At 35.9% G+C, this 57,671-nt stretch carries 62 protein-coding genes (1 of these 62 running past the window's edge); 5 read left to right on the forward strand and 57 right to left on the reverse strand.

Going from position 1 to position 57,671, the window contains the following annotated elements:
• Positions 1-449: 449 nt before the first annotated feature.
• The 19 genes from RV15_RS18705 to mobA form a co-directional block, all read right to left on the reverse strand.
• Positions 450-605 carry a hypothetical protein gene (locus RV15_RS18705; protein WP_167364079.1) on the reverse strand — a complete coding sequence of 52 codons (156 nt, stop codon included), beginning with the start codon at positions 603-605 and terminating at the stop codon, positions 450-452.
• 17 nt (positions 606-622) lie between these two features.
• A complete protein-coding gene (locus tag RV15_RS03540; RefSeq protein WP_071876684.1) occupies positions 623-1,750 on the reverse strand; it encodes an ABC transporter permease in 1,128 nt (375 codons plus the stop codon).
• Positions 1,747-2,892 carry an ABC transporter permease gene (locus RV15_RS03545; RefSeq protein ID WP_071876685.1) on the reverse strand — a complete coding sequence of 382 codons (1,146 nt, stop codon included), beginning with the start codon at positions 2,890-2,892 and terminating at the stop codon, positions 1,747-1,749. The genes RV15_RS03540 and RV15_RS03545 overlap by 4 nt, the downstream gene beginning before the upstream one ends.
• The gene (locus RV15_RS03550; protein WP_071876686.1) at positions 2,889-3,785 is read right to left on the reverse strand and encodes an ABC transporter ATP-binding protein; all 897 of its coding nucleotides are present in this window, start codon (positions 3,783-3,785) and stop codon (positions 2,889-2,891) included. Before RV15_RS03550 ends, RV15_RS03545 begins: the two co-directional genes overlap by 4 nt.
• A 225-nt stretch (positions 3,786-4,010) precedes the next feature.
• Positions 4,011-5,012, reverse strand: coding sequence for a sulfate/molybdate ABC transporter ATP-binding protein (locus tag RV15_RS03555; RefSeq protein WP_071876687.1), 1,002 nt, complete (start codon positions 5,010-5,012; stop codon positions 4,011-4,013).
• Positions 5,009-5,680: a molybdate ABC transporter permease subunit gene (gene modB, locus RV15_RS03560; protein WP_071876688.1), complete on the reverse strand. Its 672-nt coding sequence runs from the start codon at positions 5,678-5,680 to the stop codon at positions 5,009-5,011. Before modB ends, RV15_RS03555 begins: the two co-directional genes overlap by 4 nt.
• 9 nt (positions 5,681-5,689) lie before the next feature.
• A complete protein-coding gene (gene modA / locus RV15_RS03565) occupies positions 5,690-6,508 on the reverse strand; it encodes a molybdate ABC transporter substrate-binding protein (protein WP_071876689.1) in 819 nt (272 codons plus the stop codon).
• Positions 6,509-6,530: 22 nt separating this feature from the next.
• Positions 6,531-7,505: a molybdopterin-binding protein gene (locus RV15_RS03570; RefSeq protein ID WP_071876690.1), complete on the reverse strand. Its 975-nt coding sequence runs from the start codon at positions 7,503-7,505 to the stop codon at positions 6,531-6,533.
• Between the two features lie 15 nt (positions 7,506-7,520).
• On the reverse strand, positions 7,521-7,994 hold the full coding sequence (locus RV15_RS03575; RefSeq protein ID WP_071876862.1) for a MogA/MoaB family molybdenum cofactor biosynthesis protein: 474 nt from the start codon (positions 7,992-7,994) through the stop codon (positions 7,521-7,523).
• Positions 7,987-8,421 (reverse strand): MOSC domain-containing protein, encoded by a 435-nt coding sequence (locus tag RV15_RS03580; RefSeq protein ID WP_174549266.1) that lies wholly within the window; start codon positions 8,419-8,421, stop codon positions 7,987-7,989. Before RV15_RS03580 ends, RV15_RS03575 begins: the two co-directional genes overlap by 8 nt.
• Positions 8,422-8,427: 6 nt before the next feature.
• Positions 8,428-9,393, reverse strand: coding sequence for a GTP 3',8-cyclase MoaA (gene moaA, locus RV15_RS03585; protein ID WP_071876692.1), 966 nt, complete (start codon positions 9,391-9,393; stop codon positions 8,428-8,430).
• 24 nt (positions 9,394-9,417) lie between these two features.
• Complete coding sequence (gene moaC, locus RV15_RS03590; RefSeq protein WP_071876693.1) at positions 9,418-9,918, reverse strand: cyclic pyranopterin monophosphate synthase MoaC; 501 nt, start codon at positions 9,916-9,918, stop codon at positions 9,418-9,420.
• A 219-nt stretch (positions 9,919-10,137) separates the two neighbouring features.
• Positions 10,138-11,340 (reverse strand): molybdopterin molybdotransferase MoeA, encoded by a 1,203-nt coding sequence (locus RV15_RS03595; protein WP_071876694.1) that lies wholly within the window; start codon positions 11,338-11,340, stop codon positions 10,138-10,140.
• A 14-nt stretch (positions 11,341-11,354) separates the two neighbouring features.
• A complete protein-coding gene (fdhF, locus tag RV15_RS03600) occupies positions 11,355-14,075 on the reverse strand; it encodes a formate dehydrogenase subunit alpha (protein ID WP_071876695.1) in 2,721 nt (906 codons plus the stop codon).
• Position 14,076: 1 nt separating this feature from the next.
• Positions 14,077-15,375, reverse strand: a complete 1,299-nt coding sequence (locus tag RV15_RS03605) for a complex I 51 kDa subunit family protein (RefSeq protein ID WP_071876696.1) — start codon at positions 15,373-15,375, stop codon at positions 14,077-14,079.
• Positions 15,376-15,386: 11 nt separating this feature from the next.
• Positions 15,387-15,875 (reverse strand): NADH-quinone oxidoreductase subunit NuoE family protein, encoded by a 489-nt coding sequence (locus RV15_RS03610; RefSeq protein ID WP_071876697.1) that lies wholly within the window; start codon positions 15,873-15,875, stop codon positions 15,387-15,389.
• Between the two features lie 12 nt (positions 15,876-15,887).
• On the reverse strand, positions 15,888-16,454 hold the full coding sequence (locus tag RV15_RS03615; protein ID WP_245791224.1) for a hypothetical protein: 567 nt from the start codon (positions 16,452-16,454) through the stop codon (positions 15,888-15,890).
• Positions 16,441-17,250: a formate/nitrite transporter family protein gene (locus tag RV15_RS03620; protein ID WP_071876699.1), complete on the reverse strand. Its 810-nt coding sequence runs from the start codon at positions 17,248-17,250 to the stop codon at positions 16,441-16,443. The genes RV15_RS03615 and RV15_RS03620 overlap by 14 nt, the downstream gene beginning before the upstream one ends.
• A gap of 15 nt (positions 17,251-17,265) precedes the next feature.
• Complete coding sequence (gene mobA, locus RV15_RS03625) at positions 17,266-17,859, reverse strand: molybdenum cofactor guanylyltransferase (protein WP_245791226.1); 594 nt, start codon at positions 17,857-17,859, stop codon at positions 17,266-17,268.
• A 368-nt stretch (positions 17,860-18,227) separates the two neighbouring features.
• On the opposite strand from mobA, the gene RV15_RS03630 reads away from it, so the two are divergent.
• On the forward strand, positions 18,228-18,926 hold the full coding sequence (locus tag RV15_RS03630) for a TIGR00266 family protein (protein ID WP_071876700.1): 699 nt from the start codon (positions 18,228-18,230) through the stop codon (positions 18,924-18,926).
• A 166-nt stretch (positions 18,927-19,092) separates the two neighbouring features.
• Here RV15_RS03630 and RV15_RS03635 read toward each other — a convergent pair whose 3' ends face one another.
• The 3 genes from RV15_RS03635 to RV15_RS03645 all read right to left on the reverse strand — a co-directional run bounded on the left by RV15_RS03635 (position 19,093) and on the right by RV15_RS03645 (position 22,769).
• The gene (locus RV15_RS03635; protein ID WP_071876701.1) at positions 19,093-20,040 is read right to left on the reverse strand and encodes a DUF975 family protein; all 948 of its coding nucleotides are present in this window, start codon (positions 20,038-20,040) and stop codon (positions 19,093-19,095) included.
• 227 nt (positions 20,041-20,267) lie between these two features.
• On the reverse strand, positions 20,268-21,194 hold the full coding sequence (locus RV15_RS03640) for a hypothetical protein (RefSeq protein ID WP_071876702.1): 927 nt from the start codon (positions 21,192-21,194) through the stop codon (positions 20,268-20,270).
• A gap of 315 nt (positions 21,195-21,509) precedes the next feature.
• Positions 21,510-22,769, reverse strand: coding sequence for a zinc ribbon domain-containing protein (locus RV15_RS03645; protein WP_071876703.1), 1,260 nt, complete (start codon positions 22,767-22,769; stop codon positions 21,510-21,512).
• A 281-nt stretch (positions 22,770-23,050) separates the two neighbouring features.
• On the opposite strand from RV15_RS03645, the gene RV15_RS03650 reads away from it, so the two are divergent.
• Positions 23,051-25,057, forward strand: coding sequence for an alpha/beta hydrolase (locus RV15_RS03650; RefSeq protein ID WP_071876704.1), 2,007 nt, complete (start codon positions 23,051-23,053; stop codon positions 25,055-25,057).
• Positions 25,058-25,138: 81 nt separating this feature from the next.
• On the opposite strand, the gene RV15_RS03655 is transcribed toward RV15_RS03650, so the two are convergent.
• The 13 genes from RV15_RS03655 to RV15_RS03715 form a co-directional block, all read right to left on the reverse strand.
• The gene (locus RV15_RS03655) at positions 25,139-25,453 is read right to left on the reverse strand and encodes a hypothetical protein (RefSeq protein WP_071876705.1); all 315 of its coding nucleotides are present in this window, start codon (positions 25,451-25,453) and stop codon (positions 25,139-25,141) included.
• Positions 25,454-25,705: 252 nt separating this feature from the next.
• On the reverse strand, positions 25,706-26,248 hold the full coding sequence (locus RV15_RS03660; protein ID WP_071876706.1) for a hypothetical protein: 543 nt from the start codon (positions 26,246-26,248) through the stop codon (positions 25,706-25,708).
• A 48-nt stretch (positions 26,249-26,296) separates the two neighbouring features.
• Positions 26,297-26,758 (reverse strand): DUF3592 domain-containing protein, encoded by a 462-nt coding sequence (locus RV15_RS03665; RefSeq protein ID WP_071876707.1) that lies wholly within the window; start codon positions 26,756-26,758, stop codon positions 26,297-26,299.
• A 32-nt stretch (positions 26,759-26,790) separates the two neighbouring features.
• A complete protein-coding gene (locus RV15_RS03670; RefSeq protein WP_071876708.1) occupies positions 26,791-27,162 on the reverse strand; it encodes a PTS sugar transporter subunit IIB in 372 nt (123 codons plus the stop codon).
• 30 nt (positions 27,163-27,192) lie between these two features.
• Positions 27,193-27,375, reverse strand: a complete 183-nt coding sequence (locus tag RV15_RS03675; RefSeq protein WP_245791228.1) for a hypothetical protein — start codon at positions 27,373-27,375, stop codon at positions 27,193-27,195.
• 163 nt (positions 27,376-27,538) lie between these two features.
• Entirely contained in the window at positions 27,539-28,219 is a 681-nt protein-coding gene (locus RV15_RS03680; protein ID WP_071876710.1) for an amino acid ABC transporter permease, read from the reverse strand.
• Positions 28,220-29,065 (reverse strand): transporter substrate-binding domain-containing protein, encoded by an 846-nt coding sequence (locus RV15_RS03685; protein ID WP_071876711.1) that lies wholly within the window; start codon positions 29,063-29,065, stop codon positions 28,220-28,222.
• A 9-nt stretch (positions 29,066-29,074) separates the two neighbouring features.
• Positions 29,075-30,535, reverse strand: coding sequence for an amidase (locus tag RV15_RS03690; protein ID WP_071876712.1), 1,461 nt, complete (start codon positions 30,533-30,535; stop codon positions 29,075-29,077).
• A 99-nt stretch (positions 30,536-30,634) separates the two neighbouring features.
• Positions 30,635-31,150, reverse strand: a complete 516-nt coding sequence (locus tag RV15_RS03695) for a GNAT family N-acetyltransferase (RefSeq protein ID WP_083429087.1) — start codon at positions 31,148-31,150, stop codon at positions 30,635-30,637.
• A 113-nt stretch (positions 31,151-31,263) separates the two neighbouring features.
• On the reverse strand, positions 31,264-31,746 hold the full coding sequence (locus tag RV15_RS03700; RefSeq protein ID WP_071876714.1) for a hypothetical protein: 483 nt from the start codon (positions 31,744-31,746) through the stop codon (positions 31,264-31,266).
• Positions 31,747-31,959: 213 nt separating this feature from the next.
• Complete coding sequence (locus tag RV15_RS03705; RefSeq protein WP_071876715.1) at positions 31,960-32,382, reverse strand: SRPBCC family protein; 423 nt, start codon at positions 32,380-32,382, stop codon at positions 31,960-31,962.
• Between the two features lie 170 nt (positions 32,383-32,552).
• On the reverse strand, positions 32,553-32,906 hold the full coding sequence (locus tag RV15_RS03710; protein WP_071876716.1) for an MmcQ/YjbR family DNA-binding protein: 354 nt from the start codon (positions 32,904-32,906) through the stop codon (positions 32,553-32,555).
• 282 nt (positions 32,907-33,188) lie between these two features.
• Positions 33,189-33,320 carry a putative holin-like toxin gene (locus RV15_RS03715; protein WP_083241837.1) on the reverse strand — a complete coding sequence of 44 codons (132 nt, stop codon included), beginning with the start codon at positions 33,318-33,320 and terminating at the stop codon, positions 33,189-33,191.
• 1,512 nt (positions 33,321-34,832) lie between these two features.
• On the opposite strand from RV15_RS03715, the gene RV15_RS03720 reads away from it, so the two are divergent.
• Positions 34,833-35,126, forward strand: coding sequence for a hypothetical protein (locus RV15_RS03720; RefSeq protein ID WP_071876717.1), 294 nt, complete (start codon positions 34,833-34,835; stop codon positions 35,124-35,126).
• Between the two features lie 54 nt (positions 35,127-35,180).
• Here RV15_RS03720 and RV15_RS03725 read toward each other — a convergent pair whose 3' ends face one another.
• From RV15_RS03725 to RV15_RS03775, 10 genes are all read right to left on the reverse strand, one after another.
• Positions 35,181-36,395, reverse strand: a complete 1,215-nt coding sequence (locus RV15_RS03725) for an SIR2 family protein (RefSeq protein ID WP_083429089.1) — start codon at positions 36,393-36,395, stop codon at positions 35,181-35,183.
• Entirely contained in the window at positions 36,364-37,662 is a 1,299-nt protein-coding gene (locus RV15_RS03730; RefSeq protein ID WP_071876718.1) for a hypothetical protein, read from the reverse strand. Before RV15_RS03730 ends, RV15_RS03725 begins: the two co-directional genes overlap by 32 nt.
• A gap of 53 nt (positions 37,663-37,715) precedes the next feature.
• On the reverse strand, positions 37,716-38,045 hold the full coding sequence (locus tag RV15_RS03735; protein ID WP_071876719.1) for a nucleotide pyrophosphohydrolase: 330 nt from the start codon (positions 38,043-38,045) through the stop codon (positions 37,716-37,718).
• Entirely contained in the window at positions 38,033-39,766 is a 1,734-nt protein-coding gene (locus RV15_RS03740; protein ID WP_071876720.1) for a DNA/RNA helicase domain-containing protein, read from the reverse strand. Before RV15_RS03740 ends, RV15_RS03735 begins: the two co-directional genes overlap by 13 nt.
• Before the next feature lie 215 nt (positions 39,767-39,981).
• On the reverse strand, positions 39,982-40,956 hold the full coding sequence (locus tag RV15_RS03745; RefSeq protein ID WP_071876721.1) for a HEPN domain-containing protein: 975 nt from the start codon (positions 40,954-40,956) through the stop codon (positions 39,982-39,984).
• Between the two features lie 100 nt (positions 40,957-41,056).
• Positions 41,057-41,503 (reverse strand): hypothetical protein, encoded by a 447-nt coding sequence (locus tag RV15_RS03750; protein ID WP_071876722.1) that lies wholly within the window; start codon positions 41,501-41,503, stop codon positions 41,057-41,059.
• Between the two features lie 23 nt (positions 41,504-41,526).
• Positions 41,527-42,909 carry a T7SS effector LXG polymorphic toxin gene (locus tag RV15_RS18505; protein ID WP_083429090.1) on the reverse strand — a complete coding sequence of 461 codons (1,383 nt, stop codon included), beginning with the start codon at positions 42,907-42,909 and terminating at the stop codon, positions 41,527-41,529.
• Entirely contained in the window at positions 42,896-43,264 is a 369-nt protein-coding gene (locus RV15_RS03765) for a hypothetical protein (RefSeq protein ID WP_217265797.1), read from the reverse strand. The genes RV15_RS18505 and RV15_RS03765 overlap by 14 nt, the downstream gene beginning before the upstream one ends.
• Positions 43,265-43,267: 3 nt before the next feature.
• Positions 43,268-43,522, reverse strand: coding sequence for a DUF3130 family protein (locus RV15_RS03770; protein WP_071876724.1), 255 nt, complete (start codon positions 43,520-43,522; stop codon positions 43,268-43,270).
• A 543-nt stretch (positions 43,523-44,065) separates the two neighbouring features.
• Positions 44,066-44,299, reverse strand: a complete 234-nt coding sequence (locus RV15_RS03775) for a helix-turn-helix transcriptional regulator (RefSeq protein ID WP_071876725.1) — start codon at positions 44,297-44,299, stop codon at positions 44,066-44,068.
• Positions 44,300-44,555: 256 nt separating this feature from the next.
• Between RV15_RS03775 and galE the strand changes: the two genes are divergently transcribed.
• Complete coding sequence (gene galE, locus RV15_RS03780) at positions 44,556-45,548, forward strand: UDP-glucose 4-epimerase GalE (RefSeq protein ID WP_071876726.1); 993 nt, start codon at positions 44,556-44,558, stop codon at positions 45,546-45,548.
• 96 nt (positions 45,549-45,644) lie between these two features.
• On the opposite strand, the gene RV15_RS03785 is transcribed toward galE, so the two are convergent.
• The 9 genes from RV15_RS03785 to RV15_RS03825 form a co-directional block, all read right to left on the reverse strand.
• Complete coding sequence (locus RV15_RS03785) at positions 45,645-46,538, reverse strand: NAD(P)-dependent alcohol dehydrogenase (protein WP_071876727.1); 894 nt, start codon at positions 46,536-46,538, stop codon at positions 45,645-45,647.
• On the reverse strand, positions 46,539-46,787 hold the full coding sequence (locus tag RV15_RS03790) for a helix-turn-helix transcriptional regulator (protein WP_071876728.1): 249 nt from the start codon (positions 46,785-46,787) through the stop codon (positions 46,539-46,541).
• Position 46,788: 1 nt separating this feature from the next.
• Positions 46,789-47,235 carry a hypothetical protein gene (locus tag RV15_RS03795; RefSeq protein ID WP_071876729.1) on the reverse strand — a complete coding sequence of 149 codons (447 nt, stop codon included), beginning with the start codon at positions 47,233-47,235 and terminating at the stop codon, positions 46,789-46,791.
• A gap of 389 nt (positions 47,236-47,624) precedes the next feature.
• Positions 47,625-47,981 (reverse strand): DUF2200 domain-containing protein, encoded by a 357-nt coding sequence (locus RV15_RS03800; protein ID WP_071876730.1) that lies wholly within the window; start codon positions 47,979-47,981, stop codon positions 47,625-47,627.
• 88 nt (positions 47,982-48,069) lie between these two features.
• The gene (locus tag RV15_RS03805) at positions 48,070-48,324 is read right to left on the reverse strand and encodes a hypothetical protein (RefSeq protein WP_071876731.1); all 255 of its coding nucleotides are present in this window, start codon (positions 48,322-48,324) and stop codon (positions 48,070-48,072) included.
• Between the two features lie 30 nt (positions 48,325-48,354).
• Positions 48,355-48,645, reverse strand: a complete 291-nt coding sequence (locus tag RV15_RS03810; protein WP_071876732.1) for a DUF3784 domain-containing protein — start codon at positions 48,643-48,645, stop codon at positions 48,355-48,357.
• A gap of 124 nt (positions 48,646-48,769) precedes the next feature.
• Positions 48,770-49,939, reverse strand: a complete 1,170-nt coding sequence (locus tag RV15_RS03815; protein WP_071876733.1) for an amidohydrolase — start codon at positions 49,937-49,939, stop codon at positions 48,770-48,772.
• Positions 49,940-49,976: 37 nt separating this feature from the next.
• The gene (locus RV15_RS03820; RefSeq protein WP_071876734.1) at positions 49,977-51,176 is read right to left on the reverse strand and encodes an MFS transporter; all 1,200 of its coding nucleotides are present in this window, start codon (positions 51,174-51,176) and stop codon (positions 49,977-49,979) included.
• Positions 51,177-51,760: 584 nt separating this feature from the next.
• Positions 51,761-52,693: a helix-turn-helix transcriptional regulator gene (locus tag RV15_RS03825; protein WP_071876735.1), complete on the reverse strand. Its 933-nt coding sequence runs from the start codon at positions 52,691-52,693 to the stop codon at positions 51,761-51,763.
• Positions 52,694-52,769: 76 nt separating this feature from the next.
• On the opposite strand from RV15_RS03825, the gene RV15_RS03830 reads away from it, so the two are divergent.
• The gene (locus RV15_RS03830; RefSeq protein ID WP_083429091.1) at positions 52,770-54,998 is read left to right on the forward strand and encodes an ATP-binding cassette domain-containing protein; all 2,229 of its coding nucleotides are present in this window, start codon (positions 52,770-52,772) and stop codon (positions 54,996-54,998) included.
• A gap of 151 nt (positions 54,999-55,149) precedes the next feature.
• Here the strand turns inward: RV15_RS03830 and RV15_RS03835 are convergent, their stop codons facing one another.
• The 3 genes from RV15_RS03835 to RV15_RS03845 form a co-directional block, all read right to left on the reverse strand.
• Positions 55,150-56,256 carry an alpha/beta fold hydrolase gene (locus RV15_RS03835; RefSeq protein ID WP_083429092.1) on the reverse strand — a complete coding sequence of 369 codons (1,107 nt, stop codon included), beginning with the start codon at positions 56,254-56,256 and terminating at the stop codon, positions 55,150-55,152.
• A 100-nt stretch (positions 56,257-56,356) separates the two neighbouring features.
• On the reverse strand, positions 56,357-57,157 hold the full coding sequence (locus RV15_RS03840) for a MerR family transcriptional regulator (RefSeq protein WP_071876737.1): 801 nt from the start codon (positions 57,155-57,157) through the stop codon (positions 56,357-56,359).
• Positions 57,158-57,336: 179 nt separating this feature from the next.
• Positions 57,337-57,671 carry the 3' portion of a YrdB family protein gene (locus tag RV15_RS03845; RefSeq protein ID WP_071876738.1) on the reverse strand. It continues 7 nt past the right edge of the window, so only the last 335 of its 342 coding nucleotides appear in the window; its start codon lies off the right edge, out of view; its stop codon occupies positions 57,337-57,339.

The following is a 57,671-nucleotide window of genomic DNA, read 5'->3' on the forward strand; positions in this document are numbered from 1 at the left end:
CAAATAAAAGCTTCCGATTATAACAGATAATCGGAAGCTTTTTTTATTTATTTCATCAATATTTAGTTATTTTAAATATATTACTTACTTTTTAATTCTATTCTATTTTTCAGAGCTAAGGCATGGTATTTGCTTAACGCCAGTATTTAAATGCTCAATATTATTTAGGCATGATTTCCATTCGGTTTCGTGCCACTTCATTTCCGTCTAAACAAAAAGCTAAGGCTTCACTCTAAGTTGTAAGACAACTTAAGGGTCTAACCAGCTATCTAAAAAAACATAAAGTTTAATGAAACTTGGCACAACTAATACCATACTTAGAAAAACAAATGACGGATTCGTCGATAATTGCTATTTCCCAGAATATACTACTCATTCAAACCTACCATTATCTATTACGGCAAGAACCTTACTGGATTCTTTTTCTAGCCAAACGATTTAAAGAGTGCTTATTTCCTTTGTTCTGTTTTAGCCTTGATCTCTTCGATAGAATATCGTTTAAGCAGTCTCTTTATTTCTCCTTCAACATTAAAAATACCAGCTTTGTTGTACCCTAAATTTTTAAGTGCTACAGTAACATAATAAATAAAGTCTTCTTCTTTCAACACGACTCACTCCCGTTTTAAATTTTCCAACGATGAACATTTTTCTTAAAGCAAAAATAGCCCAGAGATAACAAGATTACGGTCCCAATACTTAATACAACAACGCCATTTAAACTATTGATCTGACCATTATGCAGTGTTCTCGGCAAACACCAGTTAGCATAATATTCCTGGTTCTCAATAGAAAATAACTCAAACGGTCGGAAATCGTAACCTACAAACAATCTACTCACATTCAAATACGCAAATGGATTAAAATGAGCGATTTTTCTCATGAATTCATTGTTTAACGTACTTAAATTATAGCCTTCAAACAAGATCATCAGCGTGACAACCAAACTAAAGCTTGTTTTCTTCAATAGAATACTAACAAAAAAATGAAGCGCAAGACAAAATGCTAAAACAAACATAAACACCAAAAATACCTGTCCACTATATTGAATGATTGGCATCAGTGTCATCGATTTTTCTGTAAAGACAATCACTGGATAATCAAATGAGCTGCCACCTGAAAAAAGGCTCGCTATTACAAAACTAAATAGAAACAGTACAGCCACCACTACTATTGACTGTAACCATACCAACATATACTTAGCAAAATACAAACGGCTTCTTTTCACTGGTTGAGAGAGATAGAAATATAAGCTTCGCTCGTCTATTTCCTTTGTTAAACTGTCACCAAACAAGAATAACAGCAGGACAATACCAAACCCACTTGCCAAATAAGACAATAGAATCGCTGAAAATATCGTGTTCTTTGTTCCATAACGCATCGATTGAGGAGGCAATTTACGCTTTGCTAACTCGTTATTTAACATTGTTCGATAAAATGGATAGGTTGGTAAAGTTAGTTTTCCAACTAATGATTGCCCCTTATCTGCTGCTGCACGAAAGTTCTCTTCTTGCTCTTCTATCTCTTGATTTGTCTGTTTTAAAAATTGATTGATCTCATCACTATAACGATTTTGCCCCATAACTCTTGTGTTACTACCTAGCAAAGAATCAATCACAAGGTTTTCTTTTTGACCCAGATAGCCATTAAATAGAAATAAAATCACGGTCAGCAAAAGACCCAATAGTAAAAATAAATGTGTTTTTCGTGTTTGCCAGGTTTTCTTTCCTTCAAACAGAATCAGATTCATCATTCTTTCTTCCTCCAATTTAATCGCCAAATCAGAACTAAAATTAGGTTCCAACTCACTAAAACGACCAATTGAATGAAATAAGAGGTTGAAAAGCTACCACTGATTTCTGCTACCTTGCTATACGTATTCATGTAGAAAAAAGGCAGACTAACACTGATTGCATGGATCTTTGAGAACAGTGCTTCTAAAATAACCGGAACAAACATGCTCACTAGAAATAATCCAAGGACTTCTAGCGCATTTTTCAGCCACTTAGATAACAACAATAACAAACTAATTGCAAATAAGATAAAAAGCAACTGTAAGCTGATTGCTTGAAGTAAAAAATTCCATAATGGGATCAATTTAAAGGTCGTTCCTTGATAGATTGTGATTGGATACATCAAGGAACCTGTTCCATGCACAACACTTGCTACGATAAACCCTAGTACGAGTAACATTGTCAAACCACCAATAAAAACACTGACCGCTAGTACATATTTACGCTGGAAAAATCGCTTGTTAGTGATTGGCTGCACCGCCATAAACAAATAATTTTTCCGTTCATATTCACTTGTTAAAAAGTCAAAAAAGAATAAACCAATCATGATCACAATCAAAAAATTCATCCAATGATCTAGCAAATAATAGACAAAATAAAACCCTTGTTGCCCAATGTCTAAATTAGTCATGGGTATTTTTCGATCAAGAAGCCACTGATTGTGTGCCAACTGCTCGGCAATATTAGATTCATTACGCCACGGTTCACCACCAAGATCTAAATATTTCTGTTGTAGAGTTAGACGCTCTGTTTGAATTTTGGTTTTTTCAAGCCACTTTTTCTCCAACTGAGCGGTATGTTCATCTTCTAAGAGATAAATAATATCGACAAGGTTTGTTTGAAGTTCTTGCGCTTTGTTAGAAGACAGTTCCTCGTTTTCATCTAAAAGCAACAATAATTTATAATTTCCCTTTGGTCCAGTATACCCTTGTGGTGGATCGATTTCATCATTGATTGCTTTTAAGTGGTCAAAAACAGCTTGATCTGCTCCTAGATTTTTATAATAAAGATTCGTTAATGAAACAAAAACCGACAGCAGAGCAAAACCGATTAAGATCATATTTTTAGGATTTTTGATCCACTTTTTCCATTCAAAGATCATAATGAGCCCCGCTGATTTTGCCCATATAAATTAAAATAGACTGATTCTAACTGACCATTTGTCACCTGACAATCAAATAATTCTATCTCCTGTTCTTCGCAAAAAGAGTGAAAAACAGCAAATTGCTGTTTTGAAAAGGTTCCGACTAATTTATATTCAGAGAGTTTGGTGCATGGAACGTCGATGCGCGATAGAAAAGAGAGGGCCTTTTCGAGATCTTTTAAAACCAGCGTATATTCTATTGCATCGATCATAACATCTGCTTTTTCGATTAACTTTCCTTCATACAGAAAGAGCACATGCTCCGTTACTTTTTCAATTTCCTCAAGATTGTGAGAAGAAATAATTATTGAGACACCTTTATTAGCCAGCGCTCGAATAATATTGCGTACCTTGATAATACTATTTGGATCTAAGCCATTTAACGGTTCATCCATCAATAATAATTCAGGCTGGTTGATCAACGATACCGTTAACAATAAGTGCTGCTTCATTCCTAAAGAATAGTGTTTGACTTTCTTTTTCAGGTACTCTTCAATTCCCAGCTCTACGACCAATCGTTGAAGCTCCTCTTTTGATTGGCCTTGTTCTTTACGGACAAATTCTAAATGATCCCAACCCGTCAAATTCCCATATAAAATAGAAGAATCCTGTAAATAAGACATTTTATAAAATAAACGATAATCTGTATTTGGCTGTTCGAATATTCTAATCGTCCCTGAATCGATCTGATCGATATTTGCAATACTATTTAATAACGTTGTTTTCCCCGTCCCATTTGGTGCCACTAAGGCAATGATCTTGGGTTCATCCAACGAAAAATCAAGTTCATCTAACACTTGTTGTTCACCAAAATATTTGGTTACTCCTTTGATTTCTAAAATCTTCCCCATGTTTATTTTTCTCCTATTTTTCTTGATTGCTCTGTATTTCCACAATCTTTCATCTACTATTTTATCATTAAGCAACAGACGTAGACTTGTCCTTTCAATGAAAAATATGTGAATAAAGTTAGAAGGCTGTCTTTACGCAAATAAAAATAGGCACCCATGTTGTCGGCTGTAACGACAACCATTTGGGTGCAGATCAAGTGAATCTTTAACTAACAAATCAGTCCCTCATTTTAAAACCATGATTGCCTCTGGAGCAAGACTGAACCTTGTAACCTTATTGGCTTCAACCTGTTTACTCCCTTTCCACCAAAGATCGATTTCCTTGCAAATAAACCAAGCGTTTTGTTCAAACGGTGTTTGTTGACTACTGACATATTGCACATGCAGTTGATTGACTTCAAGCTCATCAAACAGCAAATCGTGTGCTCGAATGCCAATATAACAGCAATCTTTCGGTACTTTTTCAGCAACTGTCAATGGTATTTGCCATCCACTCACTTGAACTGTATGGGAATCAAGCCGTTCAATTGGAAAAATATTTTTACAGCCTGTTAATCGAGCCGCTTCTAGCGTTTGAGGTTGTTTAAACAACTCAGTCGTTGCTCCTTTGATCAAACCTGATTCAGTCATGATTCCAAGCATTGGACAAAGACGATACAGTTCATCTAAACTATGACTAACAATCAACACATTGCCTTTAAAATTCTTCAAACGTTTTTGTAATTCAAGTTGAAGCTCTTCTTTTAACGAGGTATCTAAAGCAGAAAATGGTTCATCCAATAATAACAATTCAGGTTCTGAGGCCAACATACGCGCTAAAGCTGTCCGTTGCTTTTGTCCACCTGAAAGCTGTCTAGGGTAACTACTTTTTACATTTTCTAAATGAAACATCCGCAACAGCTCTACAACCAATTGTGAATCTTTCGTCACACTACTTAAGTTTTTATATACTGTTAAATGAGGAAACAAGGCATATTGCTGAAACAATAAACCAACTTTACGTTGTTGCGGTGGTAAATCGATCCCTTTTTCCTGATCAAACAACACGCGATCACCTAATTGAATCCTTCCTGAATCTGGTGTTTCGATACCAGCAATACATTTAAGCAGCATACTTTTCCCACACCCCGATGCCCCTAAAATACCTAGAGTTGTTGCGTCTATCTCAAAGCTAGCTGTCAGCAGATGATCTCGTAGCTTTTTTTGAATATCAACAAACAGTTTCACGCGTGCGTCCTCCTTGATTTCCGGCTAAACAACTCCGTTAGAAATAACATCAGCAAACAAATGATCACGATGATGGCAACGTACTTTTGCGCTAAAGCCCAGTCTCCTGCTGCAACAGCTGAATAAATAGCTAAAGGAAGTGTTCTTGTTTTTCCTGCAATGTTGCCTGCCAACATCGTTGTCGCCCCAAATTCTCCTAATCCTCGAGCAAAAGCTAGCACACCACCTGCTAAAAGCCCATTGATCGACAGAGGCAAGGCAATTTTCAAAAACATTTTTCTTTCCGAAAAGCCTAAGGTTTGGGCAGCGGCGATTATTTCCGAATCAACTTGTTCAAAAGCCGCAATCGCTGAGCGATACATCAAAGGAAACGACACCGCAACGGCAGCAATCACTGTAGCAGTCCATGAGAAAACGACCTTTACCGCAAAAAAATCTAATAGAAATCGACCAACTGGCTGCTGAACACCAAAAATATCCAGTAAAAAGAAACCAAAAACCGTTGGCGGCAGCACCAGCGGTAAGGTAAATAAACTGTTGAGCAAGATTTTTAATCCATGATTTTTCATACGAAAAACCTGATAAGCAATCAACGTTCCACTAAGGAAAGTAGCTATTATAGCAATACTTGCTGTTTGAAACGAAATAATGATTGGACTTAAATCCATTATACTCACCTACTTATTTATGATAAAACCAGTATCTTCAAAGTATTTAGCAACTTCTTTACTTTCTAAAAATGTGATGAACTTCTCTGCCGTTGCTTTTTCTTTTGACTTTTCAACGATTCCAACAGGATAAATAATCGGTTCATTCAACGTATCTTCTGGTAAATCCGCCACAACTTTTACTTTATCATTTGAGGCAGCATCAGTAGCATAAACCAGACCAGCTTGAGCACTGCCTTTAGCAACCCAATTCAAAACCTCTGTTACATTAGTACCAAAACTAGCATGTTCTTTGACATACGCCCAATCCCCTAAAGCTTCTAAGCCTTTTTCAGCGTATTGACCTGCTGGAACACTAGCAGGATCACCCACTGCGATCATTTCCGCTTTCTTCAAATCACTAAAGTCTTTCCAATCAACATCGGATGTACTTGGTACAATCATCACTAATTGATTTTGTAGTAATGGAACGACACTGTTTTTATCGATCAATTTTTGTGAAACTAAAGTATCCATTTGCTTTGTCGCAGCTGAAAAGAACAGATCAGCTTCTAAGCCTTTTTCAATTTGTGACTGCAATTTTCCAGAACTGTCGTAATTTCCTTCAATGGTCGTTCCTGGATTATCTTTAAGGAATGCTGGAATAATTTGCTTTTCCATAACTGATTCAAGACTTGCGGCAGCAGCTATCAATAAATGATGCTCCTCAGCCTGATTGCTAGAATTCGTTGAAGCAGTTGTTTTTTTATCGTTAGATGTACAGCCTGTTACAACCAAAAATGCTAATAGCAATAATGTAATAACTCGTACTTTCCGATTTTGTTTCATTGTTTCTCCCCCTGCAAAGTTTTTATAAATAGCCGCCATAGCCTAAATGTGCAATTTCTTCTTTGGTTATGTTGTCTTGAGCGATTATTTTCGGCAATAGCAAATCAAAAACAGTCTGTTTCGAAAACATCACACCGCCAGGCAAGCCGACAATTGTTTTTCCCTCTAAATAAGCAAGCAATAGCATCGATCCAGGTATTACGGGGGTGCCATGGGAAATGATTTTAGCACCTGTTTGCTTGATTGCAAGCGGCGTGCGGTCATCTGGATCAACGCTCATGCCACCAGTACAAAAAACAATATCCGCGCCTTTTTCCAGCATTTCCTCAATTGTTTTTGTGATCAGCACTGGATCATCATTGACGATTTCATGAAATGTGATTGTCGCACTCGGATAATGAGATAGTTTTTCTTTCACTACTGGCGTAAAAGAGTCTTCAATCAAACCATTAAATACTTCGCTTCCTGTCGTAACAATCCCGACAGTTACAGGTTTAAACGGAATCAATGTTACAATAGAGTCTTCTCCAATTAAACGTTCTGCCTCCATTAATTTCTCCGGCTCGATTTCTAAAGGAATGATTCGTGTTCCGGCTACTTTTTGGCCAGCAGCTACTTTTTGATTGCCCTTCAATGTTGCAACAGCGATTTTCCCGATTGAATTTAGCTTAAACAGTAGCTCTTTATTTACTTTCAATAATCCATCTACTTCAGCCACGACCTCGATTTTCCCTTCTGAGACAGGCGTCGGCTGCATAAATTCTCCTGTAATTAAATAATATAAAAAATTAGCGGCTTCATTCTCATGGATCAGATCGGACTCGCCAGATGCTAAAAACAAATGCTCTTTTCCAAGTGAAAGCAGCACAGGAATATCCTCTGAGGTCACTTGATGTCCTTTGGCAAAGATTGCGCCTTTATACTCACCTCTAACGATTTTGGTAATATCTTGACACAAAATCAACCCTTGTGCATCTACTGTTTTTACAACTTTCATCTTTGTTTCCTCCGCTTAATGCTCTGTTTTTCGATCGGTCAATATATCTAGGGCATGGGGTAAAATCGGCAATAAATAGGTCAAATTTTCACGTACTCCTTTCGGGCTTCCCGGCAAATTGATGATCAAGGTTTTCCCTCGCTGTACAGCAACACCACGGCTCAGCATGGCAAGTGGTGTCTTTTGGATACTAGACATGCGCATTCCTTCACTAATACCCGGAATCGTTTTTTCTGCTACACTTAAGGTTGCTTCTGGTGTGATATCACGCACACCTAACCCAGTTCCGCCAGTCGTTAAAATCAAATCGCATACGTCACACCACTCAATTAATCGTTTTTTTAATGCTATTGCTTCATCGGGTAAAATGGTTTGTCTACTCACCTCAAAATTATCTGCGACCAGCTGTTTTATGATTTGCCCTGATTGATCATCGCGAAGACCTTGATAGCCTTTATCACTCAATGTAATGATCCCTACTTTATACAACTTCAAGCTTGTCCCCTTTTTTAATGTGCCCTTCTGCTACAACAACAGCAAAAATACCTTCTCTGGGCATGATGCAATCACCTACACGCGCGTAAATCTGGCAATGCTTATGGCATTCCTTGCCAATTTGCGTCACCACTAAAGCGGCTTCACCGATCCGAATTTGACTGCCTACAGGTAATAGACGTAAATCAATTCCTGAGACAATAATATTTTCACCAAAAGCACCGTTACCAACACGCGCTCCCCGTTCATTAAACTCTGTGATCTTCTCAAAGGACAATAAACTGACTTGACGATGCCAGTTTCCACCATGAGCGTCATTTTCTAAGCCAAACCCCTTCACTAAATCAACTTCTGGAATTTCTTTTTTCTGTGTCCCTCGCTTTTCACTAATATTGATTCCGATAATTTCTCCGACTGCCATCATCCTTTAACCTCCAATTTGTGACATTAACCGAGAATCGCCTTGACTCTCAAGAAAATGATGTTTCTCAGGCTTTTTCTGAATCGCTGAAAAAACTTGCTCTAATAATAATTCTTTGTTTTCTGTCTGTAAGGCATATTTTAGTTCACATCCGTCATCCATATGCAGACAAGTTTTCAAGCAGCCATCCGCTGTGATACGAATTCGATCACAATCAGCACAAAAGCAATGCCCTAAAGCACTGATAAATCCAATTTTCCCTTTAAAGTCTGTTACAGAAAAATAACTTGCTGGCCCATTACCTAAACGCTGATCAAAAGGTTTAAGTTCACCATAAGTTGCCTGTAGCACCGAAATAAGCTCTTCTTGCGTTTTTCCTGGACACCCCTTCCCTAATCCAATCGGCATTAATTCGATAAAGCGAACATGGATCCCATTCGCTTTAGCAAGTGAGGCGATTTCACAAATTTCTTCATCAGTTAGTTCACCTCTGGCTACAGTGTTGACTTTAATATTAGGCAAACCTACCTCTATTGCCTTTTCTAAGCCAGCCAGCACTCTTTTCAAATCACCGATTCTAGTAATTTCACGAAATTCATCTGGATCAAGCGTATCGATACTGATGTTGATTCCGTCTAATTTCGCTGCTTTTAAAGCACTAGCGTATCTCGCAAGTTGTATGCCATTCGTTGTTAATGTTACTTTTTCAATCCCGCTGATTGCTTTGATTGCTTTAATCAAAGGAACAGTATCTAATCTTGTCAGCGGTTCGCCTCCTGTAATTTTCACTTTTTTAATTCCTTGTTCAGCAAGGTTCCTGAGCAAAAAAAGAATTTCGTCAAAGCTTAACACTTCTGTTTTCTTTAGAAAACACATACCTGTAGCCGGCATACAGTAGGTACAGCGAAGATCGCAGCGATCCGTCACAGATAATCGAACATAATCAATTTCACGATTAAAGGAATCCTTCATTTTAGTTGCGCTCCTTTAGCTTTCTTATTCATGGGGTAGATGATTGGTTGAAATAAAGTGTCCACTTTTCCCACCAGATTTTTCAACTAAGCAAACATTTGTGATCTTCATTTCACGGTCAAGTGCCTTGCACATATCGTAAATCGTTAGTAACGCAATATTGGCTCCCATCAGTGCTTCCATTTCTACGCCCGTTTGACCGATTGTTTTCGTTACACAATGGACACTTAATAGTTGATCCGTTTTCCAGTTAAACTCTACTTCACATTTGCTTAAAGCTAATACATGACAAAGCGGGATCAGTTCAAACGTCTTCTTGGCTGCCATAATCCCAGCCACTCTGGCCACTTGTAGGACTTCACCTTTTTTTATCGTTTGATTTTTGATGCCATCAGCAACAACTTTGTTCATATGGATTTCTCCGTAAGCTGTCGCTACTCTTGCGCTCGTTTCTTTTTCAGAAATGTCTACCATGCGTGCTTTTCCTTGTTCGTTGATATGCGTAAACTGTAAAGGTTTATTCATTTTCACACCTCTTAAAACGCTTTCATTTTCTATTTGTTAAATATGTAACATTCTCTTTGTTTTAAGTTTATCACTACAACTAAAAAAAAACAATCTGATATAAATAATTTTTTTTAGAAATAAAAAAATTGAAAAATCTGTGAAACAAAAGTCATATTTCCTTTTGTTCCACAGCTATAAATTTAGAAAAGTGACACAGGTAAACACCCGAATCCTTCACTAAATTTTCCAATAATAAACCATCACGTAATCGCCTTCGTTCAATGCTGTCTTAGCAGGTTGGTCTATCAAGCAATTCGTTTCAAGTGTGTTATGGAAAACAGATGAGTAATGTAATTTTGATACTAAAGAAACAACACCGTTCTCTTCATATGCCCGAACAAAACGACGAATCATTGACGGCTTTAATGCCTCCATCAATTTGACTTTCCGTTTCACTAAATTTAATTCTGTACAGTTCATAAAATGAGCCAATGTTGACCAATAAAATAAATGAAGATTGACCACAGCCGCAAACGGATTTCCTGATAAACTTAAGATCACCCGTTTCTTATACAAGCTTGCCATCACAGGTGTGCCTGGTTTCATATTTACAAAGTGAAACAGCTGCTCCCCTGCTAATTGCTGAATCACTTGTGGAACATAATCTTTTTCACCGACAGACACGCCACCCGTTGTGATCAACAAATCAACTTCTTCCATTTTTTCATGGATAAATCGAGAAATCTCAGCAATACTATCTGAACAACGTTCTTTGAATATGACGTGACTACCGCTTGATTGGATAAATGCTGCTAGGGTATACAAATTACTGTCATAGATTTTTCCAGAGGTTAGCGGTGTGCCTAAAGAAACCAACTCACTGCCTGTTGCTAAAATCCCGATTTTCATTGGTGCTAAAACACGAATTTCCTTGATTCCCTGTGCGGCTAGGATGCCAATAGTTCGACTATTGATTAATTGATATTGAGAAATAATTTTCTGATTAAACCGAACATCTTCACCCACCACTCCATAATTATCGCCAGCTTTGCTTGCTTGATAGACTTTGACGATTGTATCGCCATAATCTGTCCATTCTTGTTTGATAACTGCATCGTAGCCTGCCGGGATCAGAGCGCCGGTCATGATTTTAACTGCTGACTTTTGTCTTTTTACCAAATCAGCTTCTGGATCCCCAGCAAAAATCGCATCGATGACGGTTAAGCAAACAGGTTGCTCCTTAGTAGCCCCTTTTGTTTCGGAGGCCACTACAGCATAGCCATCCATCCCAGCTCTGGGAAAATGGGGAACAGCTATTTTTGCAAGAACATCTTCGGCACAAACTCGACCTACAGCTTCTAAAATAGAAACAGTCTCTACTTTTTTTTGCTGAGCAGATACTTGCTGAATTTTGGCTATCGCTTCTTCGACTTCGATCATTCAATCAACTCCATTTACTTAGCAGGTGCAATAGCCACTGCACACACCTTGTATTCAGGAATAATCGCAATATCATCAAACGCAGCATTGGTCAGCTCGTTCACATTTCCATCAGGGAAGTGAAACGTCATAAATACTTCTTGCGGGAAAACACGATTGCCTACAGCAGCATAGGTTTCGATCGTTCCTCGTCTAGATTTAACCGTAACTTTATCCCCTTCTTCAATGCCTAAACGAATCGCATCTACTGTATTGATTTCAATATAAGAACGGTTCGCGATTTGATTGATGCCTTCGGTTCGACCCGTCATCGCACGAGTATTATAATGATACAGCATTCTGCCTGTAGACATTAAGTACGGGTAGCTTTCATCTGGCAGCTCTCTAGATTTTTTATAAGGAATTGCCATAAACAACCCTTTACCACGAGTAAACTCACCCACATGCATGATCGGCGTGCCAGGATCTTCTTGATTGCGGCAGGGCCACTGCAAGCCACCTGTTTCTTCTAATCGGTCATAATTTATACCACCAAATGTTGGGGTCACGCTTGCGATTTCATCCATGATTTCTTTGGCTGAGTCATAGTGACAAGGATATCCTAAGCGTGTCATTACGTCACAGAAAATATCAAAATCTTCTCTAGCCTCACCTTTTGGCTCGACCGCTTTCCGTACGCGTTGAACACGTCTTTCGGTATTGGTGAAGGTGCCATCTTTTTCTGCATAACTGATTCCTGGCAAGACTACGTCGGCATATGCTGCGGTTTCTGTCATAAACAATTCCTGGACAACAAAAAATTCTAAATTCTCTAGCGCGTTACGTACATGATTGGTATCAGGGTCGGTTACGATCGGATCTTCTCCAAAAATATACAGCGCTTTGATCTTACCTTCCGTTGCAGCAGGTAAGACTTGTGTAGAGGTCATTCCAACGTTTTTATTTAGCGGAACCCCCCAGGCTTTTTCAAATTTCTCCATCACTTGTGGATTTGCAACCTTTTGATAACCAGGGAAATCATATGGCATACAGCCCATATCACATGCTCCTTGTACATTATTTTGACCACGAAGTGGATTGACACCGCAACCAGGCTTCCCAATTTTTCCTACCAACATCGCCAGGTTGGACATACTCATCACACCTTCAGTACCGGTAGAGTGTTCTGTTACACCTAAACAATAGATGATTGGCGCTTTGTCTGCCTTAGCATACAATCTAGCTGCTTTGATCAAATCTTCCGCTTTAATGTGACAAATTTCGGCAACTTTTTCCGGTGTATATTCTGCTACTAATTGTTCTAGTGCTTCAAAACCTTCTGTTTTTTCTTCAATAAAGCTTCGGTCAGCTAATCCTTCTTTTAGAATGACGTGCATCATACCATTTGCAAAGGCGACATTCGTGCCAGCTTGGATTTGCAGATGAAGTTCACTGTTTTTTACTAAGTCGATTTTACGTGGATCAACCACAATGACTTTAGTCCCACGCTGCATTGCCTGACGAATTTGCGAGCCGATCACAGGATGGGCTTCTTCTGGATTGGAACCTACTAACAAAATCACTTCAACGTCTGTCGTAATATCGGCAATAGGATTGGTCATGGCTCCTGAACCTAAGGTATGCGCCAATCCATGGACTGAAGCCGAGTGACAAACGCGAGCACAATTATCAACATTATTCGTGCCGATAGCTGCCCGCATCATTTTTTGGAAAACATAATTATCCTCATTGATTGAACGAGAACAAGAAAATCCAGCTAACGAATCCGCTCCGTGTTCCTCTTTTAGTTGACTGAATTTTTCTGCAACTAAGGTCAATGCTTCGTCCCAAGTAGCCGGTTCAAAAATACCATTTCGTTTGATTAGTGGCTCAGTCAAACGGTCGCCGGAACCGACAAATTTATAAGAAGCAAATTTGCCTTTAACACATAAAAGATTTTTATTGGCCGCACCGTTGATCGGCTCTACACCAACTAATTTATTTCCCTTCACGATCAGATTCATTTGACAACCTGTACCGCAATGAGGACAAGTGGTTGGAATTTTTTTGGTCTCCCATTCCCGATAGGTTTTATGATCTTTACTGACTAAGGCACCCGTTGGACAAGCAGAAACACAATTTCCGCAGGATTCACAAAGCGACTGATCAAAAGCGGCACCGTAACTTGGCGTCATTTTAGTATCGAAACCACGTTTAGAAATACTGATTACATCTCGACCTTGACGTAATTGACAGACCTTGGAACAACGGCGACACATGATACACTTTTCTGGATCGTACTCGAAAAAAGGATTGCTCGTATCTTCTTGATGACAAGGCATTCGTTTTCCATCCGTAAAACTAGTATCATCAATTCCATAATCCAAACAATAATCTTGCAGCTTACAATCGCCATTTTTACCACAAGAGAAGCACTCTAATTTATGGTTACTCAACAAAAGATCCAGTATAAAACGACGAGAATCCTTGACCCTAGGAGAGGTTGTGTGAACCACCATTCCTTCTTGACAATGCGCCGTACAAGCAGTGGTCAAGCCCCCTTTACGTCCACCTTCTACTTCAATCGTACACATTCTACATGAGCCATCAGGTGCTAACTCTTTTAAATGACAAAGTGTTGGGATATCAATGTTTAACATCGTTGCGGCTTCTAAGACCGTTGTTCCTTTTGGTACAGTGATCATCTGGTCATCGATCGACATTGTGACTGTTGCTGTTTTTAATTTTGTTTCCATCTTACCAAAGCCCCCCTTTTACTGGTGCAGCTACCTTTTGGATGCCAGCTTCAAATTCCTCTGGAAAATAAGCTAACCCACTTTTCATTGGATTGGCAACGGATTGACCTAAGCCGCAAGCGGAAAGGTTCGTTACATGCATCAACATTTTTTCAAGGCGTTCAAGATCCCCAGCAACGGCTGTTTGTGTATTAAATTTTGTCAGCAATTCTAAAATTCGTGTCGTGCCCAGACGACAAGGTGTACATTTACCACAAGATTCATGTGCAAAAAATGCTGCTACGTTGACTAAATAATCAACTATACTCACCTGCTCATCCATCACAACGATCGCTCCCGAACCAATAGATAAATCCTTATCCCAGAGTCCTTCATACGAATAAATACAGTCATCCAGATTTCGAAGTGCGCCAATCGGTCCAGATTGGCCGCCGAAATGAATAAACTTTAATGTTCGACCTGTGGATGAGCCGCCTCCGTATTCTTCTGAATAAAGAATTTCTTGCAGCGGTGTGCCAAGATTGACTTCGTACAACCCACGATTTTTAATATGGCCAGATAAACAAATCAACTTTGTACCACCGCCATCTTCAGTCCCAAGATCACGATAAGCCTGACCACCTTCTCGCAAAATAACCGGTATTCCTGCAAAGGATTCAACATTATTCACTAGAGTAGGCTGTAAGTATAAGCCAACATCTGCTAAGTGAGGCGGTTTTACTCTTGGCCTACCTGTTTTACCTTCGATTGAATTTAAAAGTGCTGAATTCTCGCCGCACACATAGGCACCTGCACCTGAAATAATTGTGATTTTATAGTCAAATCCTGGAATTCCTAAAATATTTTCGCCTAAAAATCCGGCTTGCTCAGCATTATCTAGTGCTTCTTGAAAAATTTTCTGAATTCGGCGATACTCACCACGCATATAAATATAACCAGCTTTAGCAGAAAAAAGATAACCCGCAATAACCATTCCTTCAATCACACTCAAAGGATCATGTTCCAATAAAGCTTTGTCTTTAAACGTGCCCGGTTCGCCTTCGTCTGCGTTACAAACAATATATTTTGTATCACTTTTAGAGCTATACAAATGCCGCCATTTTTTCCCTAAAGGAAAAGCTGCTCCGCCGCGCCCTCTTAAATGCGCTAAATCGAGCTCGTCTAAAATCGCTGCTTTTTCCATTTCGATTGCGTTCAATAGACCTGAAAAACCATCATATTTCCGATACTCTGTGACATCAGTCGCCTGCTTCATTTTCGTTATACGTTTTAATAAGACTGGTTGATTTCGTTTGATCATCTTTTTTCCTCCTATAGCTCTTGATAACATCCATTCTGGAGGTCATCGATCAATTGATAAACCTTCGCTTCCGTCAAATCACCAAAAACTGTATCTTTGATTTTGATCACTGGTCCTTGATCACATGCGCCAATACAAGGAATACTATGATACATAAACAGCCCATCTGGTGTCGGCTCATCTGCTGGCACTTCCAATATCGTTTCCAACATTTCAGACAACATCCCGCCTCCGGTATATAAACAAGGCGTACTATTACAAATTTTCAAGACATATTTTGCCTGTGGCTCCGTTTTTAAGATGGCATAGAAGCTTAAAATCTCATACACACGAGCCTGAGATAAATGCAGTCGCTCCGCTACTAGTTTGGCTGTTTCTTCATCAATATATCCTTCTTCTGAATCGTATTGAATTGCAATCAGTATATTCAGAATACGCTGTGGATCTGAGTCATTTGCTAAAATAATGGCTTCTTTTTCTGATAAACTCAATGAATTCATGCTTTCTCTCCCCTATCCTGCATTTTTTTCAACAAGGCAAATCCCCTCTTTCTTTTTTATCAGCGAAAAGTTCTCTGGCAATTTTGGTTGATCTAAAATAATATCTGCCTGCTCGATGACTGTTGCAGCAGTTTTTTTGATACTTTTTTGATTACCCATCATAATAAACAAACCAGGTTTGACTACTTCTCGAATTGAATTTGACTCACAAATAATTAGCGTATCTCTTGGAACATATTGGAGAAACGTTAAAAAACCCTCCAGCAAATGGTCATGGAATACTTTTAACAAATAGACCTTCTTACACCCTGCTCTTAGCAGCTGCATCGTATCTTTTGATCCGCTACAATTCTTTTCCTCAATCAGTTCGTACCCTTCATCAATGCTCGTACAAATCCCACAGCCCGTTTCACCGCGCTGACATTTTCCACGAGCTCCACTGATTGTAATAACTTTTAAGCCATATATAGAAAAATGACGATAATTTGCGGCAATCAATTCTTTGGCAAGCGTTGTTTTTCCACTATTACGTCCCGTAGAACCAATTTGGATCATATCAGGAAATTCAATATTTTTCATAAGCACCCTCCGGCTCACTCGTTTCTTGCTTCTCGCTATTAAGATACATCAACGGTACTGCCAAAAATAAGCTGCCGCCAACCGCATTCCCTAAAAATACAAACAACATATTAATAAGGTAATCAGACCACAAAATAGTACTAGCATGTGAAAAAATAGCCGCAGGTATAATAAAGGCATTCGCTACCACATGCTGAAAACCACAAACCACAAAAACCATCACTGGAAACCAGAGACCAAACATTTTACCTAGATAACTCTTGCCCATAGCGCCAAGATAAACCGCTAAACAAACAAAAATATTACAACCGATTCCTGAAATAAATGCTACCAGTGGTGAATCTCCAATTTTCGCTTGAGCAACTGAAATTGTCTTTTCCAAAAAAGCTCCTTCAGTCAATCCAACAATATGCCCAAAAAAGTACGCAACTAAAATGCCTCCTAGACAGTTGGTAACCAAAACAACCAGCCAATTGTAAAGCAACTGCTGTACACTAACCTTTTTTTGTAAAACACCTAGAGCCATCACCATCATATTCCCTGTAGCAAGCTCTCCTCCAATGAAAGTAAGCGCTATCAATCCTATTGGAAATAAACACCCTCCTAAAAAGGTTGAGAACGCTCCCCAGCTTTTAGGGGCTGTACCAGAGATTCTAATAAATGCTAAATACCCCAATGCGATAAAAAAACCTGCCATAATCCCTAAAATACTCAGTTTTAAAAAAGGCAACTTACTTTTAGCTACAGCCTTATCCCCTAAGCTTGTGACAACGTTCCGGCTACTATCAAAATCCATTTCAAGCTCCTTTCTTCACTCCTGTTCTCCTTGACTCCACAACGATAATTCCATTGGTGTATTCACATTTTTTAATGTAAAAGAGGAGTCTAGAGCCACGACTTTTACTGCTAATCGATCAAATTTTTTTCTAATGCGCCAATCATTTGTCGCTAGTTGCGGCTGTAAAACAGGTAAACAACTCGTACGATAAAAAGCAAACAAAGGTTCAAGACGCTTATCTTGCTCACAAATAACAACATCATATGCTTCACTATATTTCGCCATTCTTTGAATCAACGTATTATTCAAGTTAGGAATATCACAAGCTAGTAAAAAAATATGCCGTGTTTCTACATATTCTAATGCTGTGACCAAACCACCAAGCGGTCCTTTTTCTGGATAACGATCTTCCAAAATTCTTACTTGTGAGAAAATTGCTGGAAATTTACTTTGCTTGTCTGTCACTAGTAAAACCTTTGAAAAGACTTTTTTTAGCTGTGCAACACTTCTCAATAACATATATTCCCCATCTACCTGCAATAAAGACTTATCAAACCCCATCCGTGAACTTTTCCCACCACATAGAATAACTGCGGTACAATCAGCGATTTGATTTAGGATAATCACACCTCCCTAAATTTAACTCTAGTGTCCTAAAACAGCATTTGCTTATTCAACATCAACATAAAATCATTTTAACTAAAATTTTATTATAGCTAAAAAATATTTTTTAGCTATAACTTTTATTCTATTATAAAACATCCTTCCAACAAGTCAATTACTATTTTACTATTTCTTACGCTTAAATGATTTATTTTCATTGTATATGATCGTAAAAAAAGAGGCTCACTATACTTCATTACAGTCAACTTTTAGGCATTTTCTACATACGATCAATATAGAAACGCTCTTCCCTATTTTATTAAAAAAAATTAGAAGAAAGTCAACATTATTTAAGGTATACTAGTAACTAACAGAAAAAAGGAGGTTTATCAATGGACTATAAAATGACAGAAAATACAGTTTTTCCATTAGTCGAAGTAGCATTAAAAAAAGGGGAAAGTATTCAGCTAGAAAGTGGTGCGATGGTGTACCACAACGGGGAAATCAATCTTGAAGGAAAAATGAACAGCAATGGGAAGTCTGGTCTAGGCGGTGCAATCCGAGCTTTAGGTCGTTCAGTCACTAGTGGGGAAAGTTTTTTTATCACAAAAGCTTCTGGTTTAACTGATACTGCTAAAATGGCTTTAGCTCCGGCAACACCTGGCACAATTAAAGAACTACACGTTGGATCAGAGCATTGGCGTTTAAATACAGGTGCATTTTTAGCCTGTGATACATCCGTTTCGTATAATATGAAACGTCAAAAGCTTAGCGGTGCAATTTTTGGCGGCACTGGTGGTTTATTTGTAATGGAAACAGCTGGCTCTGGCTCGTTACTGATCAACAGCTATGGGGATATCATTGAAATTCATTTAGACGGAAGCAAGCCGTTTGTTGTGGATAATCAACATGTGGTCGCTTGGTCTGAATCGTTAGATTACAATATCAAGGTTGCTTCTGGACTCTTTGGTTTCACAACAGGCGAAGGCGTGGTCAATGAATTCCACGGTACAGGAACAATTATGATCCAAACAAGAAATATTGAAGGGTTAGCTGGTCTGATCACACCTTTTGTTAGCTCTGGTTCATAAAATACGATAGGATTGTTCCAAAGCGGTTTCTGTTTAACTATCCTTTAACTCATTTCCTGATTGTATCGTTTATTCGAATTTAAAGGGTGTGAAACAAAAGCGACATGCACTTTTGTTTCACACCCTTAATCCGAATAAATAATGGAAGTAGAATCAATCTTCTACTCTAAAAGTCTTCAAAACCTGCTTCTTTTTCTTGTGAAAATAAATAATGTTTTTCTGCAATAATCTGGTCAAAAAACAACACTTCTGATACCCCATAATATGGAATAACATACATACCAGCTAAACCAAAACTAAACGTCGTTGCAAACTGCCATAAAATAAATGAATAAGAAAAAATCAAATATTCAAGCTTATACCCCTGCATCAACTCTTGGCTAAGAGCCATCGCGGCCTTTGGTGTTAATTCAGGATCTTTTTTCAATAAATAATTTGTCATACCATACGACAACTGCTTGATAACACCCGGAATAATAAACAATAAGGACCATAAAAACGTGTACAGTACAACTAAAAGATTTGCGATTACTGTTCGTTTCCCATTTTCTTTAATAAATGCGACAAAGATTGTTTTAAGACTAAATTTACGTCCTTCCACATTATCAATTGCCGCCCACTGAACCATGCCACGATACAAAATAGTAACTAACAATAACAAAATACCGAATAAAAAGGCAAAAAAACCGCCAAAATTGGAATCTATTGTTGTTGTCTGTGTATACGTAACCGTTCGTGTCGTATTTTTCAACGGTGTTATAGCAGCTTTGTGGGAAAGTGAATCTAAATTTTTCCCTCTATAATCGTCTTCATCATAAGAATCCTCTTCATAAAAACCTTTATCATAGCCTTCGTCATAGCCCTCAAAATAACCATCATCATAGCCTTTTTGATACTCATTATTGTGTCGATTTGACTTTTCTGAATAGTCATCTTGCCAAGATTTATACTCATTTGATTGATCTTGTGTACTAATCGGTGCTTGAAACAGAACTACTATAAAAAAGAAATAAATAAATAAAGCTGCACTTGGAATAATAGCTAGTAAGCTCCAATTTCCATAATAACCATGCAGATGGCTCTGGGCTTTCTTTTTCAACTCACTTCGAATCATATTTTTATTCTCCTTTTAACTTTGTTAGAGGTAACTATCTAGTTTAACACTTTTACAATTATACCTTGTAATCAATTGCCACAACCACTCAATTCCTTCGATCATCATTAAAATTTATGAGAAATAATAAAAGTAATTGGGCCATAACTCTACGAGCTATAACCCAATCACTTGGAATCCGAATAAACGGTGGAAGCAGAAGCAACCCCTTCGTTTGTCTATTTTGATTATTTCCAGCGAATTGGGATTTGCCCTTCGCCAGTATAAGAAAGATTTGTTCCCTTTTCTATACGCCAGCTGAATCCCAAGTATTTCTCATCACCTTTTAAGTCATTCCATTCCAACCATTCACTACTTTCATTATCAGAAAAATACTTCATTTCAGCTCCATCAAATTGCTTTGACGGCACGATAGGGTCAAATAATTGATAAGAGGTCGTTCCTTTTTTTAAGGTGACCGTGGCCATTCTACCTCGAGCACTGATTTGGATATTCTTTAATTTATTCAAATTAGATAAAGCAGAAATATCTGTTGGCAGTGCTTGTGTATATTCTTGACTATCCTGTTCTTCATTTTTTTCATAGCCATCAAACAACAACTGTATCGTTTCTAAGTCTTTTAACTTTTTAAAACTATTTAACGTTAGTTGATTATTTGCCTCCAACATAACTGTTTTTAAGTTTTTTAACTCCGAGAGCTCTCTAAAACTGTTAAAATTGCCACCCTCACCTTGAACTTGTTCTAATGCTGTCAGTTCTTCAATACCAGTAAGAGAAGAATACTCCTCAAAATCTGTATCAAAGTGCGTTATATTTTTGATATCTATTTTTTTTAATAAACCGTAACTGTCAAATAGTGTTTTTCTTTCGAGAAAATTTTTTTCATCTATCTCAGCTAACTTTTCCGACAAGCGATCAAATTCATCATCAGAGATCGATCCCTTTTCGTGCTTCTCCATCAACTGGTCCATTTCAGCTCGGTAACGATCAGAATAAAGATTATCTACATCAGCAAATAATTCTTCTCTTATGCCATAATCATTAAAATAAGAGTACGGTGACTCATACATTGCTTCTACTTCTTCAGATGTGCCAATTGACAAACCTAAACCTAGCGCCAACACAACCATTGATGATTTTACTGATTTTTTCATTATTCGCTCTCCTTTGATATAAAACTATCTACACAAAGATAGATAGTTTTATATTATCGAAAAAAAGAAGATACGTCTATGTTTATTTACAAAATGATTATTTTGGCTGAACGAGGAATAATTTGTTGACTATACTTTTCACCGTAAAATAAAAACTCAATTTCCCCAAGCTTTTATTGGAAGAGAAAATAGTGGATCAGTTTCAGTGAAATCAACTTTCAAATCGACAAGCTCTCCTTTTAATCATTCTATTAAAAAAAGCATACTAAGTTTAGAAAATACTTAGTATGCTTTCATGCTTAAGGCAATTCAGAATCACTCTGGATATTGTCGTAATAAATCCATGTATTCCGGGTATTCATGTAAATTATTTTTAAGATGCTTTTTATTTGAGCTCAGGAAACTATGCCGCTTGATTGCAAAGTAAATCCAAACACCGATTCCTGCTAAAAAAAGAATCGCAAGAAATGGTCCTGCAGCATCCGGAAGAATATTAAATATATTGACCAAGAGAAATAGCACACTAGCGAACAGACCATATCGGCCTTTTTTCCTCAGGCCTTTTTCAACTGTTGAATCTTCCTGGCTTAATGGCCGGCTGCCATCCATTTCGATTTTATCTTTTTTAGCTGCGGTGACGATTACGATATAATCGATCCCTTCATACTTATACATGATTTTCCAAAAAGGGACATACGTGTATTTTGAGGTTAAATCGTAAGTGAACTTCGTTATTTTTGCATTTTTATTTTTATCGCCTGGTAAAATACCAAGCATTGTTTTCTGCGCTTCGTCCTTGGCAAAATCACGGATTGAACGTAAAACTTCTGACACTCGATCCGATGAAATCTTCAGTTGCCGAGTACCTGCTGTATAATGTTCATCAAATGGTTTTACATCTTCCACAAAAGCCAAATGGCTAGCACTTTTAGCAAATTCTGCCACAGGACCTGTCAATTCATTATTGATTAGATAGCTCTTGAAAGCTGTTCCTGTAAAAATATCACTCGAATGATTCCAGTCGACAACAGTTCGTGTTTTTGTGACTGGTTCAGAATATTTATTGCCCTTTTTGTCTTCTTTTGTTACATATTCTGTATAGCTTTCAGAACGATTGTATCCAATATCTGCCCCCCACGCCCCTTCATAGGCGACACTTGCACCTATGTATGGAATAAAAACTTGTTCCAGCTGAATATTTGTGACTTTCCCAAGGATATCCAAAGGAACATTTTCGCCTTGAATCAACCATTCAAAGAATCGTTTCTTGGCTAAGCCTTCTGGTACTTGAAATGGAATCAAATTATCTGGCTCAAACGTCAGATTATCAAATTCTTTTTCAGCTTTTGTTGTAAACGTAGAGTGACAAAAATCACAAGCGAACTGCTGTTTTTCAATATTAAATGTAACTGGCGAACCGCAATTTGGGCACAACTCAACATTTTTATTTTTTTCATCGATCGTTGTTTGAACAATATCTTGTGATGTCCCACAGTGTGGACAATGTTTTGCATTTAAATCAGTAATTGCTCCCCCACAAGTTGAACACTGATTTTGAACTAATGAATCTCCCAACCTATTTCCCTCCAAAATTAAATTTTTCCATAATTATTATCTCATTGTTTTAGTAGAAGGTAAATGGGAAAAAGGCTTATCAATAATTAAACAGCTTCTTACTTGTTTACAATGCCACTCTGTTAATTATGTTTAATTCACAAAACTATTCAAAAAACATATAATTCTTTTTTAATAGATATTATTCTTTTTTATTAGAAATATTTATTGACTTTTTTGTAATATACAATATACTGTTCTTTATTGATTATTATCAAAAGATGAAAGGGTTGAAAAGAAAAATGAAAAAATTTAAAACGTTTATTGTTGGCTTATTTTTACTAAGTTTACTATTACCAACTAATGCGCTAGCTAGCGAAAATATCGTGATTATCAGTGAGGAAAATGAGGTGGAGCCGTCATTGAATCGCACGAATACAATCCGCTCTCAAGTAGAACCAAATGAATCATTTGAAGCCAAAACAATGGCTGAAAGAGAACAATTACCGCAAAGAGAACAGGAAGTTATCGATCAGATAGAACGCTATTTAACCGAGAACTCAAATCCAAATGCCCGTAATTTTGGACCTGTCATAAACAGATTAGTCGCTTCTTTAGCTTTCGATATTACCGTTAAAAGAGACAATACTCTTTTTTCTGATTTAGCTGGTATGTCAGGTATAAGCAATAGTAGTCCTTGGTTTGAACACGTTGCTGGTAAAAGCGAGCGAAGCATTACAGTTTTTGATGAACCAACTCAATCAAATTTAACGCTACATGCTTATTATGTCGATAATCACTCTGACAAAACTGCTGTTGTTCAGCATGGCTACCGCTCTAATCCTATGCAGATCATGTTAGAAGCCGAATTTCTGTATGAGCTTGGCTATAATATACTCATCCCTGATGCGCGCTCACATGGCAAAAGTGAAGGAACTTATATTACGTTTGGTGCTTATGAAAAAAACGATATTAACGCTTGGATCGATCAAGAGCTAGAAACAAAACCAAATCAAAAGTTCTTATTATTTGGTGTTTCAATGGGGGCGGCAACCGTCATGATGTCACAAGAAGACCCTCATCCTAACGTTGAAGCTGTCATCGAAGATTGCGGCTATTATGCAATAGAACAACAAGCCCGAGATGTTATGCGTCTTTTGACAGCCAAACTCCAATACATCCCATTAGTCAATAAGATTGATTGGTATGATTGCGAAGATGCATTGATTGACACACTTAATAACGAATTTGTAAAACCTGTGTTAAACATCGATCTATATTATATTTCGCCGCTTGATGCCGTTTCCAAATCGAACGTTCCTAAGCTCTTTATCCATGGTACTGCCGATTGGTTTATTCCACCAGTTGCCAAAGACACACTATACACCGCGGCCCTTGGGTATAAAGAACAGTTGGCGATTCCAGATGCTGGTCATGGTGTAAACTTAAAAGTAGGCGGTGATCTTTACAAAGAAAAAGTTCGTTCATTTTTAACAACGGTCAGTGAAATGAAAGCATTGCGACCACAACTTGCTGAAGATCAAAATTTACTGATCAATACTGAATTCAAACGCAACGCAGCCCAAACTAGTTTTGAGGCTTGGCAGTTGAGTAACGATGGAAAGAATTTCAGCGCTCTCAATGAATCCAATCCTTACGAATTTGTCTTAAAACGACATAAAAAAGAGATTCTTTCAGCTCTGTCAACAGATCAAAAGGGGTTGAAATTTTACAAAAAAGGCAAAGGCTCTGCAGCCTATGCAGCACAAGAAGTACATTTAATGAAAGGACAGCCTTACGAATTAAGCTTCGACGCCTATAATCCAAATCCTAAAGAATACAGCCAACAAGTAATTAAATACGGATTTGGTCAACCACTTACACAAGAAAAACAAACCAACAAAAATAAGGTTGGCAAAAAAATAGCCTATACACCTCAAGTCACTGGACCTAAAATGATTACATTAGGCTCTGAAATGACTTATTACAGCCTATTTGGCCGTACAAGCACTGTTATGTATTTATCAAATGTCAAACTAATCAATGCCGATAAAACAGCACCAGAAGAAGTGAAAATAAGTGAAGTCACAATTGCACCAAATGAAACGCTTGTTAAAGGGCAAGGCGAACCTAATACACTGATTCAAATCGTTACCGCTAATAACGATGTGATTTTAGAAGTTTCTACAGATGACAATGGCTATTTTAGCTTAACTATTGCAAAACAGCAGACTGGTACTATTTTGCATATGATTAATAAAGATATTAAAGGGAATACAAGTGCCTCGATTATTTTAGTTTCTAATTAAAAATAACCTCCTACAGTAATATGTAAAACTGTGGGAGGTTATTTTAGTAACTCTATGAACTAACCACATTCAGCTATTTTTTTACAGCATACTCGAAGGAATAATCGTTTTAGTACTACTATCAATCAAAGCAATTATTTTTTCTCGTGGTCCATCCAACCACTCTTCATCACTGTAAAATTCATGTTGAGATGCTTCTAAATGCTGTAAGTTATGATACGCTCTGATTAAAAAATATGTATCAGGATCGTGTAGTGCTTGACCATGATTGACTATTTTCATGCCTTTTTTCTTATGGAGCGGCATGCTTTCCTTCATCATTATTTTATGAAATTTACTGCCAGTATTTTCCTTTAGTTTATAAATCAACACTTCCCAGATTTCATTCTTATTCATTTTCTTTTCTCCTTTTTAACTTCAAACAATTAAATAGCTCATACTCAAAAATGCTTCCCATTCATTGACGACTTTACTTCTTGCTGTCGCTTGGCTGAGTAACTCTTTGCTGTCGGTATTAATTTTTAATCATATAGAGCTCCTTTCGATAAATGATACTCTGCTTGTTTAGTCTAAAAATAACTTATCGAACAACAAATTACTATTCTCATCAAAAGTTTTTCAGCCTAACGCTAACGATCACAACAAGAGTTAAGCAGAACTCTCCGACTTCCACTGAAGTAAATGCTGATTCAGTGAATCTATTTCGTTTGAATCTTTATCAGATGAAAATCGAAAAGTTCGATTGTTCATTTTTATTAAGATCTTCGCTTCTGACAGCATTCTTGCTTTTCCACTGAATTTAATTTTTCTAATTTTCAAAATATCCGCTTTTCGATACTCAAATACCTCTCCATTAATCAATAGCTTAAATCTGTACTTTCCAAGCTCTATTAAAGATATTTTTTTATAAAATAGTTTATTGTAACACTTCTGTAAATAGTGAGATATGATCATCAAAAGAATACAAAGTGTGATTAATACAATCCAAAGTTGGGATGTCGTTAAATCATTAGTTGGTATATCAAACAGACCCATTATGATTCCCATACCTACTATTACTAGGAAAAAACCTAGTATAAAAAAAAGAACACCAATAAATGTTGGCAGTAAAAAGTAACTGGAATATCTTAAGGTTACCTCCCTAAGAATCGTTTTATCTTTTGAATAATTGTTCCCTTTAAATTGAACCATTTTTTTCTCCTTTTAAACACTAAACATTGTAAATCCATAATAAAACACTTAAAAACGAATCCCCAATTCTTTCAACAAAAATAAAATAGGAAATAATGTCCAAAAGGCCGCAAATATAGAAAAGAAAAAAATCATAAACCTCTTCCCAAATTGATTATCCACTGCAGAAAATATTTGATTAACGTTAGTAGGATTGTAGCGTAATTCAACCTTGGAATGAACGGGTAATCCCTTCCTCTGACCTATTGGTATTTTATGGAAATAGATCAGTTGATTGATTTGAAATTCTTTTTTGTATTGTTTGCCATTGATTGTGTATTCAACGAGTGACACTCTACCATAACTTGTTCTATCAGAACTTGTCACAGTATAGGTTGTATTGCTCAGTACGACTCCCGTTACTTTTTCTGTCGCTTTTTTATCTACATTTTTTTTGCTCAGATAAATAAGTAAAACAACCATCCATAAGACAATGGCAGGAATCACAAAAATTATTAAAACATCCTTCATATTAACTCCTTCAAATATTAAATCTACTCTTTTTAAAATGCTAAAATCTCTCTTAACGCTTTTTCGCCATTCATATTCCCGAAGGTTTTCATATCGATATCCGTACATGGAATATCCAAAGGTGACAGGAGTTTTTGTAAACTTGCCGTTTTATAGCGCACTTGAGGGCAAACTAGGACACGATCCACATAAGGTTTAAATGTTGGTTCTAGACTCAATTTATTAATTTCGCCTTCCCCACCATAGGCAATCAGCGTAGAATAGGTCGTTGATAAATTCTGAAAATCAGCAATTACATCATGAAGTTGTCCAAAGTAAACTTCTTTAGGATCTGCTGCCTTCGCAATTTTTTGACAAAACATACTAGACGTCATACCACCAGCACAGCAAATATAAACAAGCATAATTTCCCCTCCCAAAACATTATTAACTTATTATTTAGTGCTATCGTTAAATTCTTGCTTTGTTTGATTTAACAATGGACGGATATACTCTTCAACTTTCGGTTCCACATTCATCCGCATCATAAACTGACTAGGTGATTCAATCAATCCATTTATAAGACTATCTTTGTATTCTGTTACTAAGAACTCGCTTGTCTCTTTTATTTCTTTCATATCCATGATTATTCCTACTTTCTCTTTTTAAGTATTTGTATAGATTAATTATACTCGCTTTTTAAGAATAAAAGAATAATAAATCGCCATAACCATTGCATCCTTAACAACAAAAAAACTGTCTAAGCAGCTACCTGTTACTCAGCCACTTACACAGTTCATGTTACGTTTTCACTTCTGGTTTAACCTTATAACGAGTTAGATAATATTTTTCTAACCAACCTTGCCCCCAACCAATCGCCACACAAAGCAGCCAATAAATCACTGCCACCAAAATATACATCGTCATATAATCAAACGTTCTGCCCCCAACAATTTTGGCCTTTTGAAAAATATCAGGAATCGTGATCATCGCAGCTAATGACGTGCCTTTTAACAAATCCATCGCCACATTGCCTAATGCAGGAATTGAAATCCGAAAAGCTTGCGGCAAAATAATTTTACGCATCACTTTTCCAAATGGCAAACCTAACGCATACGCCGCATCCCACTGTCCTGCTTCCACTCCGGCAATCGATCCACGATAAATTTCTGCAATAAATGCACTGCTGGTCAAACTAAAACAAATACAAGCTGCGGTCAACGCACTTAATTGATAGGGCAGTCCAAAATATAAAAGAAATAACAAAACCAAACCTGGAACCCCGCGCAAAAATGAAATATAAAAACGGACAAATCCTTTGATCACTTTTGAAGGCAACATTCCTAACACTGTCAACAGAATACCAAGGACATTTCCCATCAAAAACGTCACGACACTGATGCCAATTGTATAAGGTAAACCAGTCAGCAGAAAGGGAATCGAGTCGATCATTAACTGAAAATCGATTTTTGGTATATACATCTATTCAGCTGAAACACTTTCTGTCACTTTTTCTTTTGGCTCCACTGAAACATCTGTTTGGAAATACGTCTCAGAGATTTTTTTCATAGTTCCATCCTCTTGCATCTCTTTTAATGCGCCATCAATTTTTTTACTTAATGCAACACTGTCTTTTTTTATTAAAAATCCAGTAAAGTTGGCGTTAAAATAGACATTCTCTAAAATTTTTACTGGAATATCAGGCAACGCACCGACTGACATTTTTTGTAGATAATAATCGTTTAAAATAACATCTGTCCGACCATTGGCAACATCTGTCAAATATTGATCATTTGTTGCATTATCGTAGGTTACCAATTTTGCCCCATACTTTTCAGCAATTTTCATGTAGTTTGTATTGGGTTCGCCAGCTGCTTTTTTGCCTTTTAAATCTTCAAGAGAAGCAATCCCAGAATCGTCACTTTTTCGAACGATCATGCTGTCAAACGAATACTTGATTGGGGAAGACAACATAAATTTTTTTCCTCTGTCCCCTGATAAACCAAAGTCATTCGCCGCTAAATCAGCTTCACCTTTATCAACGGAAGTAATCTGACCATCCACATTGTATTCTTTAAATTCAACCTCAACATCTAAACGTTTGGCAACTTCTGTGATGACATCCACATCATAGCCGGTTAATTTGTTTTCATCATTATAATAAGAAGATGGGAATAACGTTCCTGAGGTGGCAACCGTTAATTTCTTCGCATCCTCAACTTTTTGCCAGCTATTATCTTTTCCAGCTGTCTGCTCTTTTGTGCCACCACACGCAACGAACACTAAACCTAATGCAACAATACTAAAACTAGCGAATATTTTCTTCATTTGAACCTCCTATGATTCACGATAATATTTTGGGAGTAAGAATTTCTGCTCTTGCTCAAACAACTTTCCAACTTGGAATAATATATCTTCTCGACCTTTGGATGCCATAAATTGAATGCCTAGCGGTAAACCTGATGCTGCTACATGAGTAGGTAAACTGATTGCCGGTTGTCCCGTTAAATTAGCAAGCTGAGTAAAAGGCGTGATTGTCAGACTTTTTTCAAACATGTCGTAAATTAAGTCCTTTAACTGTAAAGCGGAAAATAACTCCGCTTGAGCTAAGTCTTTACGAATCCGATCACTCTGCAGTTCTGCATCGATTTTAGGCGCGATATCAGCGGCGGTCGGCGTTAATAATACATCATATTCCTCGAATAATTGCTCCATTTTATATGCCGCTTGATCCCACAGTTGCAGTGATCTTGTATACTGACTTGCTGGCAGCTGTCTTCCATATTGGTAGATTCCCCAAGTCATCAACTCCATATCGTTTTTTGTAACTGGTCGCTTAATGGCCTCTTCAATTCCTTCAAACATCGCAGCTGTTTCTGCACCATTCATCAGATAATAACTGTCAATCAATTGACGACCATTCACTGGATATGGAATTTCTGTTACTTCATGTCCTTGTTGTTCTAAAAATGTTGCTGCATTGCGCGTTGCTTTTATTGCCTCCACTGAAACAGGCGTACCAACAGGCGATTCCGTTAAAAAGGCGATTTTCAAGACTTGTTTCTTTGCCGCTGATTGATGTTCCCATTCCGCTTTTGGTGCTTGATAGGGCTCGGCTTTTTCGGTTCCGCGTAAATGATAAAATAACGTTTCCGTATCTCGCATAGAAACCGTTAAAGCAAAATCAATTGATGCTCCTTGCCAGCCACGCCAGCCGTCAGGTCCAACTGGCATACTGCCACGTGTAGGTTTTAATCCTATCAGTCCACTAAAAGAAGCAGGAATTCGAATCGAACCGCCGCCATCGCTTGCCCCAGCAATCGGAAACAGACCACTGGCAACAGCTGCAGCAGCGCCTCCACTGGAACCACCTGGCGAATAATCAAGATTCCATGGATTTCTCGCTGGTCCGTAAATCGTCGGATCAGAAATATTTTTAAAGCCAAACTCAGGTGCATTGGTTTTGCCCAAAGGAATCAGGCCTAAACGTTCTAAACCTTTGACAAAATTATCCGTAGAAGTCGCACGGTTTTCTTGAAATAAACGAGAACCAGACGTTGATTTCATTCCTACTTTGTCTTGGCCTAGCATTTTTAAAGGAATTGGCAAGCCAAAAAAAGGACCAGTTTCTGCTCCTCTAGCTTCGTATTGTTTTTTTGCTGCTTCTGCATCCCAATCGACAAAGGCATTGAGTTCAAGATTTAACTTCTTTACTTGCTGTGCTCGCTCATCGATCCATTCTGTCACACTTAGTTTTTTGTCTCTAAATTGTGCTGCGTAATATAAGCCGTCTTTCATGATCATCCCCCTTACGTCCCGATGATTTTATTATACAGGTTGACGGGGGATTTATAGTTTATTTTGCTTGAAAGAATCTCATTCTCAACAGTAAAAAGACTATCTTAGTTCCTTTTTCATGATTAAATCAATCTGTTCATCTTCTCCCATATAAAAAGAATGCTGACCTGCTTGAGTAAATCCCATTTTTTGATAAAATTTCATCGCAGAAAAATTTCGCTCCCAGACACCTAACCAGATAGAAGTCTTATTTAACTCAGTTGCTCGTTCTATCGCTTTTTTATAAAGCATTTTCCCAAGTCCTAGCCTTTTAAACTCTGAATCGATATAAATCCGTTCGATTTCTAGCGCATCTTCCTCAACGGTTTCAGTCTGTGCATCATTTACATTGAGTTTTAAATATCCAGCTAGTTGTTCATTTGAATAAATAAAATAGAACTCCGAATGTTCATTTTGAAGCTCACTGGTTAATTTTTCTTCTGTATACGCTTGATCAAGATACTCTTTTAAATCTTCTGGCGTATTGTCTTTTGCAAAGGTATCTGTGAAGGTTTTGATACTTATTGCTTTCAACGTTGCTAGTTCACTTAGGGTTGTTTTTTTGATTTCAATCATCATTTTTACCTCATCTCTTTCTTTACTGCATCTCAACAAATGCTTCAATAATAGAATAGCGACTTGCAAGGTTCCCTTTAACAGAAAATAAATCCTCTTACTGCTTAACTTGATTATTCTAAAGGATTATTTTGAGCTGCTAATTCATCGATTTTTTCTTTGTGTTCTAGAACTAAGTCTTTAAGCTCTTTGACCGTTATACTATTTTTATCTGTATTAGAGTCAACTTTCGTACCATTTTCGTCTATAGTTGCTTGGCCTGATAGAATCGTCCCATCTGGAGACACTAAAATTCTATCAGAATCATCACGATCCATTTCTAAAAGGGTGATAATTTCATCTGCATTCGGTCCATTAAACGTTTCATATATTTTTTCTGCACCTGCACTTTTTAGATCAATTGAAAATGCTTCTATATTTCTTTCACTTGCTTTTTTCAACGATCGTTCAATTGCTGCTTTGTCTAGTGCTTGGCTTTTGGGTTTGGATTCCTCACTATTTTGAGTCTGTACTTTTGGTTTATTATAGACAGTAAATGTTATAAAACCGATTAATAAAAGTAACAAAAAGCTGATTAGATAAACCTTTTTTTTCATATTGATTTCATCCCTTCTTTTTAAAACCTAACATTTTTATTTGGTTATTTGTCACAACCTTTACTTTAATTTTACAGGTTCGAGTGCTCTTTGTGTACTCTTATGTGTACTCTTAAATGAAAAAAGGAGACGATAATCCATTTTTCCCGATTATTGTCCCACTTTTCTTATTAAATTTTATCATTTAAACTGTCTGTTTAACTTTTCACATCACTAATTGCTTAATCTTATCAGTTCTATTCCTGCTTTATCCCACAAATCATTCATCATCTCATAATACTCATCATCCATCACAACATCTACAAGCATTTTCGTTTGATTGCCTACTGGCTCGAAGAAGTAGTGTTCAAGCATTTCGGCAAATTCAGGCACTTCCACATACTGACCATCAGTAACTTCTCCTAAGAATGCGAATTTGATTTCTTGCTCTGGTTCAAAAATAACGACTTTAGCAACCAAACCATTCCCTGACTCATCAACAAATGAAACCGTTTCGTTCAATTTCATTTCACCAGAATAGGTTGAGCCTTCTTGAAAAGCAGCAGCCCATTTTTCATATTTGCTACGATCAACGACAAGCTGCCAAGCTTTTTCTGGAGTGCAATTAAGTAAGAATTCTTTTTTGATGTGTTTCATTGTGAAGCCTCCTTTTGCATTTTTTTGCAGATACTTTTTTAGTAAATTGTTGTAGTTAAAGTATAGCATGTAAGCGGACTCAGCATGGTCTTACATGTACTGCTGATTGATAAATTGCTATATTTTATAGTGTTACTTTTAAAAAAATTAAGAACAGTCGGTTTTAGCCCTCAAGTTAGTTTGAAGCTATCATCGATTAATCCAGCGATTTGATCAAGATCCTCTACAGCAGAAAGATCTATTGTGATCCAATGCTCTTTATTCATATGATACGCTTGGTAATAGCCATTTTTATTTCTTATTATCTCATTTAATTCTGGATTTATTTTCAAATTAATGACATCAATTTTTATCTCTTCATCCCCATAAAGTTTATTTCTAGGAATCGTCATGATCAGTCCAAACCATTTTTTCTTCCGTTTATGTCGAAAGACACAATAGTTAGGGAATTTTTCAAAAATATATTCTGGATAGATCGTGTACGTTTCAACTATATACTCAATTATCTCTTCACGTTTCATCATGTCTTTGATTTTCCTTTCAGCAAGCTGAGCCTTCTTATTTTAAAAATATCTGCTTTCTGATTTTTTACTTTTACATTTTAGCTTCACATGCAAAAGAATTCAGTTGTTTGATCTTTTTGAAAGCATTTCTATGGATATGGCAAAAAAAATTATTGTATGCTATAATGCAAGTGATAAGAGAGATATGCGCTAACATACCTCTCCTATGTAGAGCCGTTTAAGACGGTAGCGGATTTTTTAGTTAAAGAAATAACCAGTTAACCTGCTAAAGTTAATGACTGGTTATTTCTTTTTGTCGTTTTTAAGCAATTCTACAACTAAACGAATTAAAGCGATGGTAAACATACCAAAGCTTAGGATCAGTTTAATTGTATCCAATGCTGACAAAAGGCTTTCTCTTTTGCTGAGAAACACAGTGAATGGTTTTATGAACTGATGTTGAACAGTACAAGGCGACTTCAGGAGCGTTGCATCCTTCGAAATTTTAGTACTCACTTTCATAAGCACCACCACCTTTCAGAAGTCGCCACCGTCATAACTTCTCTACAATGAAAAGTATATCATACTAACCAGACTTTTTAAATGAACTATTTTACTTATATCTAGCTGTCATTTGAGGATAAAAATAACCTGCTGAAAAAAATTTTTTTGTTATTTTTCCTTATATATAAGGGAGCGATTTTGAGTGTTATTTAATGGGATTTGTAAGAAAAATTATGTTGCGTGTTCGTATTCTTTTCGGATATACTTAGGAAGTAGAATAGAACGAGGGACACTTCTCTCTCTTCGGTCGCCAAGTATTGCGCATCATCAGCTCTACAAGTAATCGCTGTGATTTGCAATAAAAACAGCTCATGCTAACATGAACTGTTCAAATCTGAATATAAAAATAAATTGGCACTTCAAAGCCTGGCAGCAACCAAGCATTTGAAGCCTTGTAAAGACAGCGAACACTGCCCAAACAAGTTGCCAATAGTGCTAGCAACATGTACTAGCTTCTTTCATTGTACCTAAAGTCTGCCTATTTTTCTATAGGTTTCTTGGATTCTTTTTGGGTTACTTTGAAAAAGTGGTAGATGATTCTTTGGGACTATTGTGAACGATATTGGGTGAGGTTACCTGATATCGTTTTTTTCTATTCTACAAATTTAGTGAAAGGAGGTTTCGTTCAAAGTAAAGCAAATGATCAATGATAGATATAAGACAAGGAGACAACGTTCACTTCGTCCACCTTGTACTTTGCATCAACCACTCTGCTCTTTGGTCAGTCGTAGTCCTTCAATTCTTAGAGCTTTAGCTCTTAGAAAGAGATGAGATCGTAGTGATGCAAAGCAAAAAAAAGGCACTTCACCATCTGACAGCAATCACATGATGAAGCATTGCATAGACAGCGAACACTATCTATACAAGTTGCCAATTGCTAGCACAAAAGCACTAGCTTTCTTTATTGTACCTAATTTTACTGGGATTTTCTAGTCTGTCTGGAAACTTTTGGTTGGGATTTTGTATTTTATGGAGGGTTTGGGCTTTATCTAGGGTATTGATGACGGTATTGGTAGCTATGTTAGGATGATAAAAAGTTATAAGACACATTGAACATTTGATTAGATACAAAGGGAGCAACGACTGTTTTACAGTCCTTGTACTTTTCATCATCAAATCACTACGTTCTTTGTGATTCAAAGCAGCTTTTTCTCACTGATTACTACAATAGCGTTTTTTGTTTTGCTTTGAGAAGAAAGTGATTGAAACATCCGCAGGGCTTAGAAAAATCATCCATAAGTCGTTTTTATCACTGGTTTGTTTAATTGTTGCCCCAGTCAATGCGCAGATAGATGAGTTACGTATGTGAGGCGTTGGATGATAGTGTTCAGCGCTTCGTGTTACTGGTTTTAAGAGTACTTTTAAAAAGGGAGGAAATGGGTTATGAAAAAAGAAGGTCAGAGTTTAAAGGTGATTCCTTATCAGGATATTACGGATTTGCAGCATACATTGGATCGGTTGCAGTCTTGGGAGGAGCCGCTTGCTGTGTTGGATCATTTTTTTCAGTTTCGGAAAGGGCCGATTAATAAGAAGCAGGTTGTGAAGGAGTATTATGCTTGTGGGCATTTGTTTCATGCTTTTTTTGAGGAGTTTATAAGGTTGATGGAGATTGATGAGGAGAAGGTTAGGAAGTTGGATGGGGAGAGGAAAATTTTGGGTGAGCTTTTGAAGAAGTAATGTTGATAGAAAATAAACTAGGTTCACTGATTAAAGTGCTCCTAGTTTATAATTTCAATCAAATATATTTCCAATTAAATAATCAAATAGAAAGTTATATTGTTTTGTAACTTCATATTCCTTGTTTTCATTTTTGTCGGCTAAAATACTTATAAACTTAACATTATTACTATTCAAAATACTTTTTTCAATGTCAGGATTACCATTGAGCAGTACCATATAATTCGTACCATATCCTTTGTTGGAATCACAAATATTTTTAAATTCATTAGAAAAGTATTGATCATTCATTGAAAAACCCAAAAATAGCATAGAATACTTACTAACTAGCCCTGTTAAAATTTTTTTACCTATTTCATCTGAGTACAGTTCTTCATAGTCTTTATGAGTAACTACCATAGAGTCTAGCCTATTAATATCTCCATGTAGATGAAATATATATTTTTCATCTTTTAAGTTTTCAAAACCTTCAAAAGTTTTTATATTCTTTGATACATCATATCCATTATTCGTAATTTTATTACATTGCTCTAAAGAATCATCATAATTTGTAGTTATAATATATTCAGAGTCTAAATCTAAGAGTTTAGGTAAAATAGATTTCTCTAATTCATCTGGAGTAAAATTCTTAATAACTTGAGGTTTTATTAATTTCATTTTCAAATCTTTATGATTTTGTATAAGAGGGTTAAATTCTAATATACAATCAACTAGTTTATCAATATTTTTTTCTTCATATCGCCTCTCAAAAAGCTTTAGAAAATCATCATCAAGTCCTTTTTTAGCATTTTTAAATAACTCAAGCCACAATGGTAATCCTAAAGTCTTACTTATTCCTGCACCAACAAACGGAATTGTTCTGTCTAAATTTTCTTTTAAATCTTTTATAACAATATATGAATTTTTACTAAAATAATTATTAATTAAGCCTAAGTTATATTTTCTTAAATTTTCTTGATACTCCGGTATAAATAAATCATAGTATTCATGCTCATCGATTTTATTATCACAATATTCACATTTTTTCTGTAGTATTTCAGCTTTATGAAACTCGTCACAACACTCATACTGTATTGCTCTTCTTAAAAATTGATTTTCTAATAACTCCTCAAAAAAATGGTTAGCTTCATCCCTGCTAACGTATTCTTTTATAATTTTAATAAATGCTTCTTTCCTGCTGAAACTTTTTATATTCATAGCAACAGAATTTAATGCTAAGAAATAATTATAGTCAATACTAAAGTACGTTTCTAATTGTTTTTTCAACATAATCTGTCATCCTTCTATTTTTATTAACTGTATTTTTCATCGTTACTAAGAAGCATTTTTTATTTATAGAAATAGTAGTTTGGCTAACGTCCAAGTCTTTACTATTTTCAAAAAAATCAGTATCAAACCAGGCTAACGTTACCTCTTCTAATTGTTCAGACGAGTCTAAATCCGTATTTAAACTATAAAAAACATTTTCAAATGCTAATGGAACTTTTTTATTCCTAGCAGCTGCCTTCCCTTTGGCTAATTCTTGTCCTGTAAAACTAATTTTTGTGGGATAACAAGCAAGATTGTATTCAATAGCTTTACATTTTAAATCTTTCTCATTAAATCCTTTAGTTATATATTCACCTAGATAGGTATTAAAAATTTTATCGTATATATTTTTCTTTGCTACCTTATCCATTTTAATTTCATTATTCAAAATTTTTAATTCTTTTGAAATTTTACCTATTTGTCTTTCAATAACGGATTTTGTCATATCTTCCAACTCGTTAGAATAATCTTTTATAATTTCTTGATTCAAATTTTTACAAAATTGGAATATTTTTTTTCTTTCCTCTACATAATGACTTTTTCTATCAATAAAAGTTACTCCTAGCATACTAGAGATTATTCTTTTCACAATAGGGAAAAAAGATTTAGGTCCAGAAATTATCTCTTTTGAATAGTTTTTTAATTCGAAAGCACCTATAGTTCCATTAATATAGAATGTGATCTCTCTATTCAACCTATTCAAAATAACTGAGCACATCCGATACTCTCTTTTATTATTTTTATAAAATTGTACAACGCAAAATAGTTTTAAATACTCGGTATCGTATGATAAAACTGGAAAAACTATTTCATTACTTTTCATTGGAGTTACATAATCAAGTAGATTAAATCCATTTTTTTTCATTTGATCATATTGATCTACAATAACACATTCCTTATTAATATTTTCGATTATTCTTTTGAAACCTTTTTCAATTTCTCGGTCAGAGATGTCATTTTGTAATTTGTCAAAAAAGACATTGCTACATGTATATGTTAAGTTATTAAAAAAAATATTGTTAAAATCAGTTAAAGAAACTTTTTTGTCTAACAATAAGAAGTTAGTAAGGTTAAAAATAGTATCAATGGACTCAAATTCCTCTTTATCAAAATCAATTGATTTACATTCTAAAAACTCTCTGCATTCTCTTTTTAATTCAATCTCGTTTATAATATTTTTATATACTCTACTTCTGTAATCAATATTTTTTACTTCTGCATTTTCCATAAGCTAGCTCCCTCGAAAAGTTAAAATTATTAGAAATCATTTCAAAAATAAAATTATAATTCCGTGTACTTCTCTTTACTCCCTCTACTCTTCTCAACTGGATACTTCCGATCATTCAACTCCAACTTCTTCTCAATAATCCCCTCAACGTCCAACTCCAAATCAGAAGCCAACATCAAACTATAAATCAACACATCCGCCAATTCCTGCTCAATATTCTCCTGATTCTTCTCTTTCGCTTCCTCACTTGTTTTCCACTGAAAATTCTCCAGTAATTCGGAAGCTTCCAAAGAAATTGAAATTGCTAAATCTTTTGGATTATGAAATTGTCGCCAATCACGATCATCTCTAAATTGATTGATTTTCTTGATTAATTCGTCCATGTTGATTTCTCCTTTTGAATTGTCATTAACTTCTCTCTCAGTTTATCATCACTTGCGTAAATATATAAACCATTGATTCCTCGTTTTAACAAAACATTGATCGAATTCAAAATGATTTGCTCTTTCACTTTGTCGATATTTTCGATTCCTTCACGACTTTTGAAGGCTTCTGAATCTTTGTATTTATTAATATCAATTTTTAATTCATTCTTTTCAGCATCATACCCAATCGAAGGCCCTAAAATTACCCCTACATAGTTCAAATCAAAACCTTGTATTGTATAAATCGAACCAACCTCGTTGATCGTCGCTTCTTCTTCTGCCCAACTTCTTTTGTAATCCGTACGATTCCAAGGAGCAGAAAAATCGCCTTCTTCAACAAGATAATCTCCACCATCTTTTTTATGGATATAATCAAAGGTTGAAACGATTCTACTTAAACCAGATTTCTGATTTCGGGCTTTTATTTCCATTCGCATATCTTCGGCGCTAGAGAAAAAGCGAAAATCAAACTCTTCATCACCAAATTTTTTTTCTGCTTCAGTCTTTTCTCGTTTTGTAACTTTAGGAAATGGCAAAATTTTTCGATCTACAAATGAATCTACCCAATGAACGATTTCAGGAGCGGCTTTCATTCTAAATTGAGTCGTTAAATGATATTCTTCATGAATTGGGTATTTATCTTTTATTTCAACAAGACTATCTACATTCCAATGACTTTTTAGCTTTAAAACTTGTTTTTCATCAAATACAACAATCGTGACTTTGCTTCTTTTTATGACCTCTTCTAATTGGTTTTCATATTCAAAACTATTGTACTTGTCTTTCGTAGAAAGTAGTAAATGTGATTCGTCAACTAACACGATGTCTGCTTGTTGTCGTTTTCCTTTGTCAATGCCATTGATAAAGCTTGTTGGTTTCATAAAATTTTTCTTTTTTAGGTTGGGCAAACTTTCAGCTATACTCTTATATGTTTTCAGCATCTCATTATGGTTTACCAAAAGATAATTATTATCCTGATTAAAGTCCACAAACTCATTGTCTGCTTTCTTTTCAGCTAAGTCTTGAATCGTTTTAAATATGGAACTCAAAACAACACTTTTCCCTGTTCCTGCTTCTCCTGCAATAAAAAAGACATGATGTTCATTTTCCGTATCAGTTAAACTTCGTTTGCAGAAATCAATTACTTTTTCTTTTAACTCTTGTTGTTCAGGTGATAAGCCACGAAAGGGTGATAATTTGAACGTGTCTTTATTTCTTAAATAATCGACGCTATGCTCAACAACTTTTTCCTCTCTAAGTCGTGTCCATATTCTAGGAAACAGCACTTCATCATAATATCTTTTATCATAATAATTATGGGATTCACTGCCTTTGATTTGGCTTCTATTTTCAACTTTATATTTTTCATCAGCAATAAAACAACTGATCAAATTCGTTTCAATATTCAACGCTGCAGATACGTTCAATGTGTCATGTCCAATCATGACAATTTTCTTCATCATTGCTTTCTTATTACTTTTTAGATGTTCAGACATTCGTTTATCAAAGCGGTGACTTTGTCCCACATACGCTTCTGGCATCTTCTTTTTGTCCGTATTATATAAGATATACAAAATAGGATAATTTGTTTCAAAAGGATCTTTTAAATTTTCAACCTCTTTTTCACAAAAATCATATTCTTTGAGCTGGATTTTTATACTATCATCTTCATAATTCATAATCGACACTCTCCCAAACACATTGTAACAATTATTTTCAAAATAGGGAATCTTTTATGTAAGAAAGTTTTAATTTATAGATAGAAACGGACTAATTTTGCGTAACAAAAAGGATCTTAGAATTATTAAACATTAGGTCTAATAATTCTAAGATCTTTTTTTGGATTGTCATTCTGAAAAAATAGGATTCTAGTATCTGTTTTAATTATCTACATTTATTCATATTTGATTATTTTTTCTAAAAATTTCCCCAGTTCATCATCTTTCATAAAAACCATCTCATGATATATATCATTATTTAAAATTATTGTAAATACTTCTCTTATCACAGCATCAATTAGTATACACTGTTTTTGAATTTCATTTTCAGTTTTTACTAGCGATCCATGTACATACTCTGACCGAATGTCATAAGATTTATTTAGTTGACTTTTTGATATTTTTACACTACTAGAATTTATTTTTAAAAATACAGGGACTTTATTTTTTATTTGTTTAGATATTTCAGTTTTCCCAGTCACAAATAATGTCTCAAATATTGACATATAATTAGATAGTTTTGATGCCAAAAAATCAGTTGTTCTAGCTTCATATAAAAATCGATTAGCTTTTTCAAATCTATTTAATTTAGGATAATTTTTTCCTGTAGGATCATTAAACATGGCGAATCCTTTGTATACTCTTTTCTTACTTTTTTGAATTTCTTTCGTTATAAATTTACCTTGTTGTTCTTTAAATGTTATTGCAGTATCGATCCTATCATTAGTAAGAATACAGTCTACAATTTCTCCTCTAGAGTCAGTCATATTCCGTCTCCCACTATTTTTACACAAAGTTGCGACATTTCCATCCTTGATAAAAGCATAGGAGCATTCAATATAAGCGGCATTATCATTAATTAGCCACAGACAATGTAATAAATTTTCAAAAAACCTATTTATAGTGTACGAAGCATTAGATAAGTCGTGTTCTCCTAATGTCCAATGGCTAATTTCTGTATAGGCTATACAATTATTTTTCATAGATTCAAGAGTTAAGCTCCCAAATTCATTAGTCATTTTTTCTGGAATAATTTCTTCTAACCATTTAGGATTATCACTAACTTTCCTAATCTCAGTTTGATACTTCTCTAAAATAATAGTATCGTCCACATCTACATTCCTCATTAACGTAATTATTGATATTTTCATTAAAACACCTCCCTAATATAAGTTTAGAGGATAAATTTCTGCATTTATATCTTCTTTAAATATAAATACTAATTATGGTACTCTTTTAAAGAAATCTCACTTATTTATTTTCAATATTTATCAGCTGCATATTTTCTTCATCCGCAGGTTCGTAACCAAAAATAATTGATTTATAGTTAATTTCATTTGTTATTTGTTTTAATTTTTCCTTTACTAATTCAATTTTCTTTTCTTCAGTTAGATCGTTCTTTTCCCAATTAGCTTCAGAAAAATTAAGTGTCATATCTCCAAAAACTTCATCAAAAGAAATAATGATTAACACATCTGTAACTTCTATTCCTAAGTCTAGTCTGCTAATTAAAATATTACATGTTCCTGACGTTTTAAAGTAATTGGTAAAACTTGAAATATCAGCATATTCAACATCGGCATTATCCAAAAAGAAATGAGAGTTTTTTATATTGTGCTCATCAAATTTTAGAAACTTAAAAATTGTATCAATATCCCTTACTCTAATATCTTCAAAAATCAATTCTAAATTTTCCATATAAATTCATTCTCCTATTTAACTTAATCAATAAATCCTTTAAAAGTTCCGTCCATGTTCAACCGTATACCTCGTCCATCCGGCAACCATTTTTCTAAAAAATTAACGCCATTTTTTGCTTTGGCGATTTTAAACTCTCCTTGTGCATTCATTATTTCATTAAGATGATTCATAGCAGTCTTATTTATTTGCTCAGAATTTCCCTTTACGCCACCCCAAATACTAGGATTTCTCCCAGCATGTTTTTGTAGTGCATGTCCAACAACTGTCTCCCCACCTCGTTTAGGTAGGGTAGCTGTTTCTGTCACTTTAGCAAAATCGACATTTATTTTACCAACCTCACTACCTCTCTCCACTATCTTAACCCGTTCACCAGATTTTTCCAAATCCCTTAACATGTCCAACTCTTTAGCAGTCAACTTCACGCCGTCTAACAAATGATCCCCTTTTTTCATCAACTTCGCTGCTTTAATAACATCCTTCACCTTATCAACCGGCGTAACTGCCAGAATAAGAAAAATACTCGACTTCACTTTTTGCCCAGTACTTGATCTATCATCCAGCAAAACTTCCACTTCATCTAAATTAAGCAACATCTTGATTGTCTCAGGTCCAAGCTTCATCAACATTTCCCAATCTTGTTTGCCTAACAACTTATTATAATCAAGCGTTCGTCCTTCATCCAGTTTTCCATTTTTATAAATCGCAAACTGTTTGCCATCATGATCTTCATGAATCACAACGATCTCATAACGGTCCTCTTTATTCTTCTCATTAAATGCTTGAATATTTTTAAACCAGTCTTGGTCTTTCCATGAAATTTTCTTATAACCATTGACACCGCCAATAAAATTGCCCGAGTTTCCCAGTACCGCTAAGCCTTGTTCGATAGAAGATATGACCGTTTGAACTTCTGAAAAATCGCCACCATGCGTCGCTTCAAAGGTTTGATACTTTTCTAAAATCTCGATCTCTTTGGCTTTTCCAAGCATACTTCGTTCCATGAAAAACTTATTGATAAACGGAACATTTTCAAACGCTTTCGCCGCGGCTTCCATTAAGATATCATTCTCAGCTTGTAGGCTTCTTAATTCTGATTTTAATCGTTCTAAATGCTCTGTATCCAACTGATTTTCAGCTGCACCAACTTCTGATGTAAAAGCCGAGACATATTCAGTTGTTGCATCATCGACTTCATAGAGTGCATTAAAGATCGCCTCAGACACCGTTGTATAACCGTCAAAATAATCTCTAGAAGAATCCCAACCTGTCCCAGATAATTCTTTCGCTCCTCTAAATTGTTGCTGAGCTTGGTTGAATGATTTAAACTGGCTGACGATTTTTAAGCGTTGGGTGGTGATTTCACTTGATAGTTCAGTCCATTCGCTATAATCAATTTTCGGCATCTTGTTCCTCCTTCTCTTTTCGTTGAAGGAGGATGAGGTCTTCTTGCAACTGCTCTTGTTTGCTTTGTTCTGATTGGCTTAGTATATGTAATTCTTCTTGTCCTTCTTCGAAATGGCGCATGATTGAATGCTGTTCTTGTTCTAAATCCTCTAAATCGATGGTTGCCGAACATTCTGCATGCGTTCCTTTGCTGTAATAGAGGATTTCATTTAAGACTTCTCTTTGTCGTTGATGTAAACGAACAATATCCTGTATAAGATGTGTTGTTTCATTTTCTTTCTTTTTCAAGTCTCTCACACGATCTTCTACTTCATCTGCCTGCCACCGCAATTTTCTTTTCTTATCTTCAGTCATCATCTAGCCTTTTCCTCTTTCTGCTTTTTCAATCGCTTGATGGATCGTCATCAATTTTTGTACATCACTAGATGCATAGCTTTCAAAATTACTGATACTTGAGGATAAAGAAGATAAACTACTCTTTAATCCAGAAGCAGCCGAACTTTGAGAGAAGGAAAAAGATTTTTTTGTTGAAAAAGAGACATCTGATAAACTACTGGTAAATTGATTTGTAAGGTTACTTACAACACCCTGGTCTGTGCTAATTTCCGTCATTTTAAAACTCCTTTTTAACTTTTAGTTTCATAATACAACCTTATCATTAACGAAATAGATAAAAAAGAGGAAAATATGACTATTTTATAGGATTATTTTACTATTTGACGACGTTGTTTTATCTATTAAAATAAAAAAAGCCGTCTCAACGGCTTTTTCCAACTCATTCACTCAAACGTTTTTCAGCATTCGTTTTCCAATGAATCGATTCATTTATTCCTCCACTAATAATTAGGCTTTTTATAGTTACTTCGATCCCAAAATCTTACCTACCATATCCAAAACACTCACCGAATAGACTTCACAATTCTTCCTCAACAAATAGACCAACTTCACCTTTCTCTATGACGAGCGGGGCATTTTAAAATCAGGCTTGGTCAATGAGCAGGGCGTTATTTTAGAAAAATAATTTTTTAGTTAGTAAATAGGCCGGATGCTGTATGAATTCTTCTACTTTCATACAGCACCCGGCCTATTTTGCTTGCTTCATTTCAACGAGATATCAATAGATCTTATGATTCTTTCACTCAGCATCTTCTGGGATCATTCACTCTTTCCATCCTCTTTATTTTCCTCTAGATCATCCCCTTTTAAAATTTCATCAAGTGAAAAATCAAAAAAGAAGCTTAGTTCAACTAATGTATCTAGATTAGGATACGATTGTTCATTTTCCCATCTTGATACGGTTTGTCGCGTGACATGGAACTTATCCGCTAATTCTTGTTGTGTTAATTTTTTTCTTTCCCTGCTTTCTTTTAATAATTTCCCAATCTTCATACAGACATCCTATCCTTAAAAACATTTTTTCATCCCAGTGTCCTGACTACATGGTAACTTAAATATCACACACTCTAAATGATTACAAAAGCAATTTTTATGTTACATTTCTTGTTATCGCACATTTTTCGGCAACATCATTCATTTAAGAAACATCCAGATATATTAAGCAAATCATAAATCAGTGTTTAAATCCTGTGACTATTAAAGTAAGCCACTTATAATAAGAAGAGAAATGTTACTTAGGAGGGAAATAATGAATATTTTAGTGGTCGGAGGAGCAGGTTACATTGGTTCCCATGTCGTCAAACAATTAGTTGATACGGAGGAGCATCACGTCGTTGTTTTAGATAATCTACAAACCGGGCATCTTAATGCAGTCGCTCAATCAGCAACCTTTGTTGAAGGTAATGTCAAAGATAAAACCTTGCTCAGAGAACTTTTCACTGCAACCCCTTTTGATGTTGTCTTTCATTTTGCTGCTAATTCGTCTGTCGAAGAATCTATGAAAGATCCTCTCGTTTATTTTGATAATAATGTCGCTGGTCTGATCACTCTTTTAGAAGTAATGAATGAATTTAGCGTGAAAGACATCATCTTTTCTTCTACCGCAGCGGTATATGGTGATACAAGTGAGCAGGTGATCACAGAAGCGGCTGATATTTTTCCGAAGAATCCTTACGGAGAGAGTAAACGAATGATGGAAAAAATTATTCAGTGGTGTCATTCCGCTTATCGTATCAATTATGTTGTTTTACGCTATTTCAACGTTGCTGGAGCTGATTTGTCTGGTATGATCGGTGAAGATCATCAGCCAGAAACACATCTGATTCCCATTGTTTTAGAAGTACCATTAGGAAAAAGGGAATTTATTACTATATTTGGAAATGATTATGATACGAAAGATGGGACCACAGTTCGAGATTATGTGCATGTGGTAGATTTGGCTGAGGCTCATTTATTGGCGATGGATTATCTATTGAACGGTAACGATAGCACTATTTTTAATGTAGGTAGCTCTGTTGGTTTCTCAACGTTAGAGATCATTCAGAAAGTTGAAGAGCATACTCAGAAAAAAATTCCTATTCGATATGGTCAGCGTAGAGCTGGTGATCCCCATTCGTTGATCGCTTCAAGTAAAAAAATCGAAGCTTTGTTGGGCTGGAAACCTAAGTATACTAATTTGGATTCGATTATTGATAGTGCTTGGAAATGGCATCAGGACCATCCAGACGGGTATCATTCTTAAACTATTTAACAAGAGCGAGACAAAACTATTGTTTAGTTTTATTTCGTTCTCTTTTTTAATTTAAATAGACGAAAAAATGGATCCTTTATAGATTTATTAGCTGATTTCTATTACTACATTGCCTTTTTTTCGACCCGACTCAACATACTCATAGGCTTGTCCAATTTGACTCATCGGATAAACCCTGTCAATGACTGGCTTTAATTGGCCATTTTCCGCTAGTTCTACTAGCCTGAATAAATCCGCATTACTTGCTCTTACAAGTCCTTTAGCGATTGTTGCAAAATTTCCATCATCTTTTAGAGCATTTTGCCAATCTGCTTTTGTGGTTTTTCCGACAGCATCAAATATATAATCATATTTTTCTAAATCCACTTTCCAGGCATCACTGGTATAAGCTAGTACATGATCTGCTCCTAATGACTTGACCATCTCACTATTTTTGGCGCTACAAACCCCAGTCACTTCTGCACCAAAATATTTTGCGATTTGTATACTTGAACTGCCTACCGCACCTGAAGCACCGTAAATCAGAATTTTTGTATGTTTATCAATTTTTACTTTTTTTAAGAAATGCAGCGCTGCAGTTCCTCCAAAAGCAAGCGTGACAGCTTCTTCGTACGATAAATTTTCTGGTATTAAGGTGATCGCTTTTTTTTCGTTTAAAGAAATATATTCCGCATGGCAGCCAAACTTCATTCCAGTTGATGCGATCACTCGATCACCAATTTTGTAATTTTTGACGTTTTTGCCCACTTGCTCCACCACACCAGCCAAATCAGTTCCTAAAATAGGATTTCTAGGGCGTTTCAGCCCAAAAACGATCTTAACGAAAGGATTTGCTGCATTTTTTACCACACAGTCGCCACTAGCTACAGTGCTTGCTCCTATTTTTATAAGAAGTTCATTTGGTTTTACTGTTGGTGTTGGCACCTCTTTTATTTTCAACAACTCAGACGAACCATACCCTTCACAAACAATTGCTTTCATTTATTTCTCCTCCGATCGTGTTTGATCGACTTCATCAGTCTCACCATAAGTGAATACTTCTTCCAATGGCAAATCGAAAACTCGCGCAATTAGAAAGGCTATTTCTATGGTTGGGGAGTACTTTTCTTTTTCGATTGCGACGATTGTTTGTCTTGATACTCCAACTAAATCAGCTAATTGCTGCTGTGTCATTTCATCTTTTAAAAAACGGAGTTTCCGTATATTGTTGTGCACATTTGTTTTTTTCATATTATGCTTCCCTTTCATAATAGAATATATATGATCCTTCTAAAATGATACCAGATGCTAGGAAAGTATAGGCTAATATTTTAAACATTGTCTCTATTGGCTGATCGAAAATTAGAGCAATCAACGATAAAAAGAACCCCGTTGCAAAAGTAAAACATAAATTTCGAACGGCTTTCAGTTCAATCAATTGATCTCTGTCATCAACGATCTGAGGTTCCTTCTCTTTTGAAAAAATGGAATGAATGATTTTGAAAAGAATCATTACAATCAATTTTATTACAATACTTGCGACTAAAAGTATGGCAAAAAATTCTGCCCAAATTTTCGGAACTTCTGGAGATGATGCAGTTAAAACAGTCATTTGCTTTAATACATTGGGATAAAAAGAAATGAAAATAATGATATTTGTTATCAATGATACCAACGCTTTTTTAGAATAATAGGTCATGATAAAACTCCTTTCAAGTATAGGTTGTTTGATTCAGTGTCAAACAACTTATACACAGGTTACCATAGAATAACTATCCGTGTCAACAAAAATAGACACAGAATCAAATTTTACAGATACGGAATCTACTTTTTTTGATAAAATCAAGACTATTGCTTAATGATAATCCTGTTATAATAACCTTTTGCCTATTATAATTTAAGCATAGCAAAAAACGGAGTAGAGAAATCTACTCCGAAAAAGTCTAACTTGTGGGGGCACTAAACAAGACTAGTTACCTTGTTTTAGCTCATATTTTTCATTAGTTCCTTAAACTGTCAGCAATTGACTAGCTTTATATCAATCTTACAGGAGAGTTCGTTGATCAGATTGATCACATATCAGCTCAATCACTTCCTCAAAATTTTCTCCATGGCTTTTCCTTTCGCCAATTCATCGATCAGCTTATCCAAATAACGAATCTTCTGCATCAACTCATCTTCGATATCCTCCACCCGATAGCCACAAATAACACCTTTGATCAAAGAAACGTTGCTATTTATTTGAGGTGCCTGTTCAAAGAATGTTTCAAAGTCCACCTTATCATCGATTTGTTTCTTTAGGGTTTCTTCATCATAACCAGTTAGCCAAGTGATGATTTCATCCACCTCAGCTTTTGTGCGCCCTTTTTTCTCTACCTTCTGAATATATAGTGGATAGACACTGGCAAAAGACATTGCAAATATTTTTGGTTTTTTAGCTTCCATATTTTCCATCCTTTATTGAGTATTTTGTCTCATTATAACTTTAATTTGGTAAATATTAAATGTTAACGATTCAATTCCTCAGACTAGCCTAAACTTGTTTATTTTCTTGTGCGCGATTCAAAACAGCTATCAGCTGTTCGATGCCTTGTTTTTCAACTTGCGTAATCAATGATGTAATTTTTTGTATACTTTCTGCTTTTTCTAATGCGATTTTTTCATCAAGTGAAAGTATCTTTGTTGGCTTCTTTTCCTGAATTGTTGGGTGATTGTGTTGGTCCTTCTTTTTATCTACTATTATGAGTATAAAAAAGAACAGTAACACGCCAATCACTAGTATAGACATGATATTTCAACTCCTTATTTTTTCCAGAAATTATTGTTTAAATCTAGGCGATAAATTGATGTAGGTGATCATCCCGCCTACAAGGATAATAATAGTAAATACGGCAATTAGTTGAAACCTAGGAAATAGTCTCATTAATCCAATCAGCACTGCTGAAAAAATAAGAAGTCCTCCGATTGCTTTTCCTAATGCCGTTCCGTTTATTTTAGCTTTTTCTTGTTTGCTTGCAGTATTATATCCAGCGATCAACCATAACCATTTGCCATGCCAAAGCTGGATACCGCAGACAATAAAAATTAGAATCATGATCAAATCAACCATTCTTTTCACCTTCCTATTTTTCAGAGCTTCTAGCTTCTATTCTCCCAAACTTTCTAGATAAATACTAGCTTTCTTTTAAATAGAAAAGAACCTCAACACTAAGGTTAAAGTTCTCTCTTACCTGCTATTCTTGTCCTAAAATATCCAAAATAAGCTGTGCATGCATCCCAGAGCCTACAGGGAAACATTCTTCCATGATTTTGAATTTTGGATGATGATTCATATAGCCACAGCCTTCTGCGGCTGTTCCGCCACCTAAAATGAAGAATGAGCCTGGTCTCACATCCGTATAAGCGGAAAAATCTTCGCCACCCATCATTTTAGGTGCTTCAAACATTCGTTCTTGGCCCACAACTTTTTCGGCTACTGCCCTGACGATATCTGTTGCTTCACTATCATTATTAACTTCACTGTAACCTAGTAAGTAATTTAAGTCATACGCCGCATCATACATCTTACAGATACCATCGATGATTCCTTCGATCCGTTTTTGGATAAACTGTCGAACCTCTTTATTATTCGTACGAACCGTCCCTTGGATTTTTGCTGTATCTGGAATGACATTCGCTGTTTTTCCTGCATTGAATTCACCGATGGAAATAACTGCATTATCAAACGGACTAATATTTCTTGACACAATATTATTCAAGTTATTAATGATTTCTACGCCGATCATGATAGGATCGACAGATAAATCAGGTGTTGAACCATGCGAGCCTTTTCCTTGGATTTTCAATGTAAAGACATCAGAAGCCGCACTAGCGGCGCCTTTTCTTGTTCCTACCATCCCAACTGGAATATTTGGCGCGATATGCAGACCAAAAACCATGTCTACATCATCCATTATACCGGCTTCAACTAATAATTTTGCGCCGCCTGGCGGCTCTTCTTCAGCTGGCTGAAAGATAAATTTCACTGTACCGGCAATTTTATCCTGCATGCCGCTCAAGACTTTAGCGGCCCCTAAAAGCATCGCTGTATGTGTATCATGTCCACAAGCATGCATCACACCAGGATTTTTAGATGGAAAATCAACGTCTGCTTCTTCCATGATCGGCAAGGCATCGATATCGGCTCTTAATGCAATTGTTTTCCCTGGTTTATTGCCTTTTAAAATAGCAATCACACTGTTTTCGGTCAGCGAGCTGACCTCTAAGTTAGGAAAATCAGCTAAAACTTTTTGAATATATTTCGCTGTTTCAACTTCATGAAAGGATAATTCCGGATGACGATGTAAATATCTTCTCCATTTCACCATATCTGCTTGAGGCATTTGTTCTTGAATAGTTGTCATTATAGTTCCTCCTTTTAATTTAAAAATATTGTCCTCTTTATTTTTGCTTGATAAACATGATCGCCACAGCTGTCAACAAACCAACAACTAAAAAGAAAATAAAGGTCGAAATATACTGGCCATTTGACAATTCAACCAATTTCCCGATAAGTGTGGGCGAAACAAAACCGCCAAGAATTCCCCCAGTCGCAAGCGTTCCATAACTTGGCGCAAATTTTGCTCCTTCAAAAATCCGCAGTGGGATACTCATCATCGTAACAAATGCGATGATCAAAAAGAAATTCGCTAGACCCATAACGATCGATAGTAAAACTAGATTACCGATATAATAAGAGCCAAATGCAGAAACTGCTCCTAAAATGGCCATGATCGCAACAACTGCTTTTTCTTTATGTTGGAAAAATTTCCCTACAACATAGCTGCCGCCAATTGAACCAACCAACATGAACAAACCACCGACACTGCTGATCACAGCTGCACCATTTAAGTCTAAGCCACGTTCACCTGTTAGGAAGCTAGGTACCCAACTTGAAAGTCCGTATAACAAGCAATTAATGAAAAATGAACTCAAGAATAAAATCCAAACTCGAATATCCGACCAAATCACAAAAATAGAGATCTTATCCGTTTTTGTGGCAACCGCATCTGCTTTTTCTTTCGTTTTTTCATTTCTAGGAATCGCAATAATTAGAAAAATTGCAATTGCAACAGCTAGAGCAGTTAAAATCATATACGCATTCTTCCAACCAGCATTTGTAATGATCGGTGATAACGCTAGCGGCCCAATAAAACCTGCTACCCCAGATGATGACAGCAAAATTCCTTGAGCAAAGGTCCGTTTTTCCGGTGGAAAATTCATCGTAACTTCTTTACTTGCAGATGACGCATAACCAGAATGAGCTAACAGTCCTGTTAAAAATCGTAACGACATAAACATGATCAACGATGTTCCAAAACCAAATAAGAATGAAAATAATCCCATTCCTAAGACTGATCCGATCAACACAATCCGGGAACCTACTTTATTGATGACCAGTCCCATCGGAATCTGCATGAGTGCATATCCTAAGAAAAAAGCACTCATGATCATCCCTTTAGCCGCTGGTTCTAATCCAAATTCCGTTGAAATCGGAATCAGTGAATACCCTACAGAAAGTTTGTCAATGTAAACCATGGTATAACCTAAAAACAGTGCGACTAACAATAACCCAGTTTTCTTTGTTCCATTTTTTTCCATAAGACCTCCTAATTTAAAAGCGGAATGGGCTCGTTCAGTCTCGACTGGAAAATAGAAAAAATTGACTGTGACGTTCTTTGTCACATTCCATTTTTATCTTTTTCTCGAGAGACTAGCCCATGCAGCTAGATAACAATAAAAGCGGAGCAGGCTCGTCCAGCCTTGACAGAAAAATAGGAAAATAGAACTGAGGTGCTCTTTACCTCATTTATATTTTATCTTTTTTCCGAAAGGCTAGCCTGCGAAGCTAGATATAGTAAAAGCGGAATGGGCCGTTCAGCATCGATGAAAAATAGGAAATTATGACTGTGGCGCTTTTTGCCTCATTCATAATTTATCTTTTTTCCGAGATGCTAACTCCGCCTTCTACAACAACATTCCACTTTACCTCTGAACTAGAATAAATGCTATTCATTAAGTATAATCTATTATCCATTTAAAATGAAGAGAAAAATGAGAAAATTATGAATTTACCATTAACAAAAAAAACAACGTCAATCTAATGATAAAAAAGCATTGATTCATAAAAACTAATCCATATTATGGAAAAATCAACTCAGAGTCTAGCTTTTTCCTCACCGTTTTCACAAGTAAATTTTTCCTAGTTCCCTTATCTTTTCTTTAAGCAATTCTACTAACTCTTTTGGTGCTGTGACCTTCGCTTCTTTTCCCAGTAATAAGAAAAATTCTGCGGTAAAGGCAATATCTGATTTATCGATCAACAGCGAAAGTTCTGATCGACCATTTTGATACTGTTGGACCCCCTTATGTAAGTAACGATTTTCTAAACATTGTTTGACGCCTGCCTCCGTCAAATAGGCAACCAGTTTTACTGCTTCTTGTGGTTCATAATCAGCTTCAATATCATCAAGTTTAAAAGACGTATCAAACACTTCTTCTGTTACACTCAACTGCTTGATTCGGTCTATTCGAAAATGCCGAGGTTCCTGTCTCTCTTGATCCAAAGCAAATAAATACCAAAAACCATTGCTAGCATATATGCCAATAGGGTCTACAACTTTTTGAGATACTTGTTTCACTGACTGATAGCATAAGTTAAGTCGTTTGTGATCTAATGAAGCGGTGATCAACTCATTCAAAAAGGGTGCAGAAACCGCCTGCTTTGGTATAGAAAGCTTAAAATGATCCGACAACTGTCTTAGCTTTTGTTTTACTTCTTTTGGTACAACTTCCAGAAGCTTCTCTTTAGCTGTGATCGTATTGACTTTGAAGGGAAAGTCTTCATAATCAGTGAGTGATTGGATTGCAAAATACAATGAAAACAATTCCGCTTCTGTAAATAAGACAGGAGGTAAAATCTGATTCGGTAAGACTGTAAAACCACCATTACGCCCTTTTTTAGACTCAACATATAACCCCAAATCCGCTAAATCAGAAATATAACGGTATACACTACGGACCGATACATGAAATTGATCTGCCAATTCTTGTGCAGTAAATTCTTTTTTATTTTGAATATACCAGAGCATATCGTACAAGAGCGTTTCTTTTTTCATTTTTTCCCCTTCTTTCTATAAACTGACAAATCCTGTCATATTAAATCGTTATACTTAGGATAAAGGAGGAATGATTATGAGTCAAATTACTATCCGTGGCGCTCGTACTAGAAATTTAAAGAATCTCGATGTAACGATCGATAAACACAAAATCAACGCATTTGTTGGTGTATCCGGATCTGGAAAATCTTCATTGGTTTTCAACACGATTGCAGCCGAAGCACAGCGTCAAATGAATGAAACCTATCCCAGTTATATTCGAAATCGTATGCCGCATTTAGAACCACCGATTGTCGATTCAATCGAACATCTTTCACCCGCTGTGATCATTAATCAAAAAGCATTAGGTGACAATCGTCGCTCAACCGTTGGAACAGCCACAGATATCAACCCAACGTTGCGTTTACTTTTTTCTCGGTTTGGTCAACCTTTTGTCGGCTATTCGGATTTATTTTCCTTTAATAGTCCGACTGGTATGTGTAAAAGCTGTGAAGGATTAGGAATTGCTACTGAGTTTATTTTAACTGAGCTCCTTGACTATGAACGCTCATTAAATCAAGGAGCTATACGTTTCCCAACCTTTGAGCCTGGTAGCTATCGTTGGAAGCGTTATGTGGATTCTGGATTATTCGATAATGATAAGCCGTTGAAAAAATTCACGCAAGACGAAATCAACCTCTTACTATACTCAGATGAAATCAAACCGCCATCTCCTAATACTGACTGGTACAAATCCGCAACCTATGAAGGGTTGATTCCTAGGATTACTCATACGTTCATACAAAATCCATCAAAAAGCTATCGACGCTATTTACCTGAGGTTCAACGCATTACAAAACAAAAAAAATGCACTGTTTGTCAAGGTTATCGTTTAAACAAGCAAGCATTATCCTGCAGAATCAAGGGAAAACACATTGGTCAATGTTTAGAGATGCAGTTAGATGAATTAAAAGATTTTTTGCGTAGTTTATCTCAAGAGGGTGTTCAGCAACTATTGCACAACATCTTACAACAGCTGGATCATTTTTGTCAGGTAGGACTAGATTATCTTAGTTTAGCTCGAGAAACAGGAACTCTGTCAGGTGGTGAATCCCAGCGAATCAAATTGATCCGTTCAATTGGCAGTAGCCTTACAGATTTGATGTATATTTTTGATGAGCCTAGTGTGGGGCTGCATCCACAAGATATTCAAGCCATCGGACAGTTGCTTCGAGCAATTAAAGACAAGGGAAACACCGTCTTACTGATTGATCATGATCCAGCTATCATTCAATTAGCAGATACTGTTTTTGAGTTAGGACCTAAAGCTGGGATTCACGGTGGGGAATTAACCAGTGTTGGTTCATTTAAAGAATGGGCTGAACAGCAAGAATTACAAGAGCCTTTGTTTAGAGCGCCTCAGGAAATTTTACCGAATACTTATTTTTTAGCGGAGAATATCTCAAAAAATAATGTTAAGAATGTCTCTGTAAAACTGCCTACACAACGATTGATTGCTATTACTGGTGTCGCTGGTTCTGGAAAAAGTTCCTTTGCTAAGGCATTACAGGAACAATATAGCGAAGATGTTTTTTACGTTACTCAAAAAACGTTACGCACAAGTCGTCGTTCAACCATTATCTCGTCGGTTGGTCTTTTTGATGAGGTTCGTCAATTATACAGCAAAAAAAATCATGTTGCCGCTAGTTATTTTAGCTTCAATGGTAAAGGGGCTTGTCCAGCCTGTAAGGGCAAAGGCTTCATCGAAACAGAATTGGCTTTTCTTGATCCAATCCGTAGTATTTGTGAGGCTTGTCATGGAAATAAATATCGCCAAGACGTCTTACAATACACTTATAATGGAAAAAATATCGTAGAATTACTCGCACTTTCCGTTGAAGAAAGTTGTCATTTTTTTACAACACAACAAAACATTACCAAAAAATTAACTTGGCTTAATAAAATTGGTCTAAGCTATCTCACGTTGGGACAAACATTAGATACGCTTTCTGGTGGAGAACTACAACGGTTAAAATTAGCTAGTAATCTTGACTGTCAAAACAAACGAATCATCTTAGATGAACCAACCACTGGATTAAGTACACAAGATATTCAAGCGTTGTTGACTGTGTTTGACGAGTTACTTCAAAATAATAATACTCTTTTAGTCATTGAACATAATATAGCGTTGATTCGTCTAGCAGACTGGATGGTCGAATTTGGCCCAGGATCGGGAAAAAAAGGAGGGCAAGTGATTTTTGAAGGCACGCCTATTGACGCAATGAGTAATCCAGCATCTATTACTGGTAAATTCCTGAATAAATAAGTCACGATTGTTCTTCATAGAATACAAAAATAAACTTTAATGGGCACTATAGAGTAATGACTGAGTTCAGAAATATATTTCTGAACTCAGCCGTTGATCTAAATTTTCGTACTACAGTTTAACTAAAATCGTTTAAAAAAAAAACACATTATTACTTTTCACCTAAAACATCTTCTACCAAAATTCTCATAAATTTTTCAGGTTCTTCAATGATTGGAGTATGTGCAGAATCATCAAATGTATAAAACTTCTTAGTAGGTGCTTTTAATTTGTCATAGAATGCTTTGGCTCCTGGATAAGATGTTTGATAATCATGAAGCCCTTGTAAAATATAAACAGGAACATCCAATTTGGGTACTTCCTCAAACAAATCAAGATATCGAATAGAGTCCATAACAGGGTGGGCAAAAGCTTCACTTTTTGTAAAATTGATTTTTTGGTTGATTGTATATTCTTTGAATCGTAGTAAAGATAGCATTAAAGTCGTATTAGTCGTTGGCTTATGTGTTAAACCACTTCCGAGCTTATTCAATGTTTTGCCACGCATTTCAAAGTACTCCTCTGTTAAAGATTCTTCGCCTTTGACTGGAAATTTTTGTAACTCTTGAAGCATTTCTTTATCATTATTTTTAGTAGCTGTATTTATCATATAGTCGTACGCCATTTTTTCATTGTCCATAGCATTTACCATTTGTCCCGTTCCGATATACGCATTATATAATTCAGGATTGCGTGAGACCGTCTCTACACCTAAAAAAGTCCCCCAAGAATGCCCCATAAGGTAGATTTTTTCCTGACCAAACCGTTTCCTTAAATAATTCGTTACTTCTACGGTGTCAGAGATCAATTGTTCTAAATTCATTGTGTCCGCTGAAATTGATTCATCATAAGACATACCTGCCCCACGTTGGTCCCACCAGCAAACGGTGAACTTATCTTCTAAACCAATATTATGTTCTTTAAAGAAAACATATTCAGGTGTTCCTGGTCCTCCATGCAAAAATAATAATATTGGATTTTTATCACTTTTTCCCTTTAAAATCATGCCTTGTTCGACTCCGCCGATTTTCTTTCGGGTAATTTCAGAGACACTTCCTTCTAGCACTTTTCCTTGTTTATCACGGTACGATTCAGTTTTTCCAGGGCTCATTACTATAATAGCAATGATACCTGTAGCTACCACTGTTAATATAAAAATGAAAATAACCTTGATTCCCTTTATTATCTTCTGACGTAAATTTTTTTGTTTAGTATCCATCGCTATACTCCTCCTACTTTTATACTTTTAGCTTTTAGAAAAAATTTTTCCCTAGCTAAGTTAGTAGTATAAAGTAGGGGCTAACACCCAAGTCAATAGCCTATTTTATTGGAAAAAAAACCTCAATAAATATTCGTTCCTTTTGATCACAGTACGTAATTAATCGAGTCCTACCATAAGCCTCACCTATTGGCTCAATCCCTTCTTGTTTTGCCCAATCTAAAAACAATCTAATAATATCTTCTGTGATATCTTCATCTTGATTTTTGTATTCTCCATCCTCCACAACTGTATAAACACATTTGGAGTAGCTTTTTGTATTATTTTTATTTAGTATATACGATGGTCTTTTCTCATCAGCTATTAACATCTTGGTGTTTAACAATCCAGCTTCATCAAACTTAAACAATCTAATTAAATTTGAAAAAGGATAGTCTCTCAAAGGGCTTTGATCTCGCACAAGGTCATAATATTCATCAATATTGTGGAAATCAGAAAATTCATTACTGACCTCAAAAAATGGGAAATCTTGGATCGTAAAATTATTTAAATGCTGTTCAAACATTTCTGTAAACGCTAAAGTCTGCTCGATTTCTTTAATCATGCGTTCCTGTTCTTTAATATTATCTCGTAATTTTTGCTGTTTTTTAATCAACAGCGATTGTAGCTGATCTGCGTCATATCCAGCTTTTACTTCTTTAATTTCTTTTAAAGTTAATCCTCTTTTTTTATAAAATCCTGTAACTAATAGCGTGTATATATCTTTAAATTGAAATTGTCTATAATGATTATCTTTATCTTTTGTAGGTGCAATAATCCCCTCTTTTTCATAGTGCCGCAGGGTATCTCTTGATAGCCCCATTATCTTAAATATTTGACTTGTTTTGTACTTTTTTTCCATTTGATGACTCCTTATATATTATGCAATTTGATTCTTGATCCTAAGTTTAGTATAACAAAAAATCACAAATTGAGATGACGACAAAAAAAGAAACAAGATTGCAAAATCTTTGTTTCTTTTATAACATATTTAGTAAAACAAAATACCTAATCAAGTATAAATTATACATAATAGTGAGGTTAAAGTGTTCCAAAATACCTACTAGCCCCAAGATTAATGATAACCATAACTCCAAAAAAGATTGCTGCAAAAGGCTGATTCATACTAAGTAAACAACATACCATAATTCCAAAAAGTAAACATTTAAGCCCTACAAGCCATAATCCCTCAAGGCGATGTCTTGAAGATGGAGCACACCAAATACTCCAAATAGCAATTATTGACACAGGTGCTAACAAACCGACCGTAACACGAATAATTTTATTAGATTGAAGAGTAAATCCCCAATATCCTAAAATAAATATAGCAAATATTTCTAGTAAAAAAGCAATTGCGATATTACTATTTTTAATTA

It is taken from the genome of Enterococcus silesiacus, assembly GCF_001886225.1.
GTDB lineage: Bacteria > Bacillota > Bacilli > Lactobacillales > Enterococcaceae > Enterococcus_L > Enterococcus_L silesiacus.

What these genes read in the sequence shown, in the direction of transcription:
- RV15_RS03705 (WP_071876715.1), bottom strand. Translation starts at nt 32,382, where the DNA reads ATGAAACACATCAAAAAAGAATTCTTACTTAATTGCACTCCAGAAAAA.
- RV15_RS18505 (WP_083429090.1), bottom strand. Translation starts at nt 42,909, where the DNA reads ATGCCGAAAATTGATTATAGCGAATGGACTGAACTATCAAGTGAAATC.
- RV15_RS03695 (WP_083429087.1), bottom strand. Translation starts at nt 31,150, where the DNA reads ATGATTGAAATCAAAAAAACAACCCTAAGTGAACTAGCAACGTTGAAA.
- RV15_RS03665 (WP_071876707.1), bottom strand. Translation starts at nt 26,758, where the DNA reads ATGAAGGATGTTTTAATAATTTTTGTGATTCCTGCCATTGTCTTATGG.
- moaA (WP_071876692.1), bottom strand. Translation starts at nt 9,393, where the DNA reads ATGAAGGATTCCTTTAATCGTGAAATTGATTATGTTCGATTATCTGTG.
- RV15_RS03580 (WP_174549266.1), bottom strand. Translation starts at nt 8,421, where the DNA reads ATGGCAGTCGGAGAAATTATCGGAATCAATATTAGTGAAAAGCGAGGG.
- RV15_RS03800 (WP_071876730.1), bottom strand. Translation starts at nt 47,981, where the DNA reads ATGGAAGCTAAAAAACCAAAAATATTTGCAATGTCTTTTGCCAGTGTC.
- RV15_RS03770 (WP_071876724.1), bottom strand. Translation starts at nt 43,522, where the DNA reads ATGACGGAAATTAGCACAGACCAGGGTGTTGTAAGTAACCTTACAAAT.
- modA (WP_071876689.1), bottom strand. Translation starts at nt 6,508, where the DNA reads ATGAAACAAAATCGGAAAGTACGAGTTATTACATTATTGCTATTAGCA.
- RV15_RS03805 (WP_071876731.1), bottom strand. Translation starts at nt 48,324, where the DNA reads ATGTCTATACTAGTGATTGGCGTGTTACTGTTCTTTTTTATACTCATA.
- RV15_RS03815 (WP_071876733.1), bottom strand. Translation starts at nt 49,939, where the DNA reads ATGACAACTATTCAAGAACAAATGCCTCAAGCAGATATGGTGAAATGG.
- RV15_RS03775 (WP_071876725.1), bottom strand. Translation starts at nt 44,299, where the DNA reads ATGAAGATTGGGAAATTATTAAAAGAAAGCAGGGAAAGAAAAAAATTA.
- RV15_RS03820 (WP_071876734.1), bottom strand. Translation starts at nt 51,176, where the DNA reads ATGGAAAAAAATGGAACAAAGAAAACTGGGTTATTGTTAGTCGCACTG.
- RV15_RS03670 (WP_071876708.1), bottom strand. Translation starts at nt 27,162, where the DNA reads ATGCTTGTTTATATTTGCTGTGCTGGTGGTATGACGTCTAGTATGTTT.
- RV15_RS03660 (WP_071876706.1), bottom strand. Translation starts at nt 26,248, where the DNA reads ATGGTTCAATTTAAAGGGAACAATTATTCAAAAGATAAAACGATTCTT.
- RV15_RS03745 (WP_071876721.1), bottom strand. Translation starts at nt 40,956, where the DNA reads ATGAAAATATCAATAATTACGTTAATGAGGAATGTAGATGTGGACGAT.
- RV15_RS03735 (WP_071876719.1), bottom strand. Translation starts at nt 38,045, where the DNA reads ATGGACGAATTAATCAAGAAAATCAATCAATTTAGAGATGATCGTGAT.
- RV15_RS03765 (WP_217265797.1), bottom strand. Translation starts at nt 43,264, where the DNA reads ATGACTGAAGATAAGAAAAGAAAATTGCGGTGGCAGGCAGATGAAGTA.
- RV15_RS03680 (WP_071876710.1), bottom strand. Translation starts at nt 28,219, where the DNA reads ATGTATATACCAAAAATCGATTTTCAGTTAATGATCGACTCGATTCCC.
- RV15_RS03750 (WP_071876722.1), bottom strand. Translation starts at nt 41,503, where the DNA reads ATGGAAAATTTAGAATTGATTTTTGAAGATATTAGAGTAAGGGATATT.
- RV15_RS03545 (WP_071876685.1), bottom strand. Translation starts at nt 2,892, where the DNA reads ATGATCTTTGAATGGAAAAAGTGGATCAAAAATCCTAAAAATATGATC.
- RV15_RS03655 (WP_071876705.1), bottom strand. Translation starts at nt 25,453, where the DNA reads ATGAATAAGAATGAAATCTGGGAAGTGTTGATTTATAAACTAAAGGAA.
- RV15_RS03790 (WP_071876728.1), bottom strand. Translation starts at nt 46,787, where the DNA reads ATGAAAAAAACAAATGTGCACAACAATATACGGAAACTCCGTTTTTTA.
- RV15_RS03570 (WP_071876690.1), bottom strand. Translation starts at nt 7,505, where the DNA reads ATGAAAGTTGTAAAAACAGTAGATGCACAAGGGTTGATTTTGTGTCAA.
- RV15_RS03740 (WP_071876720.1), bottom strand. Translation starts at nt 39,766, where the DNA reads ATGAATTATGAAGATGATAGTATAAAAATCCAGCTCAAAGAATATGAT.
- RV15_RS03620 (WP_071876699.1), bottom strand. Translation starts at nt 17,250, where the DNA reads ATGGATTTTGATAGTAGCCGGAACGTTGTCACAAGCTTAGGGGATAAG.
- RV15_RS03795 (WP_071876729.1), bottom strand. Translation starts at nt 47,235, where the DNA reads ATGACCTATTATTCTAAAAAAGCGTTGGTATCATTGATAACAAATATC.
- RV15_RS03630 (WP_071876700.1), top strand. Translation starts at nt 18,228, where the DNA reads ATGGACTATAAAATGACAGAAAATACAGTTTTTCCATTAGTCGAAGTA.
- RV15_RS03550 (WP_071876686.1), bottom strand. Translation starts at nt 3,785, where the DNA reads ATGGGGAAGATTTTAGAAATCAAAGGAGTAACCAAATATTTTGGTGAA.
- RV15_RS03635 (WP_071876701.1), bottom strand. Translation starts at nt 20,040, where the DNA reads ATGATTCGAAGTGAGTTGAAAAAGAAAGCCCAGAGCCATCTGCATGGT.
- RV15_RS03730 (WP_071876718.1), bottom strand. Translation starts at nt 37,662, where the DNA reads ATGGAAAATGCAGAAGTAAAAAATATTGATTACAGAAGTAGAGTATAT.
- RV15_RS03710 (WP_071876716.1), bottom strand. Translation starts at nt 32,906, where the DNA reads ATGATGAAACGTGAAGAGATAATTGAGTATATAGTTGAAACGTACACG.
- RV15_RS03650 (WP_071876704.1), top strand. Translation starts at nt 23,051, where the DNA reads ATGAAAAAATTTAAAACGTTTATTGTTGGCTTATTTTTACTAAGTTTA.
- RV15_RS03840 (WP_071876737.1), bottom strand. Translation starts at nt 57,157, where the DNA reads ATGGAAAAAAAGTACAAAACAAGTCAAATATTTAAGATAATGGGGCTA.
- RV15_RS03690 (WP_071876712.1), bottom strand. Translation starts at nt 30,535, where the DNA reads ATGAAAGACGGCTTATATTACGCAGCACAATTTAGAGACAAAAAACTA.
- RV15_RS03595 (WP_071876694.1), bottom strand. Translation starts at nt 11,340, where the DNA reads ATGATCGAAGTCGAAGAAGCGATAGCCAAAATTCAGCAAGTATCTGCT.
- RV15_RS03725 (WP_083429089.1), bottom strand. Translation starts at nt 36,395, where the DNA reads ATGTTGAAAAAACAATTAGAAACGTACTTTAGTATTGACTATAATTAT.
- RV15_RS03685 (WP_071876711.1), bottom strand. Translation starts at nt 29,065, where the DNA reads ATGAAGAAAATATTCGCTAGTTTTAGTATTGTTGCATTAGGTTTAGTG.
- RV15_RS03720 (WP_071876717.1), top strand. Translation starts at nt 34,833, where the DNA reads ATGAAAAAAGAAGGTCAGAGTTTAAAGGTGATTCCTTATCAGGATATT.
- RV15_RS03825 (WP_071876735.1), bottom strand. Translation starts at nt 52,693, where the DNA reads ATGAAAAAAGAAACGCTCTTGTACGATATGCTCTGGTATATTCAAAAT.
- RV15_RS03830 (WP_083429091.1), top strand. Translation starts at nt 52,770, where the DNA reads ATGAGTCAAATTACTATCCGTGGCGCTCGTACTAGAAATTTAAAGAAT.
- RV15_RS03810 (WP_071876732.1), bottom strand. Translation starts at nt 48,645, where the DNA reads ATGGTTGATTTGATCATGATTCTAATTTTTATTGTCTGCGGTATCCAG.
- modB (WP_071876688.1), bottom strand. Translation starts at nt 5,680, where the DNA reads ATGGATTTAAGTCCAATCATTATTTCGTTTCAAACAGCAAGTATTGCT.
- RV15_RS03835 (WP_083429092.1), bottom strand. Translation starts at nt 56,256, where the DNA reads ATGGATACTAAACAAAAAAATTTACGTCAGAAGATAATAAAGGGAATC.
- RV15_RS03675 (WP_245791228.1), bottom strand. Translation starts at nt 27,375, where the DNA reads ATGAAAGAAATAAAAGAGACAAGCGAGTTCTTAGTAACAGAATACAAA.
- RV15_RS03615 (WP_245791224.1), bottom strand. Translation starts at nt 16,454, where the DNA reads ATGAAAAATATTGAATTTCCTGATATGATCCAAATTGGTTCTACGGGA.
- moaC (WP_071876693.1), bottom strand. Translation starts at nt 9,918, where the DNA reads ATGAATAAACCTTTACAGTTTACGCATATCAACGAACAAGGAAAAGCA.
- RV15_RS03540 (WP_071876684.1), bottom strand. Translation starts at nt 1,750, where the DNA reads ATGATGAATCTGATTCTGTTTGAAGGAAAGAAAACCTGGCAAACACGA.
- RV15_RS03605 (WP_071876696.1), bottom strand. Translation starts at nt 15,375, where the DNA reads ATGATCAAACGAAATCAACCAGTCTTATTAAAACGTATAACGAAAATG.
- galE (WP_071876726.1), top strand. Translation starts at nt 44,556, where the DNA reads ATGAATATTTTAGTGGTCGGAGGAGCAGGTTACATTGGTTCCCATGTC.
- RV15_RS03700 (WP_071876714.1), bottom strand. Translation starts at nt 31,746, where the DNA reads ATGAAAAAAAAGGTTTATCTAATCAGCTTTTTGTTACTTTTATTAATC.
- fdhF (WP_071876695.1), bottom strand. Translation starts at nt 14,075, where the DNA reads ATGGAAACAAAATTAAAAACAGCAACAGTCACAATGTCGATCGATGAC.
- RV15_RS03610 (WP_071876697.1), bottom strand. Translation starts at nt 15,875, where the DNA reads ATGAATTCATTGAGTTTATCAGAAAAAGAAGCCATTATTTTAGCAAAT.
- RV15_RS03785 (WP_071876727.1), bottom strand. Translation starts at nt 46,538, where the DNA reads ATGAAAGCAATTGTTTGTGAAGGGTATGGTTCGTCTGAGTTGTTGAAA.
- RV15_RS03640 (WP_071876702.1), bottom strand. Translation starts at nt 21,194, where the DNA reads ATGAAAAAATCAGTAAAATCATCAATGGTTGTGTTGGCGCTAGGTTTA.